General features: G+C 63.5%; 55 protein-coding genes, 1 pseudogene and 1 riboswitch (2 of these 57 only partly in view). Of the genes and pseudogenes, 24 read left to right on the top strand and 32 right to left on the bottom strand.

Annotated elements, in window-relative coordinates; translation table 11 throughout:
* From BM046_RS06965 to BM046_RS06930, 8 genes are all read right to left on the bottom strand, one after another.
* Positions 1-590, bottom strand: partial view of a mannose-1-phosphate guanylyltransferase/mannose-6-phosphate isomerase gene (locus BM046_RS06965; RefSeq protein ID WP_090538348.1) — the start only. The gene continues 859 nt to the left of window position 1, outside the view; only the first 590 of its 1,449 coding nucleotides appear in the window; its start codon is at positions 588-590; the stop codon falls past the left edge of the window.
* Positions 591-594: 4 nt separating this feature from the next.
* On the bottom strand, positions 595-1,566 hold the full coding sequence (locus BM046_RS06960; RefSeq protein WP_090538346.1) for a GDP-mannose 4,6-dehydratase: 972 nt from the start codon (positions 1,564-1,566) through the stop codon (positions 595-597).
* 5 nt (positions 1,567-1,571) lie between these two features.
* Positions 1,572-2,468 carry a GDP-mannose 4,6-dehydratase gene (locus tag BM046_RS06955; RefSeq protein WP_090538343.1) on the bottom strand — a complete coding sequence of 299 codons (897 nt, stop codon included), beginning with the start codon at positions 2,466-2,468 and terminating at the stop codon, positions 1,572-1,574.
* A 290-nt stretch (positions 2,469-2,758) separates the two neighbouring features.
* The gene (locus BM046_RS06950) at positions 2,759-3,586 is read right to left on the bottom strand and encodes a class I SAM-dependent methyltransferase (RefSeq protein ID WP_090538341.1); all 828 of its coding nucleotides are present in this window, start codon (positions 3,584-3,586) and stop codon (positions 2,759-2,761) included.
* 20 nt (positions 3,587-3,606) lie between these two features.
* Positions 3,607-4,464, bottom strand: coding sequence for a class I SAM-dependent methyltransferase (locus BM046_RS06945; protein ID WP_090538339.1), 858 nt, complete (start codon positions 4,462-4,464; stop codon positions 3,607-3,609).
* The gene (locus BM046_RS06940; protein ID WP_090538337.1) at positions 4,461-5,915 is read right to left on the bottom strand and encodes a glycosyltransferase; all 1,455 of its coding nucleotides are present in this window, start codon (positions 5,913-5,915) and stop codon (positions 4,461-4,463) included. Before BM046_RS06940 ends, BM046_RS06945 begins: the two co-directional genes overlap by 4 nt.
* Positions 5,912-7,324 carry a glycosyltransferase gene (locus tag BM046_RS06935; RefSeq protein ID WP_235818584.1) on the bottom strand — a complete coding sequence of 471 codons (1,413 nt, stop codon included), beginning with the start codon at positions 7,322-7,324 and terminating at the stop codon, positions 5,912-5,914. Before BM046_RS06935 ends, BM046_RS06940 begins: the two co-directional genes overlap by 4 nt.
* Before the next feature lie 215 nt (positions 7,325-7,539).
* On the bottom strand, positions 7,540-8,133 hold the full coding sequence (locus BM046_RS06930; RefSeq protein ID WP_218150008.1) for a serine/threonine-protein kinase: 594 nt from the start codon (positions 8,131-8,133) through the stop codon (positions 7,540-7,542).
* Positions 8,134-8,262: 129 nt separating this feature from the next.
* Between BM046_RS06930 and msbA the strand changes: the two genes are divergently transcribed.
* Positions 8,263-10,068 (top strand): lipid A export permease/ATP-binding protein MsbA, encoded by a 1,806-nt coding sequence (msbA, locus tag BM046_RS06925; RefSeq protein WP_090538331.1) that lies wholly within the window; start codon positions 8,263-8,265, stop codon positions 10,066-10,068.
* 4 nt (positions 10,069-10,072) lie between these two features.
* Positions 10,073-11,509 carry a bifunctional D-glycero-beta-D-manno-heptose-7-phosphate kinase/D-glycero-beta-D-manno-heptose 1-phosphate adenylyltransferase HldE gene (hldE, locus tag BM046_RS06920; protein ID WP_090538328.1) on the top strand — a complete coding sequence of 479 codons (1,437 nt, stop codon included), beginning with the start codon at positions 10,073-10,075 and terminating at the stop codon, positions 11,507-11,509.
* 6 nt (positions 11,510-11,515) lie between these two features.
* Here the strand turns inward: hldE and BM046_RS06915 are convergent, their stop codons facing one another.
* From BM046_RS06915 to BM046_RS06900, 4 genes are all read right to left on the bottom strand, one after another.
* Positions 11,516-11,977, bottom strand: coding sequence for a hypothetical protein (locus tag BM046_RS06915; RefSeq protein ID WP_090538326.1), 462 nt, complete (start codon positions 11,975-11,977; stop codon positions 11,516-11,518).
* Positions 11,978-12,139: 162 nt separating this feature from the next.
* Entirely contained in the window at positions 12,140-12,595 is a 456-nt protein-coding gene (locus tag BM046_RS06910) for a MaoC family dehydratase (RefSeq protein WP_090538430.1), read from the bottom strand.
* A gap of 292 nt (positions 12,596-12,887) precedes the next feature.
* Positions 12,888-14,108: a DedA family protein gene (locus tag BM046_RS06905; protein ID WP_090538323.1), complete on the bottom strand. Its 1,221-nt coding sequence runs from the start codon at positions 14,106-14,108 to the stop codon at positions 12,888-12,890.
* Positions 14,093-14,809 (bottom strand): DNA-3-methyladenine glycosylase, encoded by a 717-nt coding sequence (locus BM046_RS06900; protein ID WP_090538321.1) that lies wholly within the window; start codon positions 14,807-14,809, stop codon positions 14,093-14,095. The genes BM046_RS06905 and BM046_RS06900 overlap by 16 nt, the downstream gene beginning before the upstream one ends.
* An 89-nt stretch (positions 14,810-14,898) precedes the next feature.
* On the opposite strand from BM046_RS06900, the gene BM046_RS06895 reads away from it, so the two are divergent.
* From BM046_RS06895 to lipB, 11 genes and pseudogenes are all read left to right on the top strand, one after another.
* A complete protein-coding gene (locus BM046_RS06895) occupies positions 14,899-16,164 on the top strand; it encodes a glutamate-5-semialdehyde dehydrogenase (protein WP_090538320.1) in 1,266 nt (421 codons plus the stop codon).
* A complete protein-coding gene (nadD, locus tag BM046_RS06890; protein WP_090538318.1) occupies positions 16,161-16,802 on the top strand; it encodes a nicotinate-nucleotide adenylyltransferase in 642 nt (213 codons plus the stop codon). Before BM046_RS06895 ends, nadD begins: the two co-directional genes overlap by 4 nt.
* Before the next feature lie 16 nt (positions 16,803-16,818).
* Positions 16,819-17,178, top strand: a complete 360-nt coding sequence (rsfS, locus tag BM046_RS06885; protein ID WP_090538316.1) for a ribosome silencing factor — start codon at positions 16,819-16,821, stop codon at positions 17,176-17,178.
* A 6-nt stretch (positions 17,179-17,184) separates the two neighbouring features.
* Positions 17,185-17,652: a 23S rRNA (pseudouridine(1915)-N(3))-methyltransferase RlmH gene (rlmH, locus tag BM046_RS06880; protein WP_090538313.1), complete on the top strand. Its 468-nt coding sequence runs from the start codon at positions 17,185-17,187 to the stop codon at positions 17,650-17,652.
* Positions 17,653-17,655: 3 nt separating this feature from the next.
* Positions 17,656-19,536 carry a penicillin-binding protein 2 gene (gene mrdA, locus BM046_RS06875; RefSeq protein ID WP_090538310.1) on the top strand — a complete coding sequence of 627 codons (1,881 nt, stop codon included), beginning with the start codon at positions 17,656-17,658 and terminating at the stop codon, positions 19,534-19,536.
* Positions 19,533-20,672 carry a rod shape-determining protein RodA gene (rodA, locus tag BM046_RS06870; protein WP_090538309.1) on the top strand — a complete coding sequence of 380 codons (1,140 nt, stop codon included), beginning with the start codon at positions 19,533-19,535 and terminating at the stop codon, positions 20,670-20,672. The genes mrdA and rodA overlap by 4 nt, the downstream gene beginning before the upstream one ends.
* Before the next feature lie 29 nt (positions 20,673-20,701).
* Complete coding sequence (gene mltB / locus BM046_RS06865) at positions 20,702-21,712, top strand: lytic murein transglycosylase B (RefSeq protein WP_407920436.1); 1,011 nt, start codon at positions 20,702-20,704, stop codon at positions 21,710-21,712.
* Entirely contained in the window at positions 21,709-22,596 is an 888-nt protein-coding gene (locus BM046_RS06860) for a septal ring lytic transglycosylase RlpA family protein (RefSeq protein WP_090538306.1), read from the top strand. The genes mltB and BM046_RS06860 overlap by 4 nt, the downstream gene beginning before the upstream one ends.
* A gap of 153 nt (positions 22,597-22,749) precedes the next feature.
* A pseudogene (locus BM046_RS06855) lies at positions 22,750-23,823 on the top strand (D-alanyl-D-alanine carboxypeptidase family protein); the annotation flags it as partial.
* Positions 23,824-23,835: 12 nt separating this feature from the next.
* Positions 23,836-24,111, top strand: coding sequence for an HP0495 family protein (locus BM046_RS06850; protein ID WP_090538304.1), 276 nt, complete (start codon positions 23,836-23,838; stop codon positions 24,109-24,111).
* Entirely contained in the window at positions 24,111-24,728 is a 618-nt protein-coding gene (lipB, locus tag BM046_RS06845; RefSeq protein ID WP_090538302.1) for a lipoyl(octanoyl) transferase LipB, read from the top strand. The genes BM046_RS06850 and lipB overlap by 1 nt, the downstream gene beginning before the upstream one ends.
* Positions 24,729-24,947: 219 nt before the next feature.
* Here lipB and lipA read toward each other — a convergent pair whose 3' ends face one another.
* From lipA to leuS, 6 genes are all read right to left on the bottom strand, one after another.
* A complete protein-coding gene (gene lipA / locus BM046_RS06840; protein ID WP_090538300.1) occupies positions 24,948-26,000 on the bottom strand; it encodes a lipoyl synthase in 1,053 nt (350 codons plus the stop codon).
* A gap of 109 nt (positions 26,001-26,109) precedes the next feature.
* The gene (locus BM046_RS06835; RefSeq protein ID WP_090538298.1) at positions 26,110-27,681 is read right to left on the bottom strand and encodes a TerC family protein; all 1,572 of its coding nucleotides are present in this window, start codon (positions 27,679-27,681) and stop codon (positions 26,110-26,112) included.
* A 188-nt stretch (positions 27,682-27,869) separates the two neighbouring features.
* Positions 27,870-29,147 (bottom strand): lytic murein transglycosylase, encoded by a 1,278-nt coding sequence (locus BM046_RS06830; RefSeq protein WP_090538296.1) that lies wholly within the window; start codon positions 29,145-29,147, stop codon positions 27,870-27,872.
* Positions 29,148-29,282: 135 nt separating this feature from the next.
* Positions 29,283-30,317 (bottom strand): DNA polymerase III subunit delta, encoded by a 1,035-nt coding sequence (gene holA, locus BM046_RS06825; protein WP_090538294.1) that lies wholly within the window; start codon positions 30,315-30,317, stop codon positions 29,283-29,285.
* On the bottom strand, positions 30,314-30,871 hold the full coding sequence (locus BM046_RS06820) for an LPS-assembly lipoprotein LptE (protein WP_090538293.1): 558 nt from the start codon (positions 30,869-30,871) through the stop codon (positions 30,314-30,316). Before BM046_RS06820 ends, holA begins: the two co-directional genes overlap by 4 nt.
* Before the next feature lie 18 nt (positions 30,872-30,889).
* The gene (gene leuS / locus BM046_RS06815) at positions 30,890-33,496 is read right to left on the bottom strand and encodes a leucine--tRNA ligase (RefSeq protein WP_090538291.1); all 2,607 of its coding nucleotides are present in this window, start codon (positions 33,494-33,496) and stop codon (positions 30,890-30,892) included.
* Between the two features lie 229 nt (positions 33,497-33,725).
* Here leuS and BM046_RS16120 point away from each other — a divergent pair, with 229 nt between their 5' ends.
* The gene (locus tag BM046_RS16120; RefSeq protein ID WP_143084163.1) at positions 33,726-34,004 is read left to right on the top strand and encodes a hypothetical protein; all 279 of its coding nucleotides are present in this window, start codon (positions 33,726-33,728) and stop codon (positions 34,002-34,004) included.
* Here BM046_RS16120 and lnt read toward each other — a convergent pair.
* The 5 genes from lnt to miaB form a co-directional block, all read right to left on the bottom strand.
* Positions 33,948-35,483, bottom strand: coding sequence for an apolipoprotein N-acyltransferase (gene lnt / locus BM046_RS06810; RefSeq protein WP_090538289.1), 1,536 nt, complete (start codon positions 35,481-35,483; stop codon positions 33,948-33,950). The two genes, BM046_RS16120 and lnt, sit on opposite strands and share 57 nt — an antisense overlap.
* A 64-nt stretch (positions 35,484-35,547) precedes the next feature.
* Positions 35,548-36,387, bottom strand: a complete 840-nt coding sequence (locus tag BM046_RS06805) for an HlyC/CorC family transporter (RefSeq protein ID WP_090538287.1) — start codon at positions 36,385-36,387, stop codon at positions 35,548-35,550.
* 10 nt (positions 36,388-36,397) lie between these two features.
* A complete protein-coding gene (gene ybeY, locus BM046_RS06800; RefSeq protein ID WP_090538285.1) occupies positions 36,398-36,856 on the bottom strand; it encodes an rRNA maturation RNase YbeY in 459 nt (152 codons plus the stop codon).
* Complete coding sequence (locus BM046_RS06795) at positions 36,846-37,859, bottom strand: PhoH family protein (protein ID WP_090538283.1); 1,014 nt, start codon at positions 37,857-37,859, stop codon at positions 36,846-36,848. Before BM046_RS06795 ends, ybeY begins: the two co-directional genes overlap by 11 nt.
* 109 nt (positions 37,860-37,968) lie before the next feature.
* On the bottom strand, positions 37,969-39,309 hold the full coding sequence (gene miaB, locus BM046_RS06790; RefSeq protein ID WP_090538281.1) for a tRNA (N6-isopentenyl adenosine(37)-C2)-methylthiotransferase MiaB: 1,341 nt from the start codon (positions 39,307-39,309) through the stop codon (positions 37,969-37,971).
* Between the two features lie 173 nt (positions 39,310-39,482).
* Between miaB and BM046_RS06785 the strand changes: the two genes are divergently transcribed.
* Complete coding sequence (locus BM046_RS06785) at positions 39,483-39,824, top strand: DUF1820 family protein (RefSeq protein ID WP_090538279.1); 342 nt, start codon at positions 39,483-39,485, stop codon at positions 39,822-39,824.
* Between the two features lie 8 nt (positions 39,825-39,832).
* Here BM046_RS06785 and BM046_RS06780 read toward each other — a convergent pair whose 3' ends face one another.
* From BM046_RS06780 to BM046_RS06765, 4 genes are all read right to left on the bottom strand, one after another.
* The gene (locus BM046_RS06780) at positions 39,833-40,420 is read right to left on the bottom strand and encodes a tetratricopeptide repeat protein (protein ID WP_090538277.1); all 588 of its coding nucleotides are present in this window, start codon (positions 40,418-40,420) and stop codon (positions 39,833-39,835) included.
* A gap of 119 nt (positions 40,421-40,539) precedes the next feature.
* Positions 40,540-41,820 carry a glutamate-1-semialdehyde 2,1-aminomutase gene (hemL, locus tag BM046_RS06775; RefSeq protein WP_090538276.1) on the bottom strand — a complete coding sequence of 427 codons (1,281 nt, stop codon included), beginning with the start codon at positions 41,818-41,820 and terminating at the stop codon, positions 40,540-40,542.
* Positions 41,821-41,831: 11 nt separating this feature from the next.
* Positions 41,832-42,458, bottom strand: coding sequence for a thiamine phosphate synthase (gene thiE, locus BM046_RS06770; protein WP_090538272.1), 627 nt, complete (start codon positions 42,456-42,458; stop codon positions 41,832-41,834).
* Positions 42,455-43,255 (bottom strand): hydroxymethylpyrimidine/phosphomethylpyrimidine kinase, encoded by an 801-nt coding sequence (locus BM046_RS06765; RefSeq protein WP_090538270.1) that lies wholly within the window; start codon positions 43,253-43,255, stop codon positions 42,455-42,457. Before BM046_RS06765 ends, thiE begins: the two co-directional genes overlap by 4 nt.
* Positions 43,256-43,372: 117 nt before the next feature.
* On the opposite strand from BM046_RS06765, the gene BM046_RS06760 reads away from it, so the two are divergent.
* The gene (locus BM046_RS06760) at positions 43,373-43,795 is read left to right on the top strand and encodes an Mpo1 family 2-hydroxy fatty acid dioxygenase (protein ID WP_090538427.1); all 423 of its coding nucleotides are present in this window, start codon (positions 43,373-43,375) and stop codon (positions 43,793-43,795) included.
* Positions 43,796-43,816: 21 nt separating this feature from the next.
* Here BM046_RS06760 and BM046_RS06755 read toward each other — a convergent pair whose 3' ends face one another.
* The 5 genes from BM046_RS06755 to BM046_RS06735 all read right to left on the bottom strand — a co-directional run bounded on the left by BM046_RS06755 (position 43,817) and on the right by BM046_RS06735 (position 46,754).
* Positions 43,817-44,452 carry a pseudouridine synthase gene (locus BM046_RS06755; RefSeq protein ID WP_090538268.1) on the bottom strand — a complete coding sequence of 212 codons (636 nt, stop codon included), beginning with the start codon at positions 44,450-44,452 and terminating at the stop codon, positions 43,817-43,819.
* On the bottom strand, positions 44,436-44,639 hold the full coding sequence (locus tag BM046_RS06750; protein WP_090538266.1) for a DUF2788 domain-containing protein: 204 nt from the start codon (positions 44,637-44,639) through the stop codon (positions 44,436-44,438). Before BM046_RS06750 ends, BM046_RS06755 begins: the two co-directional genes overlap by 17 nt.
* A gap of 22 nt (positions 44,640-44,661) precedes the next feature.
* Entirely contained in the window at positions 44,662-45,147 is a 486-nt protein-coding gene (locus BM046_RS06745; RefSeq protein WP_273123606.1) for an Lrp/AsnC family transcriptional regulator, read from the bottom strand.
* Positions 45,148-45,462: 315 nt separating this feature from the next.
* On the bottom strand, positions 45,463-46,344 hold the full coding sequence (locus tag BM046_RS06740; RefSeq protein ID WP_090538261.1) for a cation diffusion facilitator family transporter: 882 nt from the start codon (positions 46,342-46,344) through the stop codon (positions 45,463-45,465).
* On the bottom strand, positions 46,344-46,754 hold the full coding sequence (locus BM046_RS06735; protein ID WP_090538259.1) for a polyribonucleotide nucleotidyltransferase: 411 nt from the start codon (positions 46,752-46,754) through the stop codon (positions 46,344-46,346). Before BM046_RS06735 ends, BM046_RS06740 begins: the two co-directional genes overlap by 1 nt.
* A gap of 113 nt (positions 46,755-46,867) precedes the next feature.
* Between BM046_RS06735 and hrpB the strand changes: the two genes are divergently transcribed.
* The 8 genes from hrpB to BM046_RS06695 form a co-directional block, all read left to right on the top strand.
* Positions 46,868-49,408 (top strand): ATP-dependent helicase HrpB, encoded by a 2,541-nt coding sequence (hrpB, locus tag BM046_RS06730; protein ID WP_090538257.1) that lies wholly within the window; start codon positions 46,868-46,870, stop codon positions 49,406-49,408.
* 118 nt (positions 49,409-49,526) lie between these two features.
* Complete coding sequence (locus BM046_RS06725; RefSeq protein WP_177197813.1) at positions 49,527-50,546, top strand: class I SAM-dependent methyltransferase; 1,020 nt, start codon at positions 49,527-49,529, stop codon at positions 50,544-50,546.
* A 26-nt stretch (positions 50,547-50,572) separates the two neighbouring features.
* Positions 50,573-50,689: riboswitch (yybP-ykoY riboswitch) on the top strand.
* 89 nt (positions 50,690-50,778) lie between these two features.
* Positions 50,779-51,363: a TMEM165/GDT1 family protein gene (locus BM046_RS06720; RefSeq protein WP_090538253.1), complete on the top strand. Its 585-nt coding sequence runs from the start codon at positions 50,779-50,781 to the stop codon at positions 51,361-51,363.
* A 243-nt stretch (positions 51,364-51,606) separates the two neighbouring features.
* The gene (locus BM046_RS06715) at positions 51,607-51,786 is read left to right on the top strand and encodes a DUF2292 domain-containing protein (protein WP_090538251.1); all 180 of its coding nucleotides are present in this window, start codon (positions 51,607-51,609) and stop codon (positions 51,784-51,786) included.
* 216 nt (positions 51,787-52,002) lie between these two features.
* Positions 52,003-53,019, top strand: a complete 1,017-nt coding sequence (locus BM046_RS06710; RefSeq protein ID WP_218150007.1) for a sulfate ABC transporter substrate-binding protein — start codon at positions 52,003-52,005, stop codon at positions 53,017-53,019.
* A gap of 103 nt (positions 53,020-53,122) precedes the next feature.
* On the top strand, positions 53,123-53,953 hold the full coding sequence (cysT, locus tag BM046_RS06705; RefSeq protein WP_090538426.1) for a sulfate ABC transporter permease subunit CysT: 831 nt from the start codon (positions 53,123-53,125) through the stop codon (positions 53,951-53,953).
* Between the two features lie 10 nt (positions 53,954-53,963).
* The gene (gene cysW, locus BM046_RS06700; protein WP_090538247.1) at positions 53,964-54,854 is read left to right on the top strand and encodes a sulfate ABC transporter permease subunit CysW; all 891 of its coding nucleotides are present in this window, start codon (positions 53,964-53,966) and stop codon (positions 54,852-54,854) included.
* Between the two features lie 10 nt (positions 54,855-54,864).
* A protein-coding gene (locus BM046_RS06695) for a sulfate/molybdate ABC transporter ATP-binding protein (protein ID WP_090538245.1) crosses the window boundary here: on the top strand, positions 54,865-55,931 show its 5' portion. Its footprint extends 10 nt past the window's final position; only the first 1,067 of its 1,077 coding nucleotides appear in the window; the start codon lies at positions 54,865-54,867; the stop codon falls past the right edge of the window.

Here is a 55,931-nt window from a genome sequence, read left to right as displayed (position 1 = left end):
AACTGCCCACTGCGCAGATACTCCTGGGCGGTTGTCAGATCGGGTTTCTCGACAAAACGAGCCACTCTGGATCCACCCCAATCATCCAGAGGCGATCCCGTTTCGATATAACCGAACCCGGTCTCGGCGCGTGTCGGGACGATGCCGCAGGTCACCAGATAACCTTGCTCTGCGAGTTGCCGGGCATGTCCCATCGTCTGGCAGAAGGCGCCTTCGTTCTCGATCAGGTGGTCGGCGGCCATGACGACCAGCACAGTGTCCTCGCCATGGCTTGCAGCTAGAGCCAGTGCCGCATGGGCGATGGCGGCAGCAGTATTTCGGCCTTCGGGCTCCAGCAGGTAGTGGGCTTGGTGGTGCTGGCCGGTAACCACCTCCAGTAGCTGGTCCTTGCTGGAAAAATAATGCTCTCGGTTAGTAACAGTCACAATGGTGCCGCCGTCAGGCAGCAGGGCGGCTGCTCTGCGATAGGTCTTGCCCAGCAGCGTCTGGCCATCCGGAAGACGAATGAAAGGTTTGGGGTGCCCTTCGCGTGAAACCGGCCATAACCGCGTGCCGGCACCGCCGGACAGAATGACGGGGACGAGCGACATATTGTTACTCCTTGCTGACCCTGCGCAGATCAGCTTCAACCATCATGGCAACGAGTTCGGCAAGGGTGGTCCGGGCGGACCAACCGAGCTTGCGTTGGGCTTTGGCTGGATTCCCCAGCAGTACGTCTACCTCCGCGGGGCGGAAAAAGCGCGGGTCGATAACGACGTGATCCTGGTAATTGAGGCCTACATGCTCGAAGGCCAGGGCGCACATATCGCGAACACTGGCGGTGCGTCCTGTTGCCACCACATAGTCGTCGGCCTGATCCTGCTGCAGCATGAGCCACATGGCTTCCACGTAATCCCCGGCATATCCCCAGTCGCGCTTGGCATCGATATTACCCAGTCGCAATTCCTTCTGTTTGCCGAGTTTTATGCGCGCTACCGCATCGGTCACCTTACGGGTGACAAACTCGATACCACGCAGGGGTGATTCATGGTTGAACAGGATTCCGCTGGAGGCGTGGAGATTGAAGCTTTCCCGATAATTCACCGTGATCCAGTGTCCGTACAACTTGGCGACCCCATAAGGGCTGCGTGGATAGAAGGGCGTTGATTCGTCCTGCCGCTCCGCCTGGATCAGGCCAAACATCTCGCTGGTGGATGCCTGATAGAAACGTGACTCTGGTGAGAACTGGCGAATAGCTTCCAGCACGTGAGTAACCGCCAGTCCATCGACAATACCGGTGGTGACCGGCTGGTCCCAGGAGCTGCCGACAAAGCTCTGGGCTCCGAGGTTGTAGACCTCATCAGGCCGGGACTTGATTACGGCCCGCTGCACGGAGCAGGCATCGGCGAGATCACCCTCGATAAACTCGATATCGCTGGCGATCCCCAGCTCGCGCAAACGCCAGCTGGTGTCGGTGCTGCGACGCGCAACCAGGCCATACACCCGGTAACCCTTGTCCAGAAGCAGTTTGGCGAGGTAGGCGCCATCCTGACCCGTTACGCCGGTAATAAGTGCATGCTTGTTCATTATTATCAGTCCCTCTTTTCCCAATCGGTGAGCACATCGCGCAAGGTTGTTGTGATTGGTACCCGGGGTTGCCAACCGGTATGCCTTTGGAGTTTGTTGCTGCAGCCGCGTGTACGGCGCTGTTCTGCTTTACGCAGACGCGTGGAGTCCTGTTGCAGCGTGATCTGGACATCAGCCAGTTCTGCCATTTGCATTATGAGGTCGCGAATAAGCTGTTCCTGGCCTGAACAGACGTTATAGATTTCTCCCGGCTGGCCTTTATCCAACAGGTCGAAATAGGCCTGAACCACATCGCGGACATCCAGAAAGTCGCGAGTGACATCCACGTCGCCGACCGATATCTGCGGTGACTGCAGACCCTGCCGTACACGCAGAAGCTGGCGCGCCATGTCTGGCAACACAAAGTGGTCAGCCTGACCGGGCCCTGCATGATTGAAGGGACGGGCGATCAGGATGCGCCAGTCCGGCTCGCTGAACGACCATTGCAGACAGAGGTGTTCCGCCGCCAGTTTGCTGACCGCATAGGGATTGCGTGGCTGGGGTGGGCAGGATTCAGTAATGGGCAGTTGCTCAATAGCGACCTGGCCATACACATCGCCGGAACTCACATAGAGAAAGGTGCCTCGGAAGCCGCGGCGCTTGAGTGCCTGCAACAGATTGAGAGTGCCCAGCAGATTGATCTGCAATGTCTGCGCAGGGTCACGGAAGGCCTGCGGTACGAACGTCTGGCCGGCCAGATGGATGACTGCTGCCGGGCAGCAGTGGGCAAGCCAATCATCGAGGGAAACCGGGTTCAGCAGATCATGCGGCGCGTGGGGTATGACGCGCCATCTTCCTGCGGCCAAAGCCGTTACATGGCGGCCGACAAAGCCGTTCTGGCCAGTGATCAAGAGATCACGCACAGTACATTTCCTTACGGCGCGGTGGTCGCGAGGGTCTTGGCTGGACAGAATCTCGCCGGTGCGAGGAGCAGTTCAGTTCAAATGGCACGTGCCGTAACATTCCGCCGCCTTGTTTTTATGTTGCGACTTCTTGGTGGACTTCGATTGTCCTGTGGTGAGACAGAATTGCAGGTATTAAACGTGTGTTTGAATGTCGTGTCAAGTACTCGGAAAGTTGCTCTTTTAATCATTTCGCTTCGTTTTCTGCGAACTTGTCTGCATTTTCAATGCACAGTTCGGTGCGGATGATTCTAAGTCGGCTTGCGGGCGATGATTACCTGGCTTTTCGGCAAGGCCTCGTCAAGCGCCTGCTTGATGCGTGGACCGTCTCGCATCGATAGCAGCGTCTCCCAGGTGGTACCCCAGTGCCTCAGTAGGGGATGCCATGGTTGATCGAGGTCCTGGTCGCAGGTCCAGAAAAACGCCCAGAAGATCGACCAGAAAAAACCATAGGTAGTCTGCTTCTCTACGATCAATCCTGATTGATTGACCAGGTCGCGGAAGTCGTCCCGGGAGAATATGCGAATATGGTGCGGCTTCTCGAAGTACAGTGGCGGCGCCACCAGCTGCTGAACCTGTTCGCTGGCGGGGTCGGGCACGCTGAGCAGATACAGGGCTCCGGGTTTACCCACTCGAACCAGTTCCGCGAGAAAGCGTTCGGGATCATCCACGTGCTCCATGACCTCGGTGCAGATCACCTTGTCGAATTCCTCGTCCCGCAGGGGCAATGGATTGGCGGCGCTGACCAGGCCGCGAACCTGACGTGCGGGGGAGTCCTTCAGACGGAGCTCGATTTCGGCGATCTTGCCCTCGTCGATGTCGACAAAGGTAACCGCCGCTCCGCGTTGCGCACAATGGGATATGAAGCCTCCATCGCCGCAGCCCACATCCAATACGCTGTCTTCGGAAGTCACCATGAAGTCTGAGAACAGCTCTCCGCTGTCCTGGAACCAGCCAGTCAGTTTCGCGTCCTGCATGGTGACGTCCAGGCTGGGAGGAGGAGTCTGCTCTGCTTGAAAGACAGATTTTTCCGCCTTTTGCACAGATGGCGACAACATGCGTTTGAATCGAGTGAGCATAATCTGTTTCCTGTCGGCGTTCAGGGCTGCGGCTTGCGCGCGATGAATATCTGGCTCTTGGGCAGTGCCTTATCCAGCTCGCGGATCAGCGGCTGGGCCTCCTCAAGACTGCTCAGACGTGCCCATAGCAACGTCCAGTCGTCCAGCAGTGGGAAGTAGGGCGGCTTGGTGCAATCATGGCTGACCGCTTGGGGCGTATTATTTGCCGCCCGGTCGCAGACCCAGTACATGTTCATCCAGAGGTTCCAGAAGAACCCGTAGCTGCTTCGCTCGACAATCTCCAGGCCGGCAGATGTGATGCGTCGTTCCAGGTCGGCGGTTTCGAAGATGTGGATATGATTGGGCTTGCGGAAGTACTCTGGTGGAGCGATAGGCAGCTGCAGCCTTTCGGCTGACGCGTCCGGTACCGAGATGAGGTAAAGCGCCCCCGGCTTGCCGATGCGGGCCAGCTCGACAAGTATCGCGTCGGGATCATCCACATGTTCCAGCATTTCCATTGCGATGACCCTGCTGGCAAAACCATCTTCAATAGGCAGCGGGGTGCAGTCAGTGACGATACCGCGAGGGTCCCGGGCGGCGGTGCTTCTGATCTTTTCGTACAGACGCTCGACATTGGTCGGGTCCAGATCACAGTACACCACCTGGGCTCCGTAGCGAGCGCAGAAAAGACTGGCGCCGCCCGCCCCGCAGCCAACATCGACCACGACATCTTCGGCGGTAACAGGGAAGCCACGAAAGAGCTCGCCGGTCTCGGATTGATACCAGCCAGCCTGGACCGCATCTTTGAGGCCGACATTGCGGGCATCGTGGAAGTCGGGGTGGTCTGCCTTGCGTTGCCATTCTTCCAGGCTGGGGACGCGCAACCATTCAGGAATCATGCTGGTGTTTTCTCGATCACAGGGTTCAGAAAATGGGCGAGACGCTCGGCGGCCGTAGCTTGCGAGCAGTGTCGTTGCATGCGCTGCTCGGCAGCTCGTGCCATGGCCCTATAGGTCTCGGGTCGTTCGCGATAGCACTCGAAGGCGGCACGGTAGGCTCTGCGCAGGGAGGCCCAGTCGATCTGCTGGCGCAGCGTCCGGTAGGCCACCCGAGGATCATGTGGCCAGGCGGTGGCGTCCGCCCAGCTGTCGACGGTAAAGGCGATGTCCGGGCTGATGTAGTCGGCCAATGCCGAATGACAAGGGGCGACCGCGGGCTTGCCGCAGGACAAGTATTCCATCAGGGGCAGGCATTGCCCTTCGCCGTAGGAGGTGTTGACGGCGAAGTGGGTTGCTCTCAGCAACTGCAGGTAGGCCTCGTCATCGAGAAAACCGTTGAGTATCACCAGGCGGCAACGAAACGCCGGCAGCCTGGGCAGCAGCATGAGGAAGCCCTGCAGGGCATCCTCATGTCGGCGGTGCCCGAGCTTCAGAACCAGGGTGGCATCGGGCTGGTCGTGAAACTCCACGCAAAACGCGGTGATCATGTCGACCCAGTTCTTGCGTCCGTCGTGGGGGTTGAACAGACTGGTGAACACTACCCCGTCCAGCTTCAGTTGACGGCGGCCGAGCTGCCAGGGGTCGGTACGCACTGCCCAGCGATCCAGAGGCCTGCGCAGCCGCTCCGGCAGGCGGGAAGCCAGCACCTGCTGGTACCAGGCAACCAGATGTTCCAGGGTAATCCGACGCGCGGTCTTGGGGCCGCGGCGAAACCCCTTGTTCTCGTCAATGGGAATCACGCTGCGTGCTTCTGCTACCGCACGAATGATGTCCTCTTCGGTAGGCAGCCAGCGTGCCAACTCCGGATCGTGGGTATCGAACAGGGTGCCCCTGGCGATCTCTATGGAAGCCTCGGCCGTGTGGCTGGTCTGGCTCAGCCAGCGGCGAGCTTCGGCCAGGCGGTCCTGAAGCGGAGCAGGTATGTCAATGACCGGAAATTCCTCACCCATGAGCTTGCGTACCGCCATGGCGCTCTGCCTGGAGTGCACTATGGCCCCGGCGCATTGTTCCAGGCACCAGCGCCAGTCCATCTCCGGCCTGTCGTGCCACCAGGCCTCATCCGGCATGCTGCTGAACTCCCAGGCGAATACCGGAATGGTAGGGCAGTCCAGCCCCAGCGTGGTGAGATGGGGAGGGGAGAAGCTCAGGAAAATGCATTGCTGGCCACGCGCAATCGCGTCGTGGTAGCGACGGTCGACCTCGCTGGCGGGATCCTCTACGATCTCCACCTCTCCGAGCTGTTGCAATACCGGCATGAATTCGCGCAGCACGAAGAAGTAGCTGTATTCCGGTTCCCCGAAATTCTGCAGGATGGTTTCGGCGTTCATGGCCGAGTAGGCCAGGATCTTCATGCTTCAGCCTCCACCTGTTCGGCGGCGACGAGGGTGTTGAGAAACGCCTTTAATTCGGCAGCTACAACGGAGGTTTCGGACAGCTGCTGCATCCGCTGCCAGCCACAGACGGACATGCGTTGATAGGCCTCAGGGTCGGTTCGGGCCAGTGTGTGGCAGTCGCGGTAGCCCTGCATCAGTGACTCCCAGTTCAACCGGTGTCGGCGGCTGCCGAGAATGCCCACCGGGTCGTGGGACCAGCTGGCCAGCTCCTCCGAGGTTTCCACGAGGCGGGCGACGTCCTCGTCCAAATAGTCCAGCATGGCCGTGTGTCTGGGGGCCAGAGCGGGTTTGCCGGCCGAGAGGAATTCCATCAGCGGCAGACACAGGCCTTCCGCGTTCGAGGCATTGATATAGAAGTCGGTCAGCGTAATGAGCTCGCGGTACTTGTCGTCATCCAGAAAGCCGTGAAGCGCCACTACCCGACACTGGAAGGGGGCCAGCCTGGATAACAGCGTCAGCAGAATGATGCGATAGGACTCCAGGTCGTGATGGGTCATCTTCAGGATCAGGGTTGCATCAGGGGTGTCGCGGAAGGCCCAGCAGAATGCGGTGATGATGTCGATCCAGTTCTTTCTGCCATCCATGGGATTGAGGATGCTGCAGAACACCACCCCGGAGAGCTCGAGTCGACTCTTCTCCTGCGGCTGCAAACCTGCCTGGCTGGGTGGCGGCTGCTCGCCGCTGGGCTTGGGAGCCACACGGGGATGTCGGTCGCGGCGCAGGGCGGCAATCCAGGAGCGGAACAGGTTCCAACTGAGCCGCCACGGACCGGGTTGCGCCGTTACCGGGCAGGTCACACTGTGGCGGGGCGGGCGCGGCAAATGTTGCACCAGGCCGTCTGCCGACAGCCCCAGGACGCTGCTGTCGATGATATTGCCGGAAAACTCGAAGCTGCGTGGTCCCGAGTGGGGCTGCCAGCCCCCGGCGGGGAGCAGATCACCAAAATGCGCCCATACCGGAGCGGGTATTGTGACCACGGGGTAATCCGGCCCCATCAGATTGCGTATTGACTGTGCAGACTCGTGGCTGCAGGCGATGGCACCGGTAATGCGGGTAAGCACATACCGCCAGTCGTGACGGGCATCATTGTCCCACATGCGATCAGGCGCGTCGGGGAATTCCCAGGCGAACAGGCAGACGGTAGGGCAGCGCAGATGCAGGGGAGTCTGCTGCGGAGGACTGATGCTGAGGAAGATCACTGACTCGCCCGAGCTGGAGAGCTGGTGGAAGAGGGGATCAACTTCATCGGGCGAGGCGACCGGAATCACCCGGGCTATCTGCTCAAGGGCAGGCATGAACTGCTTGAACAGGAAGTAGTAGCTGTATTCAGACTTTCCCAGGGAGGTCTGGATACTGGTATCTGTCACTTTTGAATTGACGATTATGATCATTTTTATCTGTCGTTATATGCGTTCGGGCCGCGCGAGAGAACGCGCGCAACGCTCTGGAACGCGGTAATACAATCAGTATTCGCCGGCCATTGCAAGATGGCAGTTGACTGAAAACAGGGTGACCTTGCAGTCATCCTGCGGGGATGGCGGTCATCCCCGTTGTGGGAGAGGTCGCCGATCAGGAAGGCGGTTCAGCGACGGGTGGTGAACAGAGCAGTTGCTTGCGGGGACACCTTCTGCCAGTCACTCTCATAACGCAGCAGGTGTCGATAATTTCGCTTGCGCATTTGCCGGGACAGGGGGCGACCCAGGCAGCGCATATCGGAGATATCGATCAGCCCGAATCGATCATCGGGGGTCAGGACTATATTGCCCATGTGCAGGGAGCGGAAGTAGACGCCGCAGTCGTGCAGATGAGTGATGAAATCGTCCAGTCGGGCGAAGAGCTCGCGTTCATCGAATGCGGATTGCTCGTGAAGCAGCTGGCGCAACGTCTTCCCCTCCAGCGGGTGATAGTGCACGACCGAGCGGTAAGGCTCGCTCAGGCGGTACAGCTGTATCACCTCCGGGCAGGGTATACCGAGCTTCTGCAATGCGTCAGCGTTGTCTGCGAAGCGTTTTGCAGGGGGGTAGAAAGCGGTTTTGGACAACCAGCTCTTGCGCCGGAACAGCTTGAGAAAGGTACCGTCGGCCAGGCGCAGGACCTTTTCGCCGTAGGCGTCCTGCTCCAGCACCTGGGCGCCGGCGCGCCACCTGTCATATTTTTCCCTGCTCAGTAGCTGCATTGAATTAGTCCTGAAACAAAAGCGCAGTTTAACCCAAGCAGGCCCCCACTTCATGTGTGATGGTCCGGGGCGGGCGGTCCCGGCCTGCTGTGATAAACTCGCTGCCTGATTCCATTTCGCGAAGAGCTTATGTCGGACTCGAAGAAAGAAAGCTTTGCCCGCTCCAGCGCCCGCATCTACCTGCGCCTGCTCGGTTACGTCAGGCCCTACTGGATTCCCTTTGCGATCAGTATCCTGGGGTTCGTGATCTTCGCCTCCAGCCAGCCGGCCATGGCCTGGATGCTGAAATACTTCGTTGACGGGTTGACCGAGGGGGCCAGTGCCCAGTTTCTCGGTGTGCCGCTGATCTGGGGCTTTCCGCTGTTCATCATTCTGGTGGCGCTGTATCAGGGGATCGGTTCCTACCTGGGGAACTACTTCATCGCCAAGGTCTCCCTGGGGGTGGTGCATGACCTGCGCACGGCCCTGTTCGACAACCTGCTGACGCTGCCCAATCGTTACTTCGACAACAATAATTCCGGCCATCTGGTATCGCGGGTTACCTTCAACGTCACCATGGTTACCGGCGCCGCGACGGATGCCATCAAGGTAGTGTTCCGCGAGGGCCTGACGGTAATCTTCCTGTTCGGCTACCTGCTGTGGATGAACTGGAAGCTGACCCTGGTGCTGATGGCCGTATTGCCGCTGATCGGCCTGATGGTCAACAGCACCAGCAAGAAATTCCGCAAGCAAAGCAAGAAGATCCAGACCGCCATGGGGGATGTGACCCATGTGACCTCGGAAACCATTACCGGGTACCGGGTAGTGCGCAGCTTCGGCGGCGAGGATTACGAGAGCCAGCGCTTTCACAGGGCCAGCGAGAACAACCGGCAGCGGGGGTTGAAGATGGTGCGCACCGGCGCTGTCTTCACTCCGACCCTGCAGCTGGCTACCTACGGCGCCATGGCCGGGGTGATGTTCCTCGTGCTGTTCCTGCGCGGCGATGCTACCGCAGGGGATCTGGTGTCCTACATCACTGCGGCGGGCCTGCTGCCCAAGCCGATCCGCCAGCTGTCGGAAGTCAGTGCCAATATCCAGAAGGGGATCGCCGCGGCGGAAAGCATCTTCGAGCAGCTGGATGAGGAGCCGGAGCAGGATACCGGCACCATTGAGCGGGATCGAGTAACGGGTCGCATCGAGGTAAACAACCTGACATTCGGCTACCCGGGTTCTGACAAACCGGTGCTGCAGGATATCAGTTTCACTGTGGAGCCCGGTCAGATGGTGGCGCTGGTCGGCCGTTCCGGCAGTGGCAAATCGACTCTCGCCAACCTGATACCCCGTTTCTATACGCACGAACAGGGCCAGATCCTGATCGACGGTGTGGCGGTGGAAAAATACCGGCTGCGCAATCTGCGTCGGCACATCGCACTGGTTACCCAGCATGTGACCCTGTTCAACGATACCGTGGCCAATAATATCGCCTATGGTGATCTGGCCGGCGCTCCGCGGGACGCAGTGATCGCCGCCGCCGAGGCCGCCTATGCGCGGGAATTCATCGAGCAGTTACCCCAGGGGTTCGATACGCTGGTCGGCGAGAACGGGGTGCTGCTGTCAGGCGGCCAGCGCCAGAGGCTGGCCATCGCCCGCGCGCTTTTGCGCGATGCGCCCATCCTGATCCTCGACGAGGCGACCTCGGCCCTGGATACCGAGTCCGAGCGCCATATCCAGGCTGCTTTGGATCGGGTGATGCAAGGGCGTACGGCGCTGGTGATTGCCCACCGCCTGTCCACCATCGAAAAGGCGGACATCATCATGGTGATGGACCAGGGGCGTATCGTCGAGCGCGGCAGCCATGCCGAGCTGATGGCCCTCAACGGATATTACGCCCGACTGCACAGCATGCAGTTCGAGGAGAACGCGCCCAACGGGCAGGAACACGCAACAGATGAGTAATGCAATGAAACTGACCATGCCCCGTTTTGATGGCGCCCCTGTCCTGGTTGTCGGAGATGTCATGCTGGATCGCTACTGGCATGGTCCCAGTGAACGCATCTCCCCGGAGGCGCCGGTACCGGTTATCCGCGTCGACCAGATCGAGGACCGGCCCGGTGGCGCGGGCAACGTGGCACTGAACATCGCCGCACTCGGTGCACCGGCATGGCTGGTCGGTGTCACCGGCGAGGATGAGGCGGCCGAGATCCTTCGCCGCCGACTCAATGCCGCTGGTGTCTACTGCGCCTTCCAGAGCCATGCCCAGCAACCGACGATCACCAAGCTGCGTGTCATGAGCCGGCATCAGCAGTTGCTGCGGGTGGACTTCGAGGAGCCCTTCAGCACCGATGGGCAGGCCATGCTGGAGACAGTGGGCGGGCTGCTGGACAAGGTCAAAGTGGTCATCCTCTCCGACTACGGCAAGGGGGCGCTGGTCAACCATCAGGCACTGATTGCCCTGGCCCGGGAGCGGGGCCTGCCGGTTCTGGCCGATCCCAAGGGCAAGGACTTTTCCATCTACCGCGGCGCGACCCTGATCACGCCGAACATGGCCGAGTTCGAGGCAGTGGTGGGCCGCTGTGCCAGCGAGCAGGAACTGGTGGACAAGGGCATGGCGCTGATCACCGAGCTGGATCTGCAGGCGCTGCTGGTGACCCGCAGCGAGCATGGCATGACCCTGCTGCGCCAGGGCGAGGCACCCCTGCATCTCCCGGCGCGCGCCCGCGAAGTTTTCGATGTCACCGGTGCCGGTGACACTGTCATTTCTACTCTGGCAGCGGTGCTGGCTGCCGGTGAATCCCTTCCGCTGGCGGTAGCGCTGGCCAATCTGGCGGCCGGTATCGTCATCGGCAAGCTGGGTACCGCTGCCATCAGTGCGCCGGAGTTGCGCCGCGCGGTGCAGCACACCCAGGGCGCCGGCCGTGGCGTCATGTCCACCGAGCAGTTGCTGGTAGCGCTGGAGGATGCCCGGGCCCATGGCGAGCGCATTGTCTTCACCAATGGCTGCTTCGACATCATCCATGCCGGTCATGTCGGTTATCTGGAGGAGGCCCGGGCGCAGGGGGATCGACTGGTGGTGGCGATCAACGACGATGCCTCTGTCACCCGGCTCAAGGGCCCGGGCCGACCGATCAACGCGGTTGATCGGCGCATGGCGGTACTTGCCGGGCTCGAGGCTGTGGACTGGGTGGTGAGTTTTGCCGAGGACACGCCCGAAGCCCTGCTCGAGCAGGTGCGGCCGGACGTGCTGGTCAAGGGGGGCGATTACGGTATCGATCAGGTGGTCGGTGCTCCCATCGTCCAGGCCTATGGTGGCGAGGTGAAGGTGCTCAAGTTCGTCGACAGCTGCTCCACCACGGCCATCGTCGAGAAAATCCGACGTCAGGACAGCGCTGCGCCCTGATCTCGATCAGGGCCTGAAGGCGTTGCTGGCCTGGCAGAACATGCGACCGACACTGCTGGCGGTATTGCAGCGAGTGCCGAACCATTGTCTGGCCGCCTTGCGGCAGTTGCGATAATCGATGGAGCCGCTGCGGTAATTGCTGCAGACGCTGGCAAAGGTCACCTGGCTGCCATCGTGTTCGTAATACATATCGTACTTTTCCTCCGCTCCCCGGGCATCGATCCAGCGGACCGTTTCCTGCTGGCTCTGGATGATCCGTCTTTCCCGCGACGGCGCTCCTGATCGGGTCGTGCGGTGGAGAGGTGCCGCCGTGTTGATCTGTCGACTGGGCTGGTAATTGCGATCATTGAACTCGGTCTGGCGACGCGGGGCGGACTCGTTCACCGAGGCGAAAAGGCCGGGAGCCACGCTGAGAAACCACAGCAGAATGATGCCGGCGATGCGGATGGTCAGAGGCCAGGATTCCATGGCAGTACCCTTTTTCTGGCTGTCAGGATGCTGCTGAGCCTAGCAGTGGTACTGTCTCGGGGCCGTGGCTTGGGTCACATAGCGGAGGATTGCGGCGCTTCGTTTGGGTATTTTGCGACCCAGGTCGATATCCCTGGCCGGCCGGGCCGGCCAGGGGGAGGATCAGACGAAGTACAGGGCGAGGGTCTCGGCGATGTAGGCGGGCTTGTCCACGCCTTCGATCTCAAGCGTGGCGCGGGATTTCACCAGCCACTGGCCGGGGTTCTTCTCGGTCACGTCGATCACAGTCAGCTGCATGCGCACCCGGGAGCCGACCCGTACCGGCTGGATGAAGCGCACGCTGTCCAACCCGTAGTTGACTGCCATCTTCAGCCCTTCCGGACGAATCGCCAGACCGGCCGACAGCGCCGGGATCAGCGACAGGGACAGGAAACCATGGGCGATGGTGCCGCCGAACGGCGTCTGTTTGGCCTTTTCCTCGTCGATATGGATGAACTGGTGGTCGCCAGTGCAATCGGCGAACTGGTTGACCCGCTCCTGGTCGATCAGCAGCCAGTCGGAATGGCCCAGGTCCTTGCCGATATAGGAAGGCAGGTCGTTGACGGTGACGGTGGTCATGGCGTTCTCCATGGCAATATTGTTGTTGGCCCCCAGGGGGAAAGTCGTGACATGGTTGCAAGCGGTCAGGGCAGGGTCAATGGATGGGGGGCTTTCATTGGTGTGCTGAATGCTGTGACCGTAGCTCAAGCTGGTCTGAAACAGCGGGTTGCACCCCTGGGACGGACGAGCACCAGCTCGTCCAGTGGGCTGGAAGGAAGTGCGGTGTTATAGCTGGCTTCGCTCATCGAGCTGGTGCTCGACGTTCCCGGGACGTAGCACTCTGTGTCGAGCTGGAGCTCGATACTCCTGTTCAGCTGACCCCTGCCAGTAGCAGGGTGCCGGCGCCCAGCGGCCATGCGGGCAGCAGAATCGACCAGGGGCGGGGCAGGGGTTGCAGCGGCGCAGCGCGCTCCACCAGCCAGAAGGCCAGCAGGGTGGCACAGGCGGCCTGCAGTATGCTGGCCAGCACCACTGGCAGTGATAGCGGCAGAGTCAGCCAGGTAATCACGGGCAGAGCGCACAGGGGGAGCACATACAGCCCCCAGCTCAGTCGCAGCCAGAATGAATACTGGCGATTGCTCAGCATGACCACGGTCAGCAGAAGGGTCAGCACCAGTGCCAGATGGTTGGCGCCTCCCTCAGGCAAGAGTCCCAGGGCCAGGCACAGCAGCGCGCTGGTCATCAACACCAGCATCGCCCAGCCGCGGCGCAGCAGCATCAGGACACCGAGAACCGGCAGATAGCTCAGCCACAGGAAAGCCTCGCTTGCCAGCGGGTCCAGTGGCGGCAGCAGCGGCAGGCGGGTATTGGTCAGCCAGCCGTCCAAGGTGTTGTAGAGCACGTCCTGCCGGGGCGTCAGGAGCGCCAGCAACAACAGTGCGATCAGGTTGAGTACGGCCGCCGCGAGACTGCTCCAGCGCTTCTGCGTGCGCAGGATCAGCAACAGCGCAAAGGCGTAGATCGCCACGCCGCCCAGAAGCACCAGCGCTTCACCCCAGAAGGATTCGGGGACCGGCCAGCGGGCGGCATTGCCAGTGATGTAGCCGGGCAGCACATAGACCGGAGCCCAGGCCAGCGCCGAGAGCACATTGACCAGCAGAAACCGCCAGGTCGGCATGTCGAACATGCCGGCGACCATGGGGATGATGGGACGGATGGGCCCTATGAAGCGGCCCAGTACTATGCTGTAGGGACCGTAACGACGGAAGAAGCTTTCTCCCCGGTCGATCCACTGGGGGTGGCGCTGAAATATCCGCAGGCGGCGGATGTCCTGGTGGAACCAGCGGCCCAGGGCAAAGCTGAGCAGATCCCCACAGACCGCACCGGCGAACGCCCAGGCCAGGGTCGACAGCAATCCCAGGCTGCCACCGCCGGCCAGCGCCGCGGCGGCGAACAACAGCAGTACCCCGGGTATCAGAAGTCCCGCCACCGCCAGCGATTCGAGCATGGCGATCATGAAAATGGCCAGGCCCAGCCAGCGGGTATGGCTGGCCAGCCAGGTCAGCAGCTCGCCGGTCAGCAGTGCTTCCATGGGGCAGCGTCAGCGTGGTGCAGGATGTAGTCACGGCCTTCCTCACGGGTGCGACCCAGCGGGTTGCGGGTGCAGAAGGGCGCGTAGGCGTGATCGACGAAGCGGTATGGCAGGTGCTCGTCACGGCCGAGGGGGATGCCCAGGCGGGTGGTCTGGATGACGAGTTCCGGCCGGTAGCCGTCGTCCTCGACGATCAGCCGGCCCGGTTGCATCTGCTGGGCATTCCACTCCGGAACCTTGAGGTGCAGGGAGCGGCACAGCAGGGTCTGACCGTTGCACAGACGGCGGGTCTCCCGAGGGCGGCCATCGGCAGCGGGGTTCAGCTCGCGCATCAGGGCCAGACTCTCGGCCCGGCTGATCTCATCCACTACCGGATAGCCGGATTTGATCAACACCCCATCGCCCTCGCCGGCGGCGCTGATGTTCAGCGAATCGCCGCCCCGGGCGTAGTACATGTACAGGGTGCCGGCGGGCATGAACAGGGCGCGACGGGAGTGGGTCAGGCCGAGGGAGGCATGGCTGCCTTTCTCCTCCCGGCGGTAGGCTTCGGTTTCGATGATGCGTGCCGACAGCCACAGACCCCGGTGGAAGTGGCGAATGACCTTGCCCAGCAGCCGCGGCGCCAGTTGTCCCACATCAAGGTCGAAGAACCCTTGCGGCAGAGGGGTCGGGGCATGATTGAAAGGATTGGTAGCAGACATATCAGCGATGATAGCAGGTTCGACCTGTCCAGCCCTCAGAGGTACCGGTATAATGCGGGTTTCGTTGTCGCAGCAGATTGGTGAACCGAATGAGTGCTGATCAGGTACTGGATTACATGACCGGGCTGGGCCGTGAGGCACGTGCGGCGTCGCGTGTTATTGCACGAGCGACTACTGCGGTCAAGAACAAGGCGCTGCTGGCGACTGCCGATGCCATCGAAGCAGCGGCGGACAGCCTTATCGCGGCTAATGCGCTGGATCTGCAGGCTGGCCGGGACAATGGTCTGGATGAGGCCATGATCGATCGTCTGGCCATTACCCCCTCGGGGCTGCAGAACATGGTTGAAGGCCTGCGCCAGGTGGCTGCGTTGCCCGATCCGATCGGCGCTGTCCGCGACATGAAGTATCTGCCTTCCGGTATTCAGGTCGGCCGCATGCGTGTGCCCCTGGGGGTGATCGGCATCATCTACGAGTCCCGCCCGAACGTAACGGTCGAGGCGGCCAGCCTGTGCCTGAAGTCCGGCAACGCCTGCATCCTGCGTGGCGGTTCCGAATCCATCCATTCCAACCGTGCCATTGCCGAATGTCTGCGCCAGGGACTGGAAGCCGCCGGTCTGCCGCAGCAGGTGGTGCAGGTGGTGGAAACCACCGACCGCGCCGCGGTAGGTGCACTGATCAGCATGCCCGAATATGTGGATGTGATTGTCCCGCGCGGTGGCAAGGGACTGATCGAACGCATCAGTCGTGATGCCCGGGTACCCGTGATCAAGCACCTGGACGGCATCTGCCACGTGTACGTGGATGACCGTGCGGACCTGGGCAAGGCCGAAGCCATTGCCCTGAATGCCAAGACCCATCGCTATGGCGTATGCAACGCCATGGAAACCCTGCTGGTGCACGAGGCCGTCGCCGGCGAGTTCCTGCCGCGCATGGCGGCCCTGTACACGGCCAAGGGTGTGGAGCTGCGCGGCTGCGAGCGCACCCGGGCGATCCTGCCCGAGGCAATTGCTGCGACCGAGCTGGACTGGGAGACCGAGTACCTGGCCCCGATCCTGTCGATCCGCGTGGTGGCGGATATGGATGAGGCCATGGATCACATCAGCCGTTACAGCTCGCAGCATACCGAATCGATTGTGACCGAGGACTTCACCCGTGCCCGGCGCTTCCTCGCCGAGGTGGATTCCAGTTCGGTGATGGTCAATGCCTCGACCCGGTTTGCCGATGGCTTCGAGTACGGGCTGGGCGCCGAGATCGGTATTTCTACCGACAAGCTTCACGCACGGGGTCCGGTTGGACTGGAAGGGCTGACCAGCGAGAAATACATTGTCCTTGGCGATGGGCACATTCGTCAGTGATACGCGTTGGCATCCTCGGCGGTACCTTTGACCCGATTCATTTCGGTCATCTGCGCAGTGCCGTTGAGGTGCGGGAATGCCTGGGTCTGGATGAGCTGAGGCTGGTACCCAATGCCCGTCCGCCGCACCGGGATCGACCCGGTGCGACGGCGCAGCAGCGTCTGGAGATGGTCTGTCTGGCGACGGCCTCCGATGACCAGTTGCTGGTGGACGACTGTGAGCTGCGCCGCGAGCGTCCTTCCTACACGGTTGAAACCCTGGAGGCGCTGCGCGCGGAGCTGGGCCCGGACGCCACTCTGTTCCTGATCGTCGGCTGGGATGCCTTCTGTGGTCTGCCGGGTTGGCACCGCTGGGAGTCGCTGCTGGAGCTCGCCAGTCTGGTGGTGCTGCAGCGTCCGGAACAGGATCAGGAGCTGCCCGAGGTGCTGAAGGACCTGCTGGCCGCGCGCAGTGTCAGCACGCCGGAGGCCATGAAGGCCACCCACGGCGAGATCCTCTGCCTGGCTCAGACGCCGCTGGCAATCTCCGCCACCCATATTCGCGCACTGATCTCGGCCGGGCGCTCACCGCGTTTCCTGCTGCCGGATGCAGTGCTTGGCTATATTGAAACCCGGGGACTATACCGGTCCCCGAACTGAGGAAAAGAACACCACCATGCAGATTGAAGATCTGATCAAGACCGTGGAAGACGCACTGGCCGAACTCAAGGCCAAGGATGTGGTACGCATCGATGTGCGCGAGCTGACGGGTGTCACCGACTACATGATCATCGCCAGCGGCGGTTCAAACCGTCAGGTGGGCGCACTGGCGGACAACGTCATCGAGAAGGCCAAGGAAGCCGGACGTCGCCCCCTCGGCGTCGAAGGCAAGGAATCGGGCGAGTGGGTGCTGGTGGATCTGGGCGATATCGTCGTTCATATCATGCAGCCGGCTACCCGCCAGTTCTATGATCTGGAGCGGCTCTGGCAGAGTGCCGAGTCCCGTCGCGCGCAGCAGCAACCGACCGCGGAGTAAGGGCACTTGCGTATCCGCCTGATCAGCGTGGCATCCCGCATGCCGCGCTGGGTAGAGCAGGGCTATGCCGAGTATGCCAAGCGCATGCCGGCCGACCTGCCGCTGGAGCTGGTGGAGATACCGCTGACCACCCGCGGCAAGAACGCCGACGTGGCGCGTCTGATGCGCAGGGAAGGCGAGCAGATGCTGGCCGCCACCCAGCCCGGGGACCGCATAGTGACCCTGGAGGTGGAGGGGCGCGCCTGGTCCACCGAGGCCCTGGCGCAGCAGCTCGAGAACTGGCGGCTGGAAGCGCGCACGGTCAACCTCATGGTCGGCGGCCCGGAAGGGTTGCCCGCCGAGGTGCTGGCGCGCAGCGACCAGCGCTGGTCCCTGTCACCGCTGACCCTGCCCCACCCGCTGGTGCGCATCCTGCTCGCTGAGCAGCTCTACCGTGCCTGGACCATCCTGACCCGCCATCCCTACCACAAGTGATCCATGGCCAAGCCGATTCGCATCAAGGACCACCTCAACGAAGCCGGCATTGTCCAGCGACGGATCATTCTGGCCACGGTCGTCATCGTGTTGCTGTCCGGCGTGTTGCTGGCGCGGATGTTCTGGCTGCAGGTGGTGCAATACGAGCATCATGCCACCCTGTCGGAGAACAACCGGGTCCACGTACAGCCGATCCCGCCGGCCCGCGGGCGCATCTATGACCGTAATGGCGTGGTGCTGGCGGAGAACCGCCCCAGTTTCAGCCTGAACATCACCCGTGAGCGGGTCCCGGATCTGGAAACGACCGTCGCGCTGCTGCAGTCGCTGCTGGAGCTGGACGATGAGGACATCAACCAGCTCCATCGCCGCCTCGGCCAGCGGCGTCGCCCCTTCGAGGCGGTGCCGGTGATGTTCAACCTGACCGAGGACCAGATCGCCCGTATCGCGGTCAACCAGTTCCGTCTGCCGGGCATCGAGGTGCAGGCCAGTTTCGTGCGCCATTATCCCCGGGCGGAGCATTTCGCCCATGCCGTGGGCTACGTCGGCCGTATCAACGAGCGGGAGATGGAGACCATCGACCGGGTCGCCTATGCCGGAACCCACTACATCGGCAAGACCGGGGTGGAGCGGTTCTACGAGCACCTGCTGCATGGCAAGGTCGGTTACGAGGAAGTGGAGACCAACGCCCGCGGCCGGGTACTGCGGGTGCTCAAGCGCACCGAGCCGGAATCCGGTCGCGATCTGACCCTGCATCTGGACAGCCGCCTGCAGGCGGTGGCCGAAGAGGCGCTGGGCAACCGCCGGGGCGCTGTGGTGGCCATCGAGCCCAAGACCGGAGGTGTGCTGGCCTATGTCAGTCAGCCGTCGTTCAACCCCAACCTGTTCGTGACCGGGATCAGCCATGCGGACTACGGTGAGCTGCGCGACTCCATCGACCAGCCGCTGTTCAACCGGGTCGTGCGCGGACTCTACCCGCCGGGCTCGACCATCAAGCAGATCGTCGCCCTGGCCGGGCTCGATTATGGCGTCACCACCCGCACGGCGCGGGTGTATGACCCGGGCTTCTATCAGCTGCCGAACAACTCGCACAAATACCGCAACTGGAACCGCTACGGCGATGGCTGGGTGGACATGGAACTGGCCATGGCGCGCTCCAACGACACCTACTTCTATGATCTGGCGCACAAGCTGGGCATCGACCGCATGCACGAGTTCATGACCAAGTTCGGCCTGGGTACACGGGTGTCCCTGGACATCTTCGAGGAATCCGCGGGGCTGATGCCGTCCCGGGAGTGGAAGCGTGCCTCGCGCCGCCAGCCCTGGTACCCGGGGGAGACGCTGATTACCGGCATCGGCCAGGGCTACATGCTGTCCACGCCCCTGCAGCTGGCGCATTCCACCGCGCTGATTGCCAACCGGGGCGTGTGGAAACGGCCGCGGCTGCTGGCCGATGCCGATGGTCAGGGGCCGGATGAAAGTGATACGCCCGAGAACGTGGTGCTGCGCAATCCCTCCGATTGGGACTTCATCATCCGCACCATGGAGATGGTCATGCACGGCGAACGTGGTACGGCCCGTTCGGCGGCCGCCGGAGCACCCTATCGCATGGCGGGCAAGACAGGTACCGCCCAGGTGGTAGCCATCGCCCAGGGTGCCCGCTATGACTCGGCTGCGCTGCGCGAGCGTCACCGAGATCATGCACTGTTCGTCGGCTTCGCGCCGGTAGACGACCCGCAGATTGCCGTGGCGGTGATGGTGGAGAACGGGGAGTCCGGTGGCCGGGTCGCGGCACCGGTGGGACGCATGCTGTTTGACGCCTGGCTATTGCCAGAGCCCGAACCTGAACCCGAGCCGGAATCCATCGAGGAAGAGGTGACGCCATGAAGCCCTTGTCCGGAGTCTCCGCCCCCAGCCCGGGACTGCGTCGGGAGCCACTGTGGATGCGCATTCATGTCGACCCCTGGCTGCTGTTGCTGATCCTGATTCTGGCCGGTGCCGCCGGCTTCGTACTCTATTCGGCCAGCAGCAAGAGCCTGTCCATGCTGTATCGCCAGAGCGCGCATTATGCGATCGGGCTGGCGGTGATGCTGTTCATTGCCCAGGTCAAGCCCAGGTTCATGGAGCGTTGGGTGCCGGTGGCCTACGTCGGCTCCTCGTTGCTGCTGCTGGCGGTATTGGTGGTGGGTACCGAGGCCAAGGGGGCCCAGCGCTGGCTGAGCATCCCCGGGGTCATCACCTTCCAGCCGTCGGAGATCATGAAGCTGGTGATGCCGATGAGCGTGGCCTGGTATCTCGGGCGGCGGGAGATGCCGCCGCGCTTCAAGCATGTGGCTGTGTGCCTGACGATCATCATGGTGCCGGTGGTGTTGATCCTCAAACAGCCGGATCTGGGGACCACCCTGCTGATCGCTGCCTCGGGCATCTTCGGCCTGCTGCTGGCCGGGCTGCGCTGGCGTTATATCCTCGGGGCTCTGGTCATGCTGGTGCCCGGCGCGGTGGCCATGTGGTTCTTTGTCATGCATGCGTACCAGAAACAGCGGGTGCTGACGCTGCTCAATCCCGAGAGCGACCCGCTGGGGGCCGGCTGGAACATCATCCAGTCCAAGGCAGCCATCGGCTCGGGCGGCGTCTATGGCAAGGGCTGGTTGCAGGGCACCCAGTCCCATCTGGACTTCCTGCCCGAAGGGCATACCGACTTCATCATTGCCGTGCTGGCCGAGGAGTTCGGTCTGGTCGGGGTGTCCCTGCTGATGCTGGTCTATCTGCTGATCATCGCCCGGGGCCTCTACATCACCCACCACGCCCAGGAGGCCTTCAGCAAGTTGCTGGCCGGCAGCGTGACGCTCACCTTTTTTGTCTATGTATTCGTTAATATCGGCATGGTCAGTGGCCTGCTGCCGGTGGTCGGCGTGCCGCTGCCGCTGATCAGCTACGGCGGCACTTCACTGATCACATTGCTGGCGGGTTTCGGCATCCTGATGTCTGTCCATACGCACCGCAAGTGGATGATACACGGATGACAGATGGTAACTGGATAACAGGAAGGTACATGACGCTTCAGATCTCCGCCTGGCTGCGCAGGCATGCGCCGGCCGCTGCCCTGGCGCTCAGCCCAATGCTGGCGCTGGCCCAGAACTACACCGCCGAGCACCCGTCGGTGGCCCCCTTTGTTGAGGAAATGCGTGCCGAATACGGCTTCGATCCCGAGCATGTGCGCCAGCTGCTGGCCCAGGCCGAGCGCCGCGACTCCATCCTGGAGGCGATATCCCGGCCCGCCGAGCGGGTCCGCCCCTGGCACGAGTACCGCAAGATCTTCATCACCGACCGGCGCATCGCCGAGGGTGTGGCGTTCTGGAACCAGCACGCCGATGCGCTGGCCCGTGCCGAGGAAGTCTATGGCGTCGAGCCGGAAATTATCCTGGCGATCATTGGTGTGGAGACCTTCTATGGTGCCAACAAGGGCAGTCATCGGGTGATAGATGCCTTGTCCACCCTGGGCTTCGACTATCCGCCCCGGGCCGACTTCTTCCGCGGCCAGCTCAAATCCTTCCTGGTACTGACCCGCGAGCAGCAGGTCGATCCCCTCAGCCTGACCGGATCCTACGCCGGGGCGATGGGCTTCCCCCAGTTCATACCCAGCAGCTACCTGGCCTACGCGGTGGACTTCGATGAGGATGGGGTGCGAGACATCTGGAACAATCCGGTGGACGCCATCGGCAGCGCCGCCAACTACTTTGCCGAACACAAGTGGAAACACGGCGAAACCGTGGCAGTCGAAGCCACCGTCAGCGGCGAGGACTACGCGCAGGGCTTCACCCTGGACCGCGGGCTGGAAGCCAAGATCAGTGTCGGCGAGCTGAAAGAGCTGGGTTGGACCCCCAGCGTCGAACTGCAGGACGATACCCAGGTGATGGCCTTCGAGTTTGACGCCGGGGACCACAAGCAATACTGGCTGGGCCTGCACAACCTGCACGTGATAACCCGCTACAATCGCAGCGTGATGTACGCTATGGTCGTGCATCAGCTGGCCGAACTCATCCGGGAAGCGAGGGGCGAATGATCAAACTGCCGGGTGCCGGATCAGGTACCATTGTCCTTTGTCTGAGCATGCTGCTGGCGGCCTGCTCATCGCCGCCGGTTCAGCGCGGGGACAGTGGCGGTATCCCGCGCACGGTGCAGGATGGCGCCCCGGCCTATTTCAGGGATGTATCGCAGATTCCGGACGCTGTCCCGGTACCCCATCAGGGGCCGTTCAAGGCCTCGCCCTACACGGTTCTGGGGCGCAGCTATGTGCCCATACAGGATGGGCGCAACTACCGCGAGACCGGACTGGCCTCCTGGTATGGCACCAAGTTTCATGGTCAACTGACCGCCAACGGCGAGCAGTACGACCTGTACGGCATGACCGCGGCGCACAAGACGCTGCCCCTGCCCAGTTATGTTCGGGTGACCAACCTGGACAATCAGCGCAGCATCATAGTGCGGGTCAACGACCGCGGCCCCTTCCATTCGGACCGCATCATTGACCTGTCCTACGCCGGCGCGGTCAAGCTCGGATTCGCCGAGCGCGGGACCGCCCGGGTCAGGGTAGAGGGAATCGACCCTGTGGTATGGCAGCAGCAGAACGGCAATCGCGCCGTGGCTGGCAGTCCGGCCCCGGTCTCGGTGCCGGCGCCCAACCCGACGGCCCGTGCCGCCGCGCTGGAAGGCGGGCTCTACCTGCAGCTGGGGGCCTTCTCCTCGGATCAGGCCGCCGAACAGCTGCGCAGCCGGGTACAGGGAATGGTGCAGACGCCGGTGTTCGTCAGCCCGGTGCAGGTGGATAGCCGTACATTGCACCGGGTGCGGCTGGGTCCGCTGGACAGCCATGACGAGGCGCAGCAGCTGATGGAAAGATTACGCCTGGCCAACCTGGGTTCGCCCACCCTGGTCAGCGCACATTAACCCTTCGATTCATTCAAGACAGTGAGCACCATGTTCAAGAAGATAATGCATACCCTGTTGGTTTCCGCTGCTGTGCTGCTGGTCCCTGCAGCACTGGCGCAGACGCCCCAGCCGCAGCCTCAACCACAGCCCCAGGCCAGTGCGCCGCTGATTCCGCCGGCACCTACGGTGGCTGCCTCCAGCTATCTGCTGATCGATGCCGACAGCGGCAAGGTGCTCACCGAGCACAACGCCGACACCCCGCTGCCGCCGGCCAGTCTGACCAAGATGATGACCAGCTACATCGCCAGCATGGAGATCCTCAAGGGGCAGCTGCGGGAAGAGGACGAGGTGCTGGTCAGCGAGAAGGCCTGGCGCATGGGCGGCTCCAAGATGTTCATCGAGGTGGGCAACCGGGTGCGGGTGATCGACCTGCTGCGCGGTGTCATCATCCAGTCCGGTAACGATGCCAGTGTGGCCCTGGCCGAGCATATTGCCGGCAGCGAAGAGTCCTTCGCCGACCTGATGAACAGCCACGCGCGTCGTCTGGGCATGAACAACACCCACTTCGAGAATGCCACCGGTCTGCCGGGCGAGAACCATGTCTCCAGTGCCCGGGACATGGCGATCATGGCCAAGGCCATCATCGAGGATGACCCCCAGCACTACGCCATCTACAAGGAAAAGGAATTCGTCTGGAACGGTATCCGTCAGCCCAACCGCAACCTCATGCTGTGGCGTGACAACACCGTGGACGGCCTCAAAACCGGCCATACCGACGAAGCTGGTTACTGCCTGGTGGCCTCGGCCAAGCGTGATGGCATGCGTCTGATATCCGTGGTCATGGGCACCGCCAGCGAGCAGGCCCGCGCCGCTGAAACCCAGAAGCTGCTGACCTGGGGCTTCCGCTTCTTCGAGACCCGCCACTTCTATCAGCCTGATCAGGTGGTCTCCACCGCCCGGGTCTGGGCCGGTGCGCAGAATCAGGTGGGCGTCGGTCTGGCCGAGGGTCTGGTCCTGACCCTGCCCAAGGGGCAGGCGGACAAGCTGGAAGCGACGGTCTCCCTGGATTCCACCATCAAGGCTCCCATTGCCCGTGGCGATGTACTGGGTCAGGTGGAAGTGAAGCTGGGTGAAGAGGTGGTGCACACAGGTCCGCTGGTTGCCCTGGCTGACGTCGAAAGCGCCGGTCTGTTCGGTCGCCTGTGGGACAGCATCCGTCTGTTCTTCTACGGCCTGTTCAACTGAGGGGTAGGCGAGATGAGCGACAAGACTCCGGACGCGCCCAAGATCGAGTTTCCCTGTGATTATCCGATCAAGGTGATCTGCAATGGTGCCGAGGGTGTGCTGGAACAGGTGCTGGAGGTGGTCCGTCGCCACGATCCTGCGCTGAATGCGGACAAGCTGGTAGTACAGGACAGCAAGAATGGCCGCTTCCAGTCCCTGCGGCTGATCATCCGTGCCACCAGCGAGCAGCAACTGCAGCAGCTGCATGCCGACCTCAAGGCCACCGGCCAGGTGCACATGGTGCTCTGATGGCCGAGCTGATAGTCAGACATCTGGGGCTGGTGGACTACCAGCCCACGCTGGAAGCTATGCGGCAGCTCACTGCCGAGCGCAATGCCGACACCCCGGATCAGATCTGGCTGCTGCAGCATCCCCCGGTGTTCACCCAGGGACAGGCCGGCAAGGCCGAGCATGTACTGGCCGCCGGGGATATACCGGTGATCCAGGTAGAGCGGGGCGGGCAGGTCACCTACCATGGCCCCGGTCAGCTGGTGGCCTACCTGATGCTTGACCTGCGCCGACTGGATCTCGGAGTGCGCGAACTGGTCACCCTCATGGAGCAGAGTCTGGTCGAGCTGCTGGCCGGTTATGGAATCGAGGCGGCACCCCGGGCCGATGCGCCCGGGGTCTATGTGGGTGCGGCCAAGATAGCTTCGCTGGGACTGCGGGTACGCCGCGGTTGCTCCTTCCACGGTCTGGCACTGAACGTGGACATGGACATGGAGCCCTTCAGCCGCATCAATCCCTGCGGTTACAGCGGACTGCGCATGGTACAGCTGAGCGAGCTGCTGGAGCAGCCGGTGGATATCAGTGAGGTCGCGCGTCGGTTGGAAAAGATACTGCGCCAGCGTCTGACGCGCGCATAGCCCCCGGTGTGCAGCGCACCCGCGCTACGCCTCGACCTTGGGCGGGACTGTGTCGTCGAGCCGGTGCTCGACAACCCGAAACCCTTCATCGAGCTGGTGCTCGACGTTCCCAGAGAAGGCGTTAAGAGTTTGCCTGGGAGGGACGAGCACCAGCTCGTCCGCGGTGCCGGGGTGTAGCGCCCCTGCGCTACGCCGGGGCTAGCCCAGATAGCAAGCCTGCTAGCGAATGGTCAGCGTCGGAATCAGGTTGCTGTCGACCTGCTGCCCGGGTACGGCGGCGGGGGCGGCCAGGCCCAGGTTGTTCTTCTCGAATACCCGGTCGGCGCGGTAGCTGGAGCGTACCAGCGGGCCGGCGGCCACTTCCATGAAGCCCTTGGCCAGGCCCAGTTCGCGGTAGTGATTGAATTCGTCGGGGGTCACCCAGCGCTTGACCGGCAGGTGGTTGCGGGTCGGCTGCAGGTACTGGCCGAGGGTGACGATATCCACGCCAATGGCGCGCAGCTCGTCAAAGGTTTGCAGGATTTCCTCGTCGGTCTCGCCCAGGCCCACCATCAGGCTGGTCTTGGTCAGCACCTGCGGGCGGTGCCGCTTGGCGTGCTCCAGCACCCGCAGCGTCTTGGCATAGCCGGCACGGGGGTCGCGCACTTCATGGGTCAGCCGCTCGACGGTCTCCACATTCTGCGCGAAGACTTCCAGACCCGAGTCCACCACCAGCTCCACCGCGGCCAGATCGCCATTGAAGTCCGGGGTCAGGGCTTCCACGACCACCTCCGGCGTGCGACGCTTGATTGCCTGCACGCAGGCGGCGTAATGGGCTGCGCCCCCGTCGGGCAGGTCATCGCGGTCGACCGAGGTCAGCACTATGTAGCGCAGCGCCATGAGTTCAACCGAGCGCGCGGTGTTCTCGGGCTCTTCCTGATCCAGCCAGCCATTGGGGTTGCCGGTGTCCACCGCGCAGAAGCGGCAGGCGCGGGTGCAGACCGAGCCCATCAGCATGATGGTGGCGGTGCCGTTGCTCCAGCATTCGCCCATGTTCGGGCAGTGGGATTCCTGACAGACAGTGCTCAGCCGATGTTCGCTGACGTTGCGCTTGACCGCTTCGAAGCGGTCGCCCGCCGGCGCCTTGACCCGCAGCCATTTGGGCTTGGGTTGGAAGGGAGTGGGTTCCGCCTGGCTGGCGCGGCGCTTCTGGCCGTCCTTGATGGCAGTAATGCCCTGGGCATTGCGGAATTTCTCACCACTGGCGACATGGGTTGGCGAGTTGTCAGACATCGGTTACGGACTCCTGGTAGGCTTCCACTGCAAGGGGGACTGAGTTGGGCTTGTGGCCGGGGCTCAGTTTACCACAGCTGGTGCTGTGCTTTGCCCCGGCGCGTGCGGCCTACTCGTGGTGGTGGCCTTCGTCCAGGCGGATCAGCTCCACCCGGGCGATACGTACGTGCTCAATCTCCAGAATGCGCAGCTGCCATCCATCCACCGTCAGCACTTCGTCCTGTTCCGGCATGTGCTCCAGCTCATGCAGGATCAGCCCGGCCAGGGTGGTGTACAGCGGATTGCGCGGCAGCGGGGCGGGCAGGTGGCGGTTGATCTCCTCCAGGTTCTCGCTGGCGTCGACCTCGTAGCGGCCGGGCTCCAGTTCCACCACGCTGGGGGTGAAGTCCAGACCGTGCTCGGCCTCCGGCAGCTCGCCGGCGATGGCCTCCATGATGTCGGTGAGGCTGACGATGCCCTCGAGCGTGCCGAACTCGTCGACAACAAAGGCCATCTGCTTGCCCTCCTGGCGGAAGGCTTCCAGGGCACGGATCGCATTCTGCGTCTCGAACAGCACCACCGGCTGCTCGATATGCGCCTCCAGATCCAGCTCGCCGCCCTGCAACAGGGAATCGAGCAGGGTCTTCTTCTGCACAATGCCCAGCGGCTCGTCCTGCTTGCCATCGCGGATCACCACCAGTCGGGAGTAGGGCGAATCCAGCAGCTGCTGACGCTGTTCCTCGAAGCTGTTGGCCAGATCCAGCACATGCACATCGCGGCGCGGTGTCATCAGCGCCTTGATATTGGTATCGGCCAGGCTGAGCACGCCACGGATCATGTCCCGCTCGTTCTCGTTGAACACCGGCTCCGGCTCGTCCTCGTCTGAGGTGCTGGCGGTATCCAGGGCTTCGGCCTGGTCGCTCTTGCCGAGCAGACGCAGGATGTTGTTGGCGGTGCGCTCGCGCAGGGTACCGCCGGTATTCAGCCATTTCTGCTTGTTGTGCCGCGCCAGCTGGTTGAAGAACTCGACCATGATCGAGAAACCGATCGCGGCGTACAGATAGCCCTTGGGAATATGCAGACCCACGCCTTCGGCGATCAGGCTGAAGCCGATCATCAGCAGGAACCCCAGGCACAGGATGATCAGTGTCGGATGGGCGTTGACGAAGCGGGTCAGGCGCTTGCTGGCCGCCAGCATCACAGCCATGGCCACTATCATGGCGATGGCCATGACCGCCAGTTCATCCGCCATGCCGATGGCGGTGATCACCGAGTCGATGGAGAACACCGCATCGAGGATCACGATCTGCGTGACCACCACGCCGAAGCTGGAGTAGGCGATACGGGCGCCGCTGACGTGCTGTCGGCCTTCGAGCCGTTCGTGCAGCTCCATGGTGGCCTTGAACAGCAGGAACAGGCCGCCGGCGAGCATGATCAGGTCCCGGGCCGAAACCGGATGGTCGCCGACATGGAACAGCGGATTGGTCAGGGTGACCAGCCAGGCGATACTCATCAGCAGGATCAGGCGCATCACCAGCGCCAGGGACAGACCCAGAATGCGCGCCTTGTCCCGCTGGTGGGGAGGCAGCTTCTCGGCCAGTACCGCGATGAATACCAGATTGTCGATGCCGAGCACTATCTCCAGGGTGATCAGTGCCAGCAGACCCGCCCATACCGTGGGGTCGGAGAGCCATTCAAACATGGTCTATCTCCATTACGGCGGGATACACAATTGAGGTGACGACGGATTGTGAAGAGGGGGTGCGAAGACGGTCTGTCATCGCATATGTTCGGGGAGGGACAGAGTTCAAAACATTAAACCGGTTGCCATTGGAAAGAACCTTATACGCTTTCTGCTGTCCCGAAACAATTGGATATTGTGAACACCCCTCACTGCACCCGGTTGCGCAGGGCCTTCAGCAACTGACGATCCGGGTAGCCATCCGCCGGCCAGCCGAGGGCAATCTGCGAGCGACGGATAGCCTGGCGGGTGTTGGCGCCGATGATGCCGTCGGCCGCGCCGGGCTCGAAACCCTGTTGCTGCAGGCGCTCCTGCAACTCCACCCGTTCGGCGCGGGACAGCGGATCATCGTCGACCGGCCAGCTGGCCAGCACCTGACCTCGCCCCTGGAATCGCTCGGCCAGCAGGCTGATGGCCAGGGCGTAACTGGTCGAATTGTTGTACTTCAGGATGCTGCGGAAATTGTTCATCACCAGGAAGGCCGGGCCACGATGCCCGGCGGGCAGTATCAGACTGGCCTGATCCTGAAGATGGTTGACGAGCCTGCGGCCTCGGGCATCCTGCACGCCCAGCGCGCTCCATTCGGCCAGGGTCTTGCGGATCGACATGTCCGCCAGGGTGTAATCGAAACTGGTCGGCAAGCGCACCTCCTGACCCCAGGGCGCGCCGCTCTGCCAGTGGGAAGCACGCAGGTAATTGGCGGCGGACGCCAGGGCGTCGGCCTCGGTGTGCCAGATATCCCGTTTGCCGTTGCCGTCGAAGTCGACCGCATGCTCGTTGTAGGTGGTCGGGATGAACTGGGTCTGACCCATGGCCCCGGCCCAGGAGCCGGTCATGTCGGCGGCCGTGGTATCCCCGCGCTGGAGGATTTCCAGCGCCGCCAGCAGCTGGGTCTGGGCAAACTCGGAACGGCGCCCCTGATGGGCCAGGGTGGCCAGGGAGCGTATTACCGAGCGGTCACCCATGTTGCTGCCGAAGTTGCTTTCCAGACCCCAGATCGCCACCAGGATATGGCGGTCAACGCCGTAGCGGGCCTCGATCTGCTGCAGCGTCGCGGCGTGCCGGTTGAGCATGACCCGTCCGGTGGCCTGGCGCTGGGTGGACAGGGCGCCATCAAGGTATTCCCAGATCGGACGGGTGAACTCGGGCTGACTCTGATCGGCGCGCAGGACCGCTGGGTCCGGCTCTATCCCACGGAAGGCCTCGTCGAATACCCGGGGCTGAATGCCCGAAGCCAGGGCGCGGCTGCGGAAGTCATCCCGCCACTGGCTGAACGTCCGTGACTCCTCGACCACCACCGGGCTGGCGACGGGCTTTACCGAGGCTTCCAGGCGATTCTCGGCGCAGGCGGACAGCACCAGCAGGCTGGCGGTCACCGCTGACAGGGTGCGCAACAGGGCGGCGGGGCGAAGAAGGACTTTACGCATGTATCGGCTTCCGGCATTTCGTGAACGGCCCCACTGTAGCATGCGTTTCGACACAAACGCACCGCTGGGCCGGCTAATGCTGTTTGAGAGTCGGCGGTCGGACAGGTTCCCCGACCGCTGGCAAAAGCCAGGGCGTCAGGAACTGATGGGCAGGCGCACGCCGGCCGCGCGGACCAGAATCCGGGCCAGGGTGTCCCATTCCGAGCCTTCAGCCTGGCCCTTGATCTGCTCGTCGGCCTGCTGGGCCAGACGCAGAAGCTCGGCCCAGACCCGCGGAGGGTGGCGTTCCAGGGCGCGGCTGAGCAGGGGTTTGCGCTTGTCCCAGATGGGGGGGCGCTGGTTGGCGAAAATGCGATCCAGGGGAATGCCCCGGGCCTGCTCCAGGGCCATGCTGTACAGACTGCGCACTTCGCGGCTGACCGCCCAGAGAATCACCGGTGCTTCAACGCCTTCGCCGCGCAGTCCCTGGAGAATGCGCAGGGCGTGCTGGGCGTTGCCCTGGAGCAGGGCGTCGGACAGGCTGAAGACGTCGAAACGGGCGCTGTCGGCCACCGCCTGTTGCACCGTTTCCAGGTCCAGTTGGCCGCCATCGCAGAACAGTTTGAGCTTTTCGATTTCCTGGGCGGCGGCCAGCAGGTTGCCCTCCACCCGGACAGTCAGCAGATCCAGCGCCTCGGGGGTGGCATGCAGTCCTGCAGCCGCCAGACGGTCGCGCATCCAGTTGGGCAGCTGATGGGCATCCACCGGCCAGACCTGCACAAAACGGCTGTTCCCGTGCTCCATCAGGGTCTTGGCCCACTTGGTACGCTGGGCGCTGGAATCCAGCCTGGGCAGGCTGATCAGCAGGGTGGTGTCCGGCGCGGGTGCCTCGAGCCAGTCGAGCAACACCCGTATGCCCTCGTCCCCGGGCTTGCCCCCGGGTATGCGCAGTTCGATCAGGCGTTGCTGGGCGAACAGCGACAGGCTGTTACCGGCCTCGCGCACCTGACCCCAGTCGAAGCTGCGATCGATATGGAAGACCAGGCGTTCTTCGCTGCCGGCGTCCCGGCAGGCCTGGCGGATAAGATCCGCACTCTCGCCGCACAGCAGTGGATCGTCACCGCTGACGACATACACCGGCGCCAGCCCATCGCGGAGCTGGCGCTGCAGTTGTGCGGCATTGAGTTTCATCGGGTCGGTGCAGGTTGTCCGGAACCGTCCAGCGCCTGCTCACGTGCTTCCAGGACCGCGGGTGACACACGGGACAGACGCAGCACCAGCTGACGGATCAGCTCCTGGTGCATCTCGTTGCGCAGCAGCTGCTCCTCCTCGGTATTGCCGGTCACGTTGTTGCGGTCGGCACCATAGGAGCGCTGGGCGGTCAGCGTCTCGGGTCCGAGCAGCAGCCGACCGTCCCTGTTGCTGATGACGTAGGTCAGCTCGCTGCGCAGCTCACGCTCGATCGGGCCGCCGCGGCTGGCGTTGCCCAGTGAACGACGGCTGTCGGCTTCCTGCAGCTGCAGGTGGTAGCGGGCGCTGTCGGTGACCCGAACGCCATGGTTGATCAGGCTCTCACGCAGCGCCCGGTGGATCTGGCCGTATTCGTCCTGGACGCTCAGGCGCAGTTCCTGCAGGGGGATATCTTCGGTTGCAGTACCGCGCAGCTGGAAGCCGCAGGCACTGAGCAGCAGGGCTGCGCCGAGGACGGCGCAGCTCAGCAGATGACGAGGACGTTGCAAGGGCATGCCATTTCTCCGTTGTTGTCAGTTGGCGACGATATTGACCAGCTTGCCCGGCACGACGATCACCTTGCGAATGGTCAGACCGTCGGTGAAGCGCAGCACGTTCTCGTTGCTGCGGGCAGCGGCTTCCACGTCCTCACGGCTGGCGTCGGCGGGCACCTGAATGTGCCCACGCAGCTTGCCGTTGACCTGGATGACCAGCTCCAGACTGTCCTGTACCAGGGCGCTTTCATCCAGCTGCGGCCAGGGCGCATCGATCACCGGCGTGTCGTGGCCCAGACCCTGCCACAGGGTGTGGGCGATGTGCGGGGTGATCGGCGCCAGCAGCAGGGTGACGGTTTCCAGACCTTCCTGGAGCACGGCGCGGTCCTGCTCGCTGTCCCGGGGCGCCTTCTCCAGTACGTTCATCAGGGTCATTACTGCGGCAATGGCGGTGTTGAACTTGTGATGCTGGCCGATATCCTGGCTGGCCTGACGGATCGCCAGGTGGGTGGCACGCCGAACCTGCTTCTGGGCGTCGTTCAGGCTGGTGATATCCAGCGCACCCGGCAGCCCGTCGGTGATGTGCTGATGGGCCAGACGCCAGACCCGACGCAGGAAGCGCTGGGCCCCCTCGACGCCGGAATCGGACCATTCCAGGCTCATGTCCGGCGGCGAGGCGAACATCATGAACAGGCGGCAGGTATCGGCGCCGTACTGATCGATCATCGCCTGCGGGTCGACCCCGTTGTTCTTCGACTTGGACATCTTCTCGGTACCGCCGATCTCCACCGGCAGGCCGTCACTGCGCAGGCGGGCGCTCAGCACCTTGCCCTTGCTGTCGGTCTCGACCTCCACGTCCGCCGGGTTGTACCAGGTGCGGGCGCCTTTCTCGTCGATGCGGTAGTAGGTGTCGGCCAGTACCATGCCCTGGGTAAGCAGGTTCTTGAAGGGCTCATCGGAGTCCACCAGTCCTTCGTCGCGCATCAGCTTGTGGAAGAAGCGCGCGTACAGCAGGTGCAGGATGGCATGCTCGATGCCTCCGATGTACTGGTCCACCGGCAGCCAGTGATTGGCCGCGGTAGGGTCGACCATGCCCTTGTCGTAGTGCGGGCTGGCGTAACGGGCGAAGTACCAGGAGCTTTCCACGAAGGTGTCCATGGTATCGGTTTCCCGGCGCGCCGGCTGGTTGCAGCTGGGGCAGGTGCACTCGTAGAACTCGGGCATCTTCGCCAGCGGGCTCCCTGCACCATCGGGCACCACATCCTCGGGCAGCACCACCGGCAGCTGGTCGTCCGGTACCGGTACGTCGCCGCAGCTCGGGCAGTGGATGATCGGAATCGGGCAGCCCCAGTAGCGCTGGCGGCTGATACCCCAGTCGCGCAGGCGGAACTGGGTGCGAGGTTCGCCCAGCTCCTTCTGCTTGAGCACTTCACCGATGGCGGTGAAGGCGCTGTCGAAGTCCAGACCGTCGAACTCGTCGGAGTTGATCAGCACACCCTTCTCGGCATAGGCATCCTGCCAGGGGGCGGGGGTGCTGTCCCCGGCGGAGGTGCGGATCACCGGCTTGATCGGCAGACCGTACTGGCTGGCGAAGGCAAAGTCGCGCTCGTCGTGGGCCGGCACGGCCATCACGGCGCCTTCGCCGTAGCCCATGAGTACATAGTTGGCGACCCACACCGGCAGCTTCTCGCCGGTGAGCGGGTGCTCGACGAACAGCCGGGTCGCGTGACCCTTCTTCTCCTGGGTGGCAATGTCCGCTTCGGATACGCCGCCGCGCTTGCATTCCTCGATGAAGGCCTGCAGCTGGGGATCGCTCTCGGCGGCCTGAGCGGCCAGCGGGTGTTCCGGCGCCACGGCCACATAGGTGGCCCCCATCAGGGTGTCCGGGCGGGTGGTGAACACCTTGAGCTTGCCGTCCCGGCCGATGCTGGCCTGGTCGTAGGGGAAATGCACCTCCATCCCCACCGACTTGCCGATCCAGTTGCGCTGCATGGTCTTGACCTGTTCCGGCCAGCCGGGCAGGTCATCCAGCGAGCTGAGCAGCTCCTCCGCGTAATCGGTGATGCGGAAGTAGTACATGGGGATCTCGCGCTTCTCGACCAGTGCGCCACTGCGCCAGCCGCGGCCGTCGATCACCTGCTCGTTGGCCAGTACCGTCTGGTCCACCGGGTCCCAGTTAACCGTGCCGTTCTTGCGATAGATCACGCCTTTTTTGAACAGGCGGGTGAACAGCCACTGTTCCCAGCGGTAGTAGTCAGGCGCACAGGTGGCGAACTCGCGCGACCAGTCGATGGCCAGGCCCAGGCTCTTGAGCTGGTTGCGCATGTAGTCGATGTTCGACCAGGTCCAGGCCGCCGGGGCCACCTGATTGTTCATCGCGGCGTTCTCCGCGGGCATGCCGAAGGCGTCCCAGCCCATCGGCTGCAGCACATTGCGACCCTGCATGCGCTGGTAGCGGGCGATCACGTCACCGATGGTGTAGTTGCGAACATGCCCCATGTGCAGCTTGCCGCTGGGGTAGGGGAACATTGACAGGCAGTAGTAGGTGTCGCGGTCGGGGGTTTCCTCAACCCTGAAGGCGTCGGTCCTTTCCCATTCCTGCTGGGCGGCATGTTCGATTTCGCGGGGAGAATACTGTTCTTGCATGGGGAGGGCTGTCTGTAGGCTCTATCAGGATAAAAAGTAATGGGGCAGCATACACCACAGCGGCCCTGAACCGGTAGCGGTATGCCATTCGTCGCCGGCCGTCGGGCAGTCCACGGCTGCCGACTATGCTAAGGGGCAAGGGAGCCGCGTTGTCCGATTGGTACGCTCTGCACGGCGGCTTCCGAGGAGTCCGCCGTGGGCGGATATCGTACCCATCAGGGAGAATCGCATGAAATCAGTGCAATCAGCGGCCCTGCGCGGTGATCGGGACTCGTCCTACGGTCGATTGCTGCGAAGACTGGATCAGGCGATGGATCTGGCCTGTACCCGCCAATGGCTGAGTGGACAGCCAAGTGCCCCCGGAGAACTGGAAATACAGGGATTGAGCGAGTCCGACCTGCGGCTGCTCGATCAGATCCTGCGCAGCATCAAACTCAACCGCGTGTCCGCATCACCGTCGATCATTTCGGCGCTTCACGAAGCACAGCAGCAGAACCACCGCCATTAGCGTACCCAGCGGCCAGTTGCCCCAGCGCAGCCAGGGTGTCTGGCCGTCGCGGGGCTGCACCCAGCCGTGCAGCGCCAGCTGCTGAAACTGGGGAATACGCGCGGTAATCCGGCCCTGGTGATCGATCAGGGCAGTGACCCCGTTATTGGTGCCGCGGATCATCCAGCGGCCCGACTCCAGAGCCCGCATGCGGGCCATCTGCAGGTGCTGCATGGGCCCGATGGACTCACCGAACCAGCTGTCGTTGCTGATGGTGATCAGCAGCTGACTGCGCCTGGCCAGGCGCGCGGCAAAGTCGGGATAGACGGTCTCGTAACAGATGAAAGGGGCCAGCTGATAACCGGCGGCCTGCAGCGGGTCCTGCTGCAGCGGGCCGCGGGAGAAGCTGGACATGGGCAGATCGAAGAAGGCAATCATCCCGCGCAGCCACTGCTCCAGCGGGACGTACTCGCCGAAGGGTACCAGCTTGTGCTTGAGGTACACATTCGGCTCGCTGCCCGCGACCATGATGCCGTTGTAGATGCGCAGCTGGCCCTGGTCGTCCTCGTCTACCGGGATGCCGGTGATCAGGGTGGTGCCCTGGCTGGCAAGATTGGCCGCCACGCCCTGGACAAAGGGCATGGCACTGCTGCTCAGAACCGGGACTGCGGTTTCCGGCCAGACGATCAGGTCGGTATCCCGGCGCTGGGCATAACTCATGTCGCGGAAGGTGGCGAGGGTATGGTCGATGTGCGCCGGGTCCCACTTGCGCGACTGTTCGATATTGGCCTGGATCAGGGCGACCGACAGGGGCTCGCCCGCCGGGCGCGTCCATTCGATGCCGGTCAGCAGGCCGCCGGCGCCCCAGATTCCGAGCAGCGCCGCGATCATCGCCAGGGCGTTCTTCCAGCGACGCCAGAGTCCGCCGTGGCTGAGCAGACAGGCGCTGAACACGGTGATGAAGCTCAGCAGCCAGACTCCGCCAATCGGTGCCCAGCCGGCCAGCCAGGTGTCGGTGTGGGCGTAGCCCTGATACAGCCAGGGAAAGCCGGTGAGGAACCAGCTGCGAAAAAACTCCTGGCCGACCCAGAGAGCGGCGAAGCCGAGACTTGCCAGCCAGGGACCCGATTGCGGACGCAGCCAGCGGGCCCACAGCCAGGCGGTCAGCGCCGGGATCAGCGCCAGTCCCGCCACCAGACCTCCGGTCAGCAGGGCTGCCAGGGCCGGTGCGGCATAACCATGCACGTGGATGCTGATATAGATCCAGGATACACCGCTGAGAAACAGTCCCAGTCCCCAGCACCAGCCGCGCCACAGCGCCTGACGGCCCTCCAGGCGCTGCAGGCCCTGGTACAGCAGGGCAATGGACAGCAGGCCCAGCGGCCAGATATCGAAGGGAGTGAAGGACAGGGTAGTGAGGGCACCGGCAATCAGGGCCAGCAGGTGGCCGCGCCAGCCGGGGGCGCGCAGCCAGTCGAGCAGTTCATGTGCCAGCGGCATGGGTTCCTCGTGTCAAACCATCATCGTCATCGGTTGCAGGCCCCGTCATCGGGCAGGCAATGCCTCAGGGCTGGATCAGGCTGACCCGCAGCAGGTGGATGCGGCGGCTGTCGGCATTCAGGATGCGGACGCGGAAGCCATCCAGTTCGACGATCTCGTTGCGCTTAGGCAGATGACCGAAGGCATTCATCACCAGTCCGCCGAAGGTATCGAACTCCTCGTCGGAGAAATCCGTCTCGAACTCCTCGTTGAAGTCCTCGATTGGCGTCAGCCCCTTGACCAGATAGTCGCCGGAGGGCAGGGCCTTGATATATTCCTCATCATCGAAATCGTGCTCGTCCTCGATGTCGCCGACGATCTGTTCAAGCACGTCCTCGATAGTGATCAGCCCGGACACGCCGCCGTACTCGTCGATGACGATGGCCATGTGGTTATGGGTAGCGCGGAATTCCTTGAGCAGGACATTCAGGCGCTTGGACTCGGGCACGCAGGTAGCCGGGCGCAGCACGTCCTTGATGTTGAAGCGCTCGGTGTTGCCCTCCAGCAGCAGGGGCAGCAGATCCTTGGCCAGCAGGATGCCGAGCACGTCATCGATGCTTTCGCCGATGACCGGGAACCGCGAGTGGGCCGCCTCGATGATCGCTGGGAGGAACTCCCGGGGTGTCTGGCTGGCCTTGATGGTGTTCATCTGCGACCGGGGAATCATGATATCCCGGACCTGCATGTCCGCCACCTGAAGGGCTCCCTCGATAATGCTCAGTGCTTCCAGATCCAGCACCTCGTTGCGCTGGGCGGTACGCAAGACCTCAAGCAATTCCTGGCGACTGCGCGGTTCCTGGGCAAAGGGCTGAACTAGCTTCTCCAGCCAGGACCTGTGTCCGCTGCTCGGTCGATCTTCGCTCATGGCTCTCTCATTACTCGTCGGATTCAAGGTAGGGATCGGCAACGCCCAGTTCGGCCAGCAGCTCGCGCTCGAGCTGTTCCATGATCTCGGCCTCACTGTCTTCGATGTGATCATGGCCCAGCAGGTGCAGGCAGCCATGGATCACCATATGGGCCCAATGGTCCTCGCGCCGCTTTCCCTGTTCCGCTGCCTCGCGGTTGACCACGGGCACGCAGATGACCAGATCGCCCAGCAGGGGGATCTCGAGTTCCGGGGGCAGGTCTGCAGGGAAGGACAGGACATTGGTCGGGTAGTCCTTGTGACGGTACTCCCGATTGAGCTCCTGGCTCTCCTCGGCATCGACCAGACGTATGGTCAGTTCGCTGCCGGGGTTGTTGCGCAGGGCCAGGGCGGCCCAGCGCATGAGACTGTCGTCGTCAGGTTGATCGGGCGCGTCGGTCGCCCTCTGTATGTCTACCTCAATGGTCATGACGGCGCTCCTGGCGCTCCTGCTCCTGACGCTGGTCGAAACGGTCGTAGGCCTCGACGATGCGCTGCACCAGCGGATGGCGCACCACGTCCTTGGACTGGAAGTGGGTAAAGCCGATGCCCTTGACGTCCTTGAGTACTTCCATGACGTGGGTCAGACCCGAGCGCGTGCCGCGGGGCAGGTCGACCTGGGTGATGTCCCCGGTGATCACGGCAGTTGAGCCGAACCCGATCCGCGTGAGGAACATCTTCATCTGTTCCAGGGTGGTGTTCTGACTCTCATCGAGGATGATGAAGCTGTTGTTCAGCGTGCGGCCGCGCATGTAGGCCAGCGGGGCTACCTCGATCACCTGGCGTTCGATCAGCTTGGCCACCTGCTCGAAGCCGAGCATCTCGTACAGTGCGTCGTACAGGGGGCGCAGGTAGGGGTCGATCTTCTGCGACAGGTCGCCGGGCAGAAAGCCCAGCTTCTCGCCGGCTTCCACCGCCGGGCGCACCAGCAGGATGCGGCGGATCTGCTCGCGCTCCAGGGCATCCACGGCGCAGGCCACCGCCAGATAGGTCTTGCCGGTACCCGCAGGGCCGATGCCGAAGTTGATGTCGTGCTCCTGGATCGAGCGCACGTAGCTCTGCTGATTCGGACCCCGGGGCTGGATGGTCATGCGCTTGGTGCGCAGTATCACCGGCTGATGGTGGCTGTCCTGAGCCAGTGCCTCGCTGAGGTTCTCCAGACCGGACTCCTGAAGATACAGGTGCACGGTTTCCGGCTCCAGGTCACGGTGATCGCGGGTTTCGCGATACAGCTGACGCAGCACCGCCTCGGCCGAGCGGGTGATGGCCGGATCGCCAATCAACTCAAAATGATTGCCACGATTGCGCACCTCGATGCCGAGGCGCTGTTCGATCAGGCGCAGGTTTTCATCAAACTGGCCGCACAGACTGGCAAAGCGCCGGGAGTCCACGGGCTCGATACTGAAACGATGGATGGTCAAGGGAGCGTTCAAATTGGTCTTCAGGGGGCCTTGTGGCAGTGGGAAAGTCACAGCATAGCGCGCAAAATGGCCGCTGCAAAGCCGGACGGCCAGCGGCCTCCGGCGGCAGCGGCAGCCTGGCTCAGTGCACGGTTTCGCTCAGCAGAGTGCCGCGCAGGGAGTGGGGCAGGGCCTCATCAATACGCACGTCCACAAACTGGCCGATCAGCGCCGGGTTGTCGCTGCGGAAGTTGACCACGCGGTTGTGTTCGGTACGACCCTGCAGCATGCCCGGGTCCTTCTTCGAATAGTCGGTGACCAGAATGCGCTGGGTGGTGCCGACCATGCGACGGCTGTTCTCGAAACCCTGCTGGTTGAGCCGGGCCTGGAGTATCTGCAGGCGCTGTTTCTTCACCTCGGCGGGAGTGTCATCCACCAGGTCGGCTGCCGGGGTGCCGGGGCGGGCGCTGTAGATGAAGGAATAGGAGAAGTCGAAGCCGACTTCTTCCACCAGTTTCATGGTCTGCTCGAAGTCGCGGTCGGTCTCCCCGGGGAAGCCGACGATGAAGTCCGAGCTGAGGATGATGTCCGGCACCGCCGCCTTGAGCTTGCGGATGCGGGATTTGTATTCCAGCACCGTGTGGTTGCGCTTCATGCCGGCCAGCACCCGGTCGGAGCCCGATTGCACCGGCAGATGCAGGTACTTGACCAGCTCCGGTACTTCGGCGTGGGCCTGGATCAGGCTGTCGGAGAACTCCAGCGGGTGCGAGGTGGTGTAGCGTATCCGATCAATGCCGTCGATCTGGGCGATCACCCGGATCAGATCGGCCAGGTCGGCGATGCCGCCATCATGGGTCTCGCCCCGGTAGCCATTGACGTTCTGGCCCAGCAGGGTGATCTCGCGCACGCCGTTCTCGGCCAGGTGCACGCACTCGGCCAGCACGTCATCGAAGGGACGGCTGACTTCCTCGCCCCGGGTGTAGGGCACCACACAGAAGCTGCAGTACTTGCTGCAGCCTTCCATGACCGAAACATAGGCGGTCGGGCCATCGACCCGGGGCTCGGGCAGGCGGTCGAACTTCTCGATCTCGGGGAAGGATACGTCTACCTGGGGAGCACCGGTGGTGCGCGCGGCGTCGATCATCTCCGGCAGACGGTGCAGGGTCTGAGGGCCGAACACCACGTCCACATAGGAAGCCCGCTCGCGGATGGCGGTCCCTTCCTGGCTGGCAACACAGCCGCCGACGCCGATGATGAGGTCGGGATTCTTCTCCTTCAGCGGTCGCCAGCGCCCCAGCTCGGAGAACACCTTCTCCTGCGCCTTCTCGCGAATCGAGCAGGTGTTGAGCAGGATCACGTCAGCCTCTTCGGGACTGTCGGTCAGCTCCATCGCCTGATATTCGCCGAGCAGATCTGCCATGCGCGAGCTGTCGTACTCGTTCATCTGGCAGCCGTGGGTCTGGATAAAAAGTTTCTTTGCCATGGGTTTGCGGGGGTGACTCGTGGAGAAAAACGGCGATTATACACGCTTGACCCGGGCAATGTGATGGTGGTGGTCGGGTGCTTGCAGCGCTCGCGGATGTGCTATGATCCGCGACCTTCAATCCGGCGTTTCGGCGCCCGGCATTACTGACCTGTGGTGTAACGTACGAGTCCATGAGCAAAGACAAGCAGCAGCCCATCTTCCGGGTGATTTTCCTCAATCAGGGGCAGGTGTTTGAAATCTATGCCCGCCAGATCTTCCAGAGCGAGCTGTGGGGCTTTCTCGAGGTCGAGGAGCTGGTGTTTGGCGAGCGTTCGCAGATGCTGGTCGACCCGGGCGAGGAAAAGCTCAAGAACCAGTTCGAAGGCGTCAACCGCAGCTTCATCCCGCTGCACGCCATAGTGCGCATCGACGAGGTGGAGCGTGTCGGTCAGGCCAAGATCAGCGAGGCCAAGGGTGGCAGCAACGTGATGTCCTTTCCGCTGCCGCCCGGTCCGGGGTCGGGGCAGGGGTGAGCCCCGGCTCACTCCATCTCGGGTTGCAGCTCCTCTTCCAGCAACTCCGGATGCAGCCGGCGCAGCTGCTCTTCCCGGATATGGCGCAGATAATTGCGGAACAGCGTGCCCAGCACCTGGGTCGCTGAGGCAATCTCCTCCTCGTTCATCTCTTCGGCCAGGCGATCACTGGCATCCATGGCGGCGTCCTGACCATTGACTGCAGCCATCTTCAGCATGATGTAGGCCTGGGGCAGGTTGCGCTCCACGCCCTCACCGGTGGCGTGCATCAGGCCGAGGCGGTACTGGGCATCGGGGTGCCCCTGGATCGAGGCGCGTTCGTACCACTTGAGCGCCTGCGCCAGGTCCCGCTCGCTGCGCTCGCCATGGTAGTAGAACTCCCCCATCTCGAACTGCGCCTGCATGTCATCGGCCTCGGCCATGCTGCGGCAGCTGTCCAGCGCCAGGGGCAGGTTGTCATCATCCACGCGGTTGAGCGCGCAGTGTTCCTCGGTGCTGATCACCAGCGGCTCGTCGTTCTGGGCCAGGGCCGGCACGGAGCCCAGGCCCAGTCCGAACAGGGTGCAGAACAGGAGAGAGCGGAGCGGTCTGGTCATGGTCAGGGGCCCGTTGGCTGATGCGTCAGGTGTCATTGTGCGCTGGAATCCGCGTCGGCGCCAACCGCCGGGCTGGCCGGCGGTGGATGCGCAGTGGAGAACCCCGTTCGGGGCGGGACTCAGAGTGCGGCGAAGGCGCGTTCGGCGGCGTCCAGGGTCAGCTGCAGTTCCGCCTCGCCGTGGGCGATGGAGGTAAAGCCGGCCTCATAGGCACTGGGCGCCAGGTACACGCCCTGGTCCAGCATCAGGTGGAAGAACTTGCTGAAGCGCTCGGCATCACTGGCCATGACATCCTCGAAGGTCTGGATGGCATCGGCGCCGCTGAAGTACAGACCGAACATGCCGCCCACCTGGGTGGTGACGAAGGGCACGCTGGCGGCATCGGCGCGGTCCTGCAGGCCCTGCAGCAGCCGGCTGGTGTAGGCGGCCAGCTCGTCATGGAAGCCGGGGCGGCTGATGAGTTTCAGGGTGGTCAGACCGGCGGCCATGGCCAGCGGGTTGCCCGACAGGGTGCCGGCCTGGTAGACCGGACCCAGCGGCGAGATGTGCTGCATGATTTCACGCTTGCCGCCGAAGGCGCCCACCGGCATGCCGCCGCCGACGATTTTGCCGAAGGTGGACAGATCCGGGGTCACGCCGAAATGGGCCTGAGCGCCGCCCAGTGCCACGCGGAAACCGGTCATCACCTCGTCGAAGATCAGCACGACACCATGTTCGTCACAGGCCTCGCGCAGGCCTTCGAGGAAGCCCGGTACCGGCGGTACGCAGTTCATGTTGCCGGCCACCGGTTCGACGATGATGCAGGCGATTTCATTGCCGACCCGGCTGAGCGTTTCACGCACGGCAGCAATGTCGTTATAGGGCAGGGTCAGGGTGTGCTGGGCAAAGGCCGCCGGTACGCCCGGCGAGCTGGGTACGCCGAAGGTCAGGGCGCCGGAGCCGGCCTTGACCAGCAGGCTGTCGGAGTGACCGTGGTAGCAGCCCTCGAACTTGATGATGGTGTCGCGGCCGGTGTAACCCCGGGCCAGGCGGATGGCGCTCATGGTCGCCTCGGTACCGGAGCTGACCATGCGCACCATGTCCATGGACGGCACCAGCGAGCACACCAGCTCCGCCATCTCGGTTTCCATGGCGGTGGGGGCGCCGTAGGACAAGCCATGCTCGAGCTGGCGGCGCACCGCCTCAAGCACCTCGGGGTGACCATGACCCAGGATCATCGGGCCCCAGGAGCCGACATAATCCACATAACGGCGGTCATCCTCGTCGATGATGTAGGCCCCTTCGGCATGCTTGATGAACAGCGGGCTGCCGCCGACGCTGCGGAAGGCCCGCACCGGCGAGTTGACGCCACCGGGGATGTGTTTCTGAGCACTGGCAAACAGGGATTCTGAACGGGACATGGGGTTATCTCTCAATGCTTGAATAGGGTGGTGAAGGCCTCGGCGCGCTGGCGCACGGCCTCGGCCGAGTCCGCACCGAACAGGCCGTGGATGACTGCCAGCAGATCGGCGCCGGCGGAGATCAGTTGTGGGGCGCGTTCCAGGGTGATGCCGCCGATGGCGACGATGGGAGCGCTGAAGCGCTCGCGGGCCTGCTCCAGCAGTTCCAGGGTGGCGGCCGGGGCGCCGGGCTTGGTCCGGGAGTCGAAGAAACGGCCGAAGGCAATATAGCTGGCGCCGGCGGCCAGCGCGGCTTCGGCATTGGCCAGGCTGGCGTGGCAGGTGGCGCCGACGATGGCTTCCGGCCCCAGCTCGGCACGGGCTTCCTGCAGGCTGCCATCCTCCAGGCCCAGGTGCACACCGACCCCGAGTTCGCTGGCCAGGGCCAGATCATCGTTGATCAGCAGCTCGGTACCGTACTGCGCGCACAGCGTTCTCAGCTGGCCGGCCTCTTCCCGCCGGCGCACGCTGTCCCTGCTCTTGTCCCGGTACTGCAGGAGTCGGGCACCGCCGGCCAGGCTCGCCTCGACCCAGGGCAGCAGGCGGCCATCGGCGAGCAGGGCGCTGTCGGTGATGGCGTAGAGGCCGCGCGGGCTCACTGGCAGAAGTCCAGCGGCAGACGGCGCGGTACATACTGACCCTGCCCCGGCCGCTCGGCGTCGCGCAGGGTGCGCCAGGTGTAGTCCAGGGCATTCTCCACGGCGCTGACCAGATCCTCGCCCAGCGCCAGGCGTCCGGCCAGGGTGCTGGCCAGGGTACAGCCGGAACCATGGTACTCGCCGGGCAGGCGGGCACAGGTGAAGGTATGTTCGCTGCCATCCTGGCAGTACAGGCGGTTATGCACTTCCTGCTCGGTGCCGTGACCGCCGGTGATCAGCAGGTTCTGGCACAGCGGCATGAGTTTTTCTGCGCATTCGTCCGCGGTGCCCTCGGGCAGCTCGGCGAGGATGCGTGCTTCGGGCAGGTTGGGGGTGACGATGCGGGCCAGCGGCAGCAGTTTCTCGCGCATCGTATAACCGACCTCATCCTTGCCCAGCGAGCCGCCACCGCCGGCGCGCAGCACTGGGTCGCAGACCAGCGGCAGGTGCGGGTGGGCCTGCAGTATCTCCACCACGGTGTCGACCATTTCCAGATTGCCGAGCATGCCCAGCTTGACCGCCGCCACCGGCATGTCGTTGAGCACGGCATTGGCCTGGGCCAGTACCCATTCGCGATCCAGTACGCGGAAATCGCTGACATTCACCGTGTTCTGCACGGTCAGCGCGGTCACCGTGGGGGCGGCATGACAGCCCTGGGCCAGCAACGCCTCGATATCGGCCTGCAGGCCGGCACCACCGCTGGGGTCATGGCCGGAAAGACAGAGAACAACGGGACGAAAAGGAGTAGGCGTATTCATGCGTTAAGCTTACCATCGAAGGTCAGGTATCGGTATGTGGGCGGGTCGCCGCCGTAACAGGCAGGGCCGCCGCTGATGACCGCTGACTATAACAATAACTCGCGAGGGAAGCTGCTGATGAAGACCGTAGAGCAATGGTTCGATGAGTATGGCGAGAGCCATCGCAACCCTTTGAACAAACTGGTGCACTGGGTCTGCGTGCCGCTGATCACCTTCAGCGTACTGGGCATGCTCTGGGCGCTCCATCCGCTGGTGGCGGCCGTGGTGCTCGGCCTGGCGCTGGCCTTCTATGTGGTGCTGTCCTGGCAGCTGGCGCTGGTCATGGCGCTGCAGGGTCTGGTGATGCTGTGGATCCTGCATCTGATGCCGGTGGTTTTCTGGCCCTGTGTGGCAATTTTCGTGGTGGCCTGGATCGGCCAGTTCATCGGTCACCACGTGGAAGGCAAGAAACCGTCCTTCTTCAAAGATGTGCAGTTTCTGCTGATCGGTCCGGCCTGGCTGATGGGGTTCGTGTTCCGCCGCCTCGGCTGGCGCTACTGAACGCGGTGGCCTCCGCCGGGCTCAACAGGGCAGCTCGCGCCACTCGCCCGGCTGCAGGTCACCCAGCTCCCAATCCCCGATCCGCACCCTGACCAGTCGCAGAGTGGGCAATCCCACGGCAGCGGTCATGCGTCTTACCTGGCGATTACGTCCTTCGCGTATGGTGATCGCCAGCCAGCTGGTGGGAATGCTCTTGCGAAAGCGCACCGGTGGCTGGCGGGGCCACAGGGCCGGCTCGGCCATCTGTTCCACCTCGGCTGGACGGGTCGGACCGTCATTGAGCAGCGGACCGGCCCGCAGCTGCGCCAGCTGCTCGGCGGTCGGCTCGCCCTCGACCTGCACCCAGTAGGTCTTGGCCAGCTTGTGTCTGGGGTCGGTGATCCGTGCCTGCAGGCGACCATCGTTGGTCAGCAGCAGCAGGCCCTCGCTGTCCCGGTCCAGCCGCCCAGCGGCATAGATGCCGGGAATATCCACGAAGTCCCTGAGGGTTGCCCGGCCCTGATCATCGGTGAACTGGGTCAGCACATCGAAGGGCTTGTTCAGTGCGATCAGACGGGGCACCGCCGGACGCGCAGCCGGCTGGCGTCGGGGGCGTCGATCGGGTCGCGTCGCGGCGGGGCGCTGCCGCCGGCCCGCCGGGTCAGAAACCTTCGACATTGCCCAGGATGATTGCCTTGATCACGAAGCCGACCACGCCCAGGCCCAGGGCGAAGAACAGCACCGCTGTGCCCCAGCGGCCGGCCTTGGATTGCTTGGCCAGATCCCAGACGATGAAGCCCATGAAGGCAACCAGCGCGAAGATGGTCAGGGGCAGGGCAAGGGCTTCGAATTCTTCGTAGCTCACGGGGTCCTCCGGCAAGGGGTGTTTATCTGTTGACCAGATGATTGAGGGGCAATTCCGTGCTGGAGACCACCTGGTTGAGCACAAAGCTCGAACGTACGCTGGACACGCCTTCGATCCGCGTCAGGGTGCCCAGCAGGAACTGCTGATAATGATCCATGTCCTGCACCACCACGCGCAACTGGTAATCGGCGTCCATTCCGGTTACCAGGGCGCAGTTGAGCACCTCCGGGCACTGGCGGATGGTGTCCTCGAAGTGGGCAAAACGGTCGGGAGTATGCCTGTCCATGCCGACCATGACAAAGGCCGTGAGCGTCAGGCCAAGCTTGTGCGGGTCAAGCAGAGCCACCTGGCGCAGGATGTAGCCGGCTTCCTCCAGCTGCTTGACCCGTCGCGAGCAGGGCGATGGCGACAGGCCGATGCGGTCGGCCAGCTCCTGATTGCTGATGGCAGCGTTTTCCTGCAGTGCCGCAAGGATTTTCAGGTCGTAGCGGTCTAGATCGGTGGGCATCATGGCGGCGCTCCTGTTCTCTTGCTTGAAATGGGTGGTTATTAGTGAATTGTTGCGGAGTATAGCGTTGGATGGGCAATAAAAGAAAAGAAATGGCGCGGTCGCCTGAGTAATATAGCCACATGTTTCAACGCCAGCCGGCGCGTCCAACCAGCCGCTTCAAAAGAGCAGGACTGGGATGAGCAACCCAGAAGGTTCCACTCATCACCCGGCTTCCCGACCCAGAAGGTCAGGAGTAGAGGCAGTATCCCACCAGGATAGCGACGGACATCAACGCCAACGGCCGACTCAGTCGGCCGTTGGCGTTTCTGCGTGTCAGACCGGGTCCTTGTGAACCAGCACCTCAGCCTGGGGGAAGCGTTCGCAGATCGCCAGGCGCACCTGCTCCCCCAATGCATGGGCCTGTCCCAGCGGCAGCTCGGCCGGCAGCTCCAGGTGCATCTGGATGAACCACTGCTGCCCGGACTCGCGGGTGCGCAGGTCATGCACGCCCATCACCCCGGGCACGGCACGGGCCAGGGCCAGCGCCTCCTGACGAACCTCCTCCGGCAGCTCATGATCCATGAGAATCTGCACCGCATCGCGGCCGATCTTCAGGGCACCCAGGGCAATGAACAGGGCAATACCGATGCCGAACAGCGCGTCCGCACCGCTGATGCCGTACCAGGCCAGGATCAGGGCGACAATGATGCTGGTGTTCATCAGCAGGTCGGAACGGTAATGCAGGGCGTCGGCACGGATGGCGGTAGAGCCGGTGCGGCGGATCACACGGTTCTGGAAACGCAGCAACAGCAGGGTAGCGATAATGGAGAACAGCATCACCCCGACACCGTACCAGGCGCCGTCCAGCGGCACAGGGTGGCGCAGTCGCTCCAAACCCTGCCACAACACCAGGCCGGCGGACAGGGTGATGAACGCGGACTGGGCCAGACCGGCCAGGGCCTCGGCCTTGCCGTGACCGAAACGGTGCCCCTTGTCCGCAGGTGTCAGCGCATAGCCGACAGCCAGCAGGTTGATCAGCGAGGCACCGGCATCCATCAGCGAGTCGGTCAGCGAGGCCAGCAGGCTGACCGAACCGGACATCAGCCAGACGGCGGTCTTGAGGCCGATCAGCAACAGCGCGGTGGCCAGTGAGGCGTAGGTTACCCGGCGCAGCAGGCGGCCATTTTCCGCGGTAACTTGTGCCCTGTCGGTCATCAGCCGCGTGCCGGCAGGTTCAGCAGGGCCAGTGCCTGGCTGCGCGGGTGCTGAACCTGAACTGCCTGCTCCATCGGCAGGTCGACACCCAGATCCCGGTGCAATATGGCCTTGAGCTTCAGCGGGTCCACCGCACCCTGGTCATCAAGCGCCTCGCCCAGACGTTCCGGAGCCAGGGAATAGCGCGCGTCGGGGAAGTAGATGGCGCCGGTGGCAAAGTCCACCGCAAAGGCCACCAGACCGGGGATGACATAGAACAGCAGGCCGATGCCATTGAGAATGGCCACGCCGGGATCGATCTCGCCGCTGATCTGCCCGCGCCGCTCGGGATAGAAAACGGTGCCGCAGGCGGCGAGCTGGGTGACCAGGGTAGTGCTCAGCAGGATGCTGGCCAGAGCCTTCAGACGCATTGTTGAACCCTCACATGCAGGCAGGTGACTGGATGCGCCAACTATACGCGTCCGCACTGATGGCTTGAAGATGGCGGAGTATAATGCCCGGCTTCAATCGAAAGTGAGCCCCGATGAACGAGCTTCCCGTACAGGCCGTGCTGCCGGCACTGGACCAGCAGCTGGCCACGCACCCCTGTGTGGTGCTGCAGGCGCCGCCCGGTGCCGGCAAGACCACTCTGGTGCCGCTGGCGCTGCTGGACAGCGACTGGCTGGCAGGAAAGAAGATCATTCTGCTCGAGCCGCGGCGGCTGGCGGCGCGGGCCGCAGCCGAACGCCTGGCCCAGTTGCTCGGCGAGCCGGTGGGTCAGACCGTCGGTTATCGCATCCGCCTGGAAACCCGAGTCAGCGCCGCCACCCGCATCGAAGTGGTGACCGAGGGAATATTGCAACGTCTGCTGCTGGCCGACCCCGAGCTGCCCGGCGTCGGCCTGGTGATCTTCGACGAATTCCATGAACGCAGTCTGGACGCCGATCTGGGCCTGGCGCTCTGTCTGCAGACCCAGCAGTACCTGCGCGATGAGCAGGACCCGCTGAAACTCCTGGTCATGTCGGCCACGCTGGATGCGGCGGCGGTCAGCCGGCTGCTGGACGATGCGCCGCTGGTCAGCAGTGAAGGCCGGCAGTACCCGGTGCAGATCCACCACGGCAGTGCGCTGGCCCCGGGGCAGCCCATCGAGCCGGTGCTGGAGCAATTGGTACTGCAGGCGCTGGCCACGGACAGCGGCAGTCTGCTGGTGTTTCTCCCGGGCGCCGCAGAGATCCGGCGACTGCAATCCCGCCTGGAAACCGCCTTGGCCGATGCGCCGGATGTGGATGTGACGCCGCTGTACGGCGATCTTGACTTTGCCGCCCAGCGTGCGGCCATCAGCCCGGCCCCACCGGGGCGGCGCAAGGTGGTGCTGGCCACGCCCATTGCCGAGACCAGCCTGACCATCGACGGGGTGCGGGTGGTGATCGACTCCGGCCTGTGCCGGGAGCCGGCTTTCGATCCGGTGTCGGGCATGACCCGCCTGCATACCCGGCGCATCTCCCGGGCTGCCGCCGAGCAGCGTGCCGGACGCGCCGGCCGTACCGAGCCGGGTGTCTGCTATCGCCTGTGGTCCGCCGATCAGCACGCCCAGCTGGCGGCCCAGAGTCCGGCGGAGATCCTGCAGGCCGATCTGGCGCCGCTGGCACTGCAGCTGGCGCGCTGGGGTGTGGACGATCCCGCCGAACTGGTGTGGCTCGACCCACCGCCTGCCGCCGCCCTGCAGCAGGGCAGGGACCTGCTGGTTCAGCTGGGTGCCCTTGAGGGCCGTGGCAGCGGTTGGGCACTGACCGAACACGGCACTGCTCTGAGTGAGCTGCCGATGCACCCGCGCCTGGCGCACATGCTGCTGCGCGGCCAGGCTCTGGGCCTGGGACAGCTGGCTTGCCGGCTGGCGGCCATCCTCGGCGAGCGGGACCTGCTGCGCGGGGTCGAGGATGCCGACATTGCCCGCCGGCTGGCCACTTTCGATGCACCGCGCAACGAGCCGGCGCTGGATCGCGGCGCCCTGCAGCGGGCACGGCGTCTGGTCGAACAGTGGCAGAAACTGCTGGCCCGCTTCCCGGTAGTCGAACCCCTGCCGAGCCCGCAGGACGAGCACTGGGCGGGATTGCTGCTGGCGCTGGCCTATCCGGATCGCATCGCCAGGCGGCGTGGCGAGCAGGGCAGCGACTATCGCCTGGCCAACGGGCGATCAGCGGCCTTCCCCCAGGTCGACAGTCTGCAGCAGCAGGAGTGGCTGGTGGTTGCCAGTCTCGGCGGGCACGCCAGTCAGCGCAATGCGCGGATCTTCCTGGCCGCGGCCCTGGATGCTGCCTGGCTGCCGACATACCTGCCGGAGCTGCTGCATCAGGAGCAGACGCTGGAATGGGATGGGCGCAGCGAAACCCTGGTGGCCGAGCAGCAGTGGCGGGTGGGGGCACTGGTGTACCGCCGCGAGCCGCTCAGGGACATCGAACCGGAACAGCGCAATCGCGCACTCTGCGCGGTGGTACGCAAGCAGGGCCTGAACCTGCTGCCCTGGACCCCTGCGCTGCGCCAGTGGCAGGCGCGTATCCTGCTGCTGCGTAATCTGGATCTTGAGCAGGGCGGCGAGTCCGCCTGGCCCGATGTATCCGATCAGGCCCTGCTGGACAGCCTGGAGCAGTGGCTGGCGCCCTGGCTCGGCAAGGTCACGCGGCTGGCGCATTTTGCCAATCTGGATCTGCCGGCCATACTCACCGGGTTGCTGCCCTGGCCGCTGCCCAAGGCGCTGGATGAGCAGGCGCCGACCCACTGGACGGTGCCCACCGGTTCGCGCATCCGCATCGACTACAGCGAAACGCCGCCGGTACTGGCGGTGCGGCTGCAGGAAATGTTCGGCAGCGCGCAGACGCCGCGCATCGCCAATGGCCGTATGGCGCTCAAGCTGCACCTGCTGTCGCCGGCGCAGCGGCCGGTGCAGGTAACCCAGGACCTGGAGGGCTTCTGGCGCAGCAGCTACGCCGAGGTGAAGAAGGACATGAAGGGGCGCTACCCCAAACACTATTGGCCGGATGATCCCCTGCAGGCCGAACCCACCACCCGGGCCAAGCCACGCAAGTGACCGTCCTGACGTAAAGCGGATGGGCTTTACCCCGGGTGGCGAGCAGCTCGTCCTCCCAGAGAGTGCTCGCCATCGCGTACAATGCCCGGCCCCTTGCTTACCTACCTTCGGAGTCGCCATGGACAACACCAGTCAGATTCTTCTGCGCAGTGCCGAGCTGCTTGCCGGTCAGCGGCTGCTGCTGGTCAACCCCGCGGCTGACGAGCTGACCCGAGAGCTGCCGGGCGACTGGCATGTGTGGACCTGGGACTACTCGGCCTTTCTCGGCCTGCGCGGCAGGTTGCCGGAGCATCAGCTGAGCTTCTCCCACCTGTGTCCGGCAGTGGAAGGGCTGGAAGGGGCCATCCTGGTCATGCCCAAGGCCATCGAGCGGGCCGAGTATGCGCTGGCGCAGATGGCACCACTGCTGGCCGCCGGCTGTCCGCTGTATCTGGTCGGCGAGAAGAAGGGCGGCATCACCCGGGCAGAAAAGCTGCTGGCCGGCTTGGGCGACGGGGCGGAGAAACTGGATTCGGCCCGCCACTGCCAGCTGTGGCGCACCCAGGTCAAGGGTGATGCCCCGGCCTTCCGGCTGGAGGACTGGCAACAGCAGATCGACCTCGATTTCCCCGACCAGAAGGTGCAGCTGACCAGCCTGCCGGGGGTGTTCAGCCATGGCCGGCTGGATGAGGGCAGTGCGCTGCTGCTGGAGGAGATGGCGCCTCTGCCGGCGGGCAAGGTGCTGGATTTCGGCTGCGGGGCAGGGGTGCTCAGCCTGGTGCTGGCGCGGCGCAATCCGGGTTGCCGTTTCGAGCTGGTCGATATCGATGCACTGGCGCTCTATTGCGCGCGTCAGACCCTGGACCAGCATGACGTGGACGCCCAGGTCTATCCCAGTGATGGTCTGAGTGACGTGCATGGCCGCTTTGCCGCCGTGGTCAGCAATCCGCCCTTTCATACCGGCGTGCGCCACGACACCAGCATCGCCGAGCGCTTCTTCAACGCCGTGGCGCGCAACCTGCTGCCCCGGGGCGAGCTGCGCATCGTGGCCAACGGTTTTCTCAAGTACCCGCCGCTGATCGAGGCCCATATCGGTCCCTGCCGGGTGCTGCGCGAAAACAGCCGCTTCAAGGTCTACTCGGCGGTGGCGCCGGGTTGATTCACCGGGGCTGTCTTGCTAGAGTTGCGCCCGTCTTAGGGGAGTAGTCTCTCCGGAAGCCCGCCTTCCAAGGCAGCCGTCAACATACTTGGCCCACAGGCCATGGCGTCTGCGACCCGCCGTCACCCAGGGTGACCGGGTTTGACGAGACCTTTGACACGGAACACCAGCCGAGGGCGGGGGTGTCGCCGTGTCATTGGAACAGTCAACCCGCCCTCGTAATGGAATATCCGTGGAAGCCTTCTTCGTTTCGACCGGGGTAGTCACGCTGGCAGAGATCGGCGACAAGACCCAATTGCTGGCGCTGCTGCTGGCAGCCCGTTTCCGTCGGCCATGGCCGATCATCTGGGGCATTCTGATCGCCACCGTGGTCAACCACGCATTGGCCGGTGCCGTCGGCCAGCTGGTCAGCGAACTGCTCAGCGATGCCTGGCTGTACAGTCTGGTGGCCGTCAGTTTCCTCGCCGTGGCGGCCTGGACCCTGATTCCGGATAAGCTCGACGACGATAACACCCCGCCGATCAGCCGCTACGGCGCCTTCATGGCGGCGCTGGTGGCCTTCTTCCTCGCCGAGATGGGCGACAAGACCCAGGTCGCCACCGTGGTCCTGGCCGCCCAGTTTGACGCCTACCTGTGGGTGGTGATGGGTACCACGCTGGGCATGATGCTGGCCAACGTGCCGGTGGTGTTTCTCGGCAATGCTGCGGCGGGCAAACTGCCGCTGGGGCTGATCCGCGTGGTTACCGCCATGCTGTTCCTGGCGCTGGGGCTGTATGCGGGGTGGATGGCCTGGACGCATATGACTGCGGCGGGGTGAGTGTTGCTCTCCCTGGGAGCGTCGAGCACCAGCTCGATGATAGGAGTCAGCCGGCACGCGTAGGGTATCGGGCCGAATCCGCAGGACGAGCTGGTGCTCGTCCCTCCCGGGTCTAATTTTGTTATTCGAAAAAAGAATATACAAGTTCCAAAATAGTATTTTTCGCTATATCAATTTCCCCTCTAATATCTCCTCCGTCGATACCCCAGGTATCCAGCCCAACCCGCAAACGGAGCAGAGAACATGTCAGCAACAACCCAACTGCATGCGGCGGTGGACGATCAGAAGGTAGTGGCCGTCATCACTGAAGCGCTGCGAAGCATTCAGTTCGGTGCAGTGGAGATCACCCTGCACAACGGCCAGGTGGTGCAGATCGAACGGAAGGAAAAGATCCGTTTCCAGCCCCCGACCCGAGCGTCCTGACACCCGACCACGGGACAGTCCAACTCGCATTTTCATTACTGCCGACTGGATCACCAGAGGTGGCTTACAACATGGATCACATGGAGAGCCCCATGACACGGTGTGCCCTGAACAGTCAGACCAGCTCCTGTAGAAATCTGACCGCACGAATGTGCCGGTAACAGGAACGACTCGGCCCGACTTCACATGAAACAGATTTCTACGAGAGTAATGAAAATGAAAAACATCCTGAAAAATACCCTGGCGGGCGCACTGGCCACCCTGATTGCGGGCTCCGCTCTGGCAGCTGACATCAACCTGCTCAACGTGTCCTATGACCCGACCCGTGAGCTGTACCGTGAATACAACGCGGCCTTCAGCAAGTACTGGCAGGCCGAGACCGGGCAGAGCGTCAATGTGCGCCAGTCCCACGGTGGCTCCGGCTCCCAGGCCCGTGCGGTGATCGACGGTCTTGACGCCGATGTGGTTACCCTGGCGCTGGCCTATGACGTGGATGCGCTGCGTCAGCACGCCGACCTGATCCCGGAAAACTGGCAGAGCCGCCTGGCAAACAACAGCTCGCCCTACACCTCCACCATCGTGCTGCTGGTGCGCAAGGGCAACCCGAAGAACATCAAGGACTGGGATGATCTGGTCCGTGACGACGTGGAAGTCATCACCCCCAACCCGAAAACCTCCGGCGGTGCCCGCTGGAACTACCTGGCCGCCTGGGGTTATGCCCTGAAGCAGAACGGCGGTGATGAGGAGAAGGCCTACGAGTTCGTGCGCAAGCTGTTCGCCAACGTGCCGGTACTTGACCCGGGTGCCCGTGGCGCGACCAATACCTTCGTGCAGCGTGGACTGGGTGATGTCTTCATTGCCTGGGAAAACGAGGCCTACCTGTCGGTGGAGCAGCTGGGCAAGGGTGAGTTCGAGATCGTGGTGCCCTCGGTGAGCATCCTGGCCGAACCGCCGGTGACCGTGGTGGACAAGAACGTCGACCGCAAGGGCACCCGTGAGGTTGCCGAGGCGTACCTGCAGTACCTGTACAGTGAGGAAGCCCAGCGGATTGCCGCGCGCAACTACTACCGCCCGAGCAACCCGGAGATCGCCAGGGAGTTTGCCGACAAGTTCGTCGATGTCGAGCTGTTCCGTATCGATGACGTGTTTGGCGGCTGGGAGAAGGCACAGAACGATCATTTCAACGACGGTGGCAAGTTCGACAGCATTCTGGAGAGTCTGACCAAGCGCTGAGGCGCAGGGTCCCGGCTGCCGCAGGAGCGCGGCAGTCGGATACACCAGCTGTTTGATGGATGCCAACCCGGACGCCAACGCCCGGGATCATTTCGAGGTGAACATGTCTACTGCCACCAGAAAACGTAGGGTCATACCCGGTTTCGGGCTGACCATGGGCTTCAGCCTGCTGTATCTGGGTTTCATTTTCCTCATCCCCGTCGGGGGCCTGCTGCTGTACACCTCGATGATGAGCTGGGAGGACTTCTGGAGAGCCGTCAGCCATCCCCAGGTCGTGGCCTCCTACAAACTGTCCTTCTCCGCTTCCCTGATCGGCGCCAGCATCAATCTGGTGTTCGGTGCGCTGGTCGCCTGGGTACTGGTGCGTTACAGCTTCCCGGGCAAGAAAGTGGTCGACGCCCTGGTGGATCTGCCCTTCGCGCTGCCCACGGCGGTAGCCGGGATCGCGCTGGTCACCCTGTACGCCTCCACCGGGTGGGTCGGTCAGTACCTGACCATCTTCGGCATCAAGGTCGCCTATACCCAGCTCGGGGTGGTGGTCGCGCTGACCTACATCGGACTGCCCTTTGTGGTGCGTACCGTGCAGCCGGTGCTGGAGGACCTGGAGGCCGAGCGTGAGGAAGCCTCCGCCAGCCTGGGCGCCAGCCGCTTCACCACCGTCCGCCGGGTGATACTGCCGTCGCTGCTGCCGGCACTGCTGACCGGCTACGCGCTGGCCTTTGCCCGCGCCGTGGGCGAGTACGGTTCGGTGGTATTCATCTCCGGAAACATGCCCTATCGCACCGAAATCACGCCGCTGCTGATCGTCGCCAAGGCCGAGCAGTACGACTATCCGGGTGCTGCCGCCATCGGCACCGTGATGCTCATCGCGGCCTTCCTGTTGCTGCTGCTGATCAATGGTCTGCAGTGGTGGACCCAGCGTCGCGGACTCTGAGGACGACCCCATGACGACACAGACACTTGTACATGTGGCCAATCCGGAGCTGGCCGCGCGCTGGCGCCGCGCCACCGAGGAGCCGGCCTGGGTGCGCTGGACCCTTATCGGCGTTGCGCTCACCTTCCTTGCCCTGTTTCTGGTACTGCCGCTGGCTGTGGTGCTGTACGGCGCCTTCGAGCAGGGCCTGCAGGTCTGGTGGGCGGCGATCAACGAACCGGATGCACTGGCGGCCATCCGCCTGTCGCTGATGGTGGTGCTGATAGTGGTGCCCATCAATCTGGTATTCGGTGTGGCGGCGGCCTGGGCCATCGCCAAGTTCGAGTTCCGCGGCAAGCCGATACTGATTTCGCTGATCGACATGCCCTTTGCCATCTCGCCGGTGGTGGTGGGCCTGATCTTCGTCATCCTGTTCGGCTCCCAGGGCTGGCTGGGCCCCTGGCTGGCCGCCCATGACCTGCGCATCATCTTTGCCGTGCCGGGCATCGTCATAGTGATCGCCTTCGGCACCCTGCCGTTCATTGCCCGGGAGCTGATCCCGCTGATGCAGCAGCAGGGCAAGGAGGAGGAAGAGGCTTCGCTGACCCTGGGCGCCAGCGGCTGGAAGACCTTCTGGTACGTGACCCTGCCGAACATCAAGTGGGGACTGATCTACGGCGTGATCCTGTGCAACGCCCGCGCCCTGGGCGAGTTCGGCGCGGTGGCGGTAGTCTCGGGACGCATCCGTGGCGAGACCAACACCATGCCGCTGCATATCGAGGTGCTCTACAACGAGTACATGTTCACCGCCGCCTTTGCCGTGTCCTCGCTGCTGACCGGCCTGGCGCTGGTCACCATCGCGGTCAAGAGTTTCATCGAGTGGCTGGACGAGCGTCAGCGCCCGGCCGGCGACAGTCATTGAGAGAGCCGACATGAGTATTGAAATCGATCAGGTAAACAAGCGTTTCGGTGATTTTGTCGCCGTCGACAATGTCAGTCTCAGCCTCAATGACGGCGAGCTGACCGCGTTGCTGGGGCCGTCCGGCTCGGGCAAGACCACCCTGCTGCGCATCATTGCAGGGCTGGAGCAGCCCGACAGCGGACGCATCCGCTTCCACGGCCAGGACACCACCGACCTGCACGTGAGTGATCGCGGGGTCGGCTTCGTGTTCCAGCACTACGCCCTGTTCAAGCACATGAGCGTGTTCGAGAACGTCGCCTACGGGCTGACGGTCAAGCCGCGCAGCCAGCGGCCGAGCAAGGCCGAGATCCGCCGCAAGGTCATGCACCTGCTGGAGATGGTGCAGCTGGACTGGACCGCCGACCGGCTGCCGTCGCAGCTCTCGGGTGGGCAGCGTCAGCGTATCGCCCTGGCCCGGGCGCTGGCAGTGGAGCCCAGGGTGCTGCTGCTCGACGAACCCTTCGGCGCGCTGGACGCCAAGGTGCGGGCCGAACTGCGCCGCTGGCTGCGCCGTCTGCATGACGAGATCCACGTCACCAGCGTGTTCGTCACCCACGATCAGGAGGAGGCACTGGAAGTGTCCGACCGCGTGGTGGTGATGAACAAGGGCAGGGTGGAACAGGACGGCAGCCCGGAGGAGGTCTACGATAATCCGGCCAACCCCTTCGTCTACGAGTTCCTGGGTAACGTCAATCTGTTCCACGCCCGGGTGCAGGATGGCGTGGCACGTATCGGCAACCTGAATTTGTCGGCACCGGAGTATGCCGGCCAGCGCGAAAGCCGGGCCCTGGCCTACGTCCGTCCCCATGATATCGAGGTGCTGGGCGAACGCCGTGAGGATGCGCTGCACGCGCAGATCGAGCTGGTTTCGGTGGTCGGCCCCACCGTGCGCCTGGAGCTGCGCACCGACAACAGCGAGAACGTGGTGCAGGCGGAACTGAGCAAGCACCGCTACCGCGAACTGGGACTGGTGCAGGGCGGCGATGCCTGGATCCGCCCGGTGAACAGCCGGGTGTTTCTCGAGGACGGTGAGCTGCA

This window comes from Halopseudomonas formosensis, assembly GCF_900115905.1.
Lineage (GTDB): Bacteria > Pseudomonadota > Gammaproteobacteria > Pseudomonadales > Pseudomonadaceae > Halopseudomonas > Halopseudomonas formosensis.
This window is presented reverse-complemented; position numbering and strand designations above follow the sequence as displayed.

Excerpts from the sequence above, each read along its gene's own strand:
- BM046_RS06785 (WP_090538279.1), top strand. The coding sequence starts at position 39,483 with ATGAGCAAAGACAAGCAGCAGCCCATCTTCCGGGTGATTTTCCTCAAT.
- BM046_RS06710 (WP_218150007.1), top strand. The coding sequence starts at position 52,003 with ATGAAAAACATCCTGAAAAATACCCTGGCGGGCGCACTGGCCACCCTG.
- hldE (WP_090538328.1), top strand. The coding sequence starts at position 10,073 with ATGAAACTGACCATGCCCCGTTTTGATGGCGCCCCTGTCCTGGTTGTC.
- hemL (WP_090538276.1), bottom strand. The coding sequence starts at position 41,820 with ATGTCCCGTTCAGAATCCCTGTTTGCCAGTGCTCAGAAACACATCCCC.
- BM046_RS06860 (WP_090538306.1), top strand. The coding sequence starts at position 21,709 with ATGATCAAACTGCCGGGTGCCGGATCAGGTACCATTGTCCTTTGTCTG.
- hrpB (WP_090538257.1), top strand. The coding sequence starts at position 46,868 with ATGAACGAGCTTCCCGTACAGGCCGTGCTGCCGGCACTGGACCAGCAG.
- mltB (WP_407920436.1), top strand. The coding sequence starts at position 20,702 with ATGACGCTTCAGATCTCCGCCTGGCTGCGCAGGCATGCGCCGGCCGCT.
- BM046_RS06915 (WP_090538326.1), bottom strand. The coding sequence starts at position 11,977 with ATGGAATCCTGGCCTCTGACCATCCGCATCGCCGGCATCATTCTGCTG.
- lipA (WP_090538300.1), bottom strand. The coding sequence starts at position 26,000 with ATGTCTGACAACTCGCCAACCCATGTCGCCAGTGGTGAGAAATTCCGC.
- BM046_RS06930 (WP_218150008.1), bottom strand. The coding sequence starts at position 8,133 with ATGCAGCTACTGAGCAGGGAAAAATATGACAGGTGGCGCGCCGGCGCC.
- BM046_RS06760 (WP_090538427.1), top strand. The coding sequence starts at position 43,373 with ATGAAGACCGTAGAGCAATGGTTCGATGAGTATGGCGAGAGCCATCGC.
- BM046_RS06850 (WP_090538304.1), top strand. The coding sequence starts at position 23,836 with ATGAGCGACAAGACTCCGGACGCGCCCAAGATCGAGTTTCCCTGTGAT.
- BM046_RS06940 (WP_090538337.1), bottom strand. The coding sequence starts at position 5,915 with ATGAAGATCCTGGCCTACTCGGCCATGAACGCCGAAACCATCCTGCAG.
- BM046_RS06780 (WP_090538277.1), bottom strand. The coding sequence starts at position 40,420 with ATGACCAGACCGCTCCGCTCTCTCCTGTTCTGCACCCTGTTCGGACTG.
- msbA (WP_090538331.1), top strand. The coding sequence starts at position 8,263 with ATGTCGGACTCGAAGAAAGAAAGCTTTGCCCGCTCCAGCGCCCGCATC.
- rodA (WP_090538309.1), top strand. The coding sequence starts at position 19,533 with ATGAAGCCCTTGTCCGGAGTCTCCGCCCCCAGCCCGGGACTGCGTCGG.
- BM046_RS06960 (WP_090538346.1), bottom strand. The coding sequence starts at position 1,566 with ATGAACAAGCATGCACTTATTACCGGCGTAACGGGTCAGGATGGCGCC.
- BM046_RS06745 (WP_273123606.1), bottom strand. The coding sequence starts at position 45,147 with ATGCCCACCGATCTAGACCGCTACGACCTGAAAATCCTTGCGGCACTG.
- BM046_RS06950 (WP_090538341.1), bottom strand. The coding sequence starts at position 3,586 with ATGCTCACTCGATTCAAACGCATGTTGTCGCCATCTGTGCAAAAGGCG.
- rsfS (WP_090538316.1), top strand. The coding sequence starts at position 16,819 with ATGCAGATTGAAGATCTGATCAAGACCGTGGAAGACGCACTGGCCGAA.
- BM046_RS06735 (WP_090538259.1), bottom strand. The coding sequence starts at position 46,754 with ATGCGTCTGAAGGCTCTGGCCAGCATCCTGCTGAGCACTACCCTGGTC.
- lipB (WP_090538302.1), top strand. The coding sequence starts at position 24,111 with ATGGCCGAGCTGATAGTCAGACATCTGGGGCTGGTGGACTACCAGCCC.
- BM046_RS06945 (WP_090538339.1), bottom strand. The coding sequence starts at position 4,464 with ATGATTCCTGAATGGTTGCGCGTCCCCAGCCTGGAAGAATGGCAACGC.
- BM046_RS06715 (WP_090538251.1), top strand. The coding sequence starts at position 51,607 with ATGTCAGCAACAACCCAACTGCATGCGGCGGTGGACGATCAGAAGGTA.
- BM046_RS06755 (WP_090538268.1), bottom strand. The coding sequence starts at position 44,452 with ATGTCGAAGGTTTCTGACCCGGCGGGCCGGCGGCAGCGCCCCGCCGCG.
- BM046_RS16120 (WP_143084163.1), top strand. The coding sequence starts at position 33,726 with ATGAAATCAGTGCAATCAGCGGCCCTGCGCGGTGATCGGGACTCGTCC.
- BM046_RS06820 (WP_090538293.1), bottom strand. The coding sequence starts at position 30,871 with ATGCCCTTGCAACGTCCTCGTCATCTGCTGAGCTGCGCCGTCCTCGGC.
- miaB (WP_090538281.1), bottom strand. The coding sequence starts at position 39,309 with ATGGCAAAGAAACTTTTTATCCAGACCCACGGCTGCCAGATGAACGAG.
- BM046_RS06830 (WP_090538296.1), bottom strand. The coding sequence starts at position 29,147 with ATGCGTAAAGTCCTTCTTCGCCCCGCCGCCCTGTTGCGCACCCTGTCA.
- BM046_RS06740 (WP_090538261.1), bottom strand. The coding sequence starts at position 46,344 with ATGACCGACAGGGCACAAGTTACCGCGGAAAATGGCCGCCTGCTGCGC.
- leuS (WP_090538291.1), bottom strand. The coding sequence starts at position 33,496 with ATGCAAGAACAGTATTCTCCCCGCGAAATCGAACATGCCGCCCAGCAG.
- cysT (WP_090538426.1), top strand. The coding sequence starts at position 53,123 with ATGTCTACTGCCACCAGAAAACGTAGGGTCATACCCGGTTTCGGGCTG.
- BM046_RS06895 (WP_090538320.1), top strand. The coding sequence starts at position 14,899 with ATGAGTGCTGATCAGGTACTGGATTACATGACCGGGCTGGGCCGTGAG.
- holA (WP_090538294.1), bottom strand. The coding sequence starts at position 30,317 with ATGAAACTCAATGCCGCACAACTGCAGCGCCAGCTCCGCGATGGGCTG.
- BM046_RS06765 (WP_090538270.1), bottom strand. The coding sequence starts at position 43,255 with ATGAATACGCCTACTCCTTTTCGTCCCGTTGTTCTCTGTCTTTCCGGC.
- lnt (WP_090538289.1), bottom strand. The coding sequence starts at position 35,483 with ATGCCGCTGGCACATGAACTGCTCGACTGGCTGCGCGCCCCCGGCTGG.
- BM046_RS06905 (WP_090538323.1), bottom strand. The coding sequence starts at position 14,108 with ATGGAAGCACTGCTGACCGGCGAGCTGCTGACCTGGCTGGCCAGCCAT.
- BM046_RS06835 (WP_090538298.1), bottom strand. The coding sequence starts at position 27,681 with ATGTTTGAATGGCTCTCCGACCCCACGGTATGGGCGGGTCTGCTGGCA.
- ybeY (WP_090538285.1), bottom strand. The coding sequence starts at position 36,856 with ATGACCATTGAGGTAGACATACAGAGGGCGACCGACGCGCCCGATCAA.
- BM046_RS06725 (WP_177197813.1), top strand. The coding sequence starts at position 49,527 with ATGGACAACACCAGTCAGATTCTTCTGCGCAGTGCCGAGCTGCTTGCC.
- cysW (WP_090538247.1), top strand. The coding sequence starts at position 53,964 with ATGACGACACAGACACTTGTACATGTGGCCAATCCGGAGCTGGCCGCG.
- BM046_RS06805 (WP_090538287.1), bottom strand. The coding sequence starts at position 36,387 with ATGAGCGAAGATCGACCGAGCAGCGGACACAGGTCCTGGCTGGAGAAG.
- BM046_RS06910 (WP_090538430.1), bottom strand. The coding sequence starts at position 12,595 with ATGACCACCGTCACCGTCAACGACCTGCCTTCCTATATCGGCAAGGAC.
- BM046_RS06900 (WP_090538321.1), bottom strand. The coding sequence starts at position 14,809 with ATGTCTGCTACCAATCCTTTCAATCATGCCCCGACCCCTCTGCCGCAA.
- mrdA (WP_090538310.1), top strand. The coding sequence starts at position 17,656 with ATGGCCAAGCCGATTCGCATCAAGGACCACCTCAACGAAGCCGGCATT.